This is a genomic window from Scytonema hankhaensis NUACC26, from assembly GCF_045865695.1.
Taxonomy (GTDB): Bacteria; Cyanobacteriota; Cyanobacteriia; order Cyanobacteriales; family Nostocaceae; genus Scytonema.
The window spans coordinates 57,672-106,916 of sequence record NZ_BAACAP010000230.1; the positions used below are offsets into that span (position 1 = coordinate 57,672).

42 protein-coding genes, 1 tRNA gene and 1 pseudogene (1 of these 44 cut by a window edge) are annotated in these 49,245 nt (G+C 40.6%); 17 read left to right on the top strand and 27 right to left on the bottom strand.

Going from position 1 to position 49,245, the window contains the following annotated elements; genetic code table 11:
• Positions 1–800 carry the 3' portion of a pyruvate:ferredoxin (flavodoxin) oxidoreductase gene (gene nifJ, locus ACKTT2_RS34915; RefSeq protein WP_407895454.1) on the top strand. Its footprint begins 2,863 nt before the window's first position, so 800 of the gene's 3,663 nt are visible here — the last part of the coding sequence; the start codon falls outside the window, past its left edge; it ends in the stop codon at positions 798–800.
• A 14-nt stretch (positions 801–814) separates the two neighbouring features.
• Here the strand turns inward: nifJ and ACKTT2_RS34920 are convergent, their stop codons facing one another.
• The 4 genes from ACKTT2_RS34920 to ACKTT2_RS34935 all read right to left on the bottom strand — a co-directional run bounded on the left by ACKTT2_RS34920 (position 815) and on the right by ACKTT2_RS34935 (position 3,603).
• Complete coding sequence (locus ACKTT2_RS34920; protein ID WP_407895456.1) at positions 815–1,036, bottom strand: helix-turn-helix domain-containing protein; 222 nt, start codon at positions 1,034–1,036, stop codon at positions 815–817.
• Between the two features lie 675 nt (positions 1,037–1,711).
• Positions 1,712–1,861: a hypothetical protein gene (locus ACKTT2_RS34925; protein ID WP_407895458.1), complete on the bottom strand. Its 150-nt coding sequence runs from the start codon at positions 1,859–1,861 to the stop codon at positions 1,712–1,714.
• 1,105 nt (positions 1,862–2,966) lie between these two features.
• Positions 2,967–3,131 carry a YqaE/Pmp3 family membrane protein gene (locus ACKTT2_RS34930; RefSeq protein WP_407895460.1) on the bottom strand — a complete coding sequence of 55 codons (165 nt, stop codon included), beginning with the start codon at positions 3,129–3,131 and terminating at the stop codon, positions 2,967–2,969.
• A gap of 124 nt (positions 3,132–3,255) precedes the next feature.
• Complete coding sequence (locus ACKTT2_RS34935; RefSeq protein WP_407895462.1) at positions 3,256–3,603, bottom strand: translation initiation factor; 348 nt, start codon at positions 3,601–3,603, stop codon at positions 3,256–3,258.
• A gap of 103 nt (positions 3,604–3,706) precedes the next feature.
• Here ACKTT2_RS34935 and trpB point away from each other — a divergent pair, with 103 nt between their 5' ends.
• The 3 genes from trpB (at position 3,707) to ACKTT2_RS34950 (ending at position 6,644) form a co-directional block, all read left to right on the top strand.
• Positions 3,707–4,948, top strand: a complete 1,242-nt coding sequence (gene trpB / locus ACKTT2_RS34940) for a tryptophan synthase subunit beta (RefSeq protein ID WP_407895464.1) — start codon at positions 3,707–3,709, stop codon at positions 4,946–4,948.
• A 331-nt stretch (positions 4,949–5,279) separates the two neighbouring features.
• The gene (locus ACKTT2_RS34945) at positions 5,280–5,825 is read left to right on the top strand and encodes a CAP domain-containing protein (RefSeq protein WP_407895467.1); all 546 of its coding nucleotides are present in this window, start codon (positions 5,280–5,282) and stop codon (positions 5,823–5,825) included.
• Positions 5,826–6,020: 195 nt separating this feature from the next.
• Positions 6,021–6,644, top strand: coding sequence for a ribonuclease H-like domain-containing protein (locus tag ACKTT2_RS34950; protein WP_407895469.1), 624 nt, complete (start codon positions 6,021–6,023; stop codon positions 6,642–6,644).
• On the opposite strand, the gene ACKTT2_RS34955 is transcribed toward ACKTT2_RS34950, so the two are convergent.
• The 6 genes from ACKTT2_RS34955 to ACKTT2_RS34980 all read right to left on the bottom strand — a co-directional run bounded on the left by ACKTT2_RS34955 (position 6,641) and on the right by ACKTT2_RS34980 (position 11,449).
• Positions 6,641–6,787, bottom strand: a complete 147-nt coding sequence (locus ACKTT2_RS34955) for a hypothetical protein (protein WP_407895471.1) — start codon at positions 6,785–6,787, stop codon at positions 6,641–6,643. The genes ACKTT2_RS34950 and ACKTT2_RS34955 overlap by 4 nt on opposite strands.
• Positions 6,788–6,818: 31 nt before the next feature.
• Positions 6,819–7,268: a rhodanese-like domain-containing protein gene (locus ACKTT2_RS34960; protein ID WP_407895473.1), complete on the bottom strand. Its 450-nt coding sequence runs from the start codon at positions 7,266–7,268 to the stop codon at positions 6,819–6,821.
• A 392-nt stretch (positions 7,269–7,660) separates the two neighbouring features.
• The gene (locus tag ACKTT2_RS34965; protein ID WP_407895475.1) at positions 7,661–8,662 is read right to left on the bottom strand and encodes a 30S ribosomal protein S1; all 1,002 of its coding nucleotides are present in this window, start codon (positions 8,660–8,662) and stop codon (positions 7,661–7,663) included.
• Between the two features lie 418 nt (positions 8,663–9,080).
• Positions 9,081–9,188 (bottom strand): photosystem II reaction center protein T, encoded by a 108-nt coding sequence (locus ACKTT2_RS34970; protein ID WP_407895477.1) that lies wholly within the window; start codon positions 9,186–9,188, stop codon positions 9,081–9,083.
• 131 nt (positions 9,189–9,319) lie between these two features.
• Positions 9,320–10,849, bottom strand: a complete 1,530-nt coding sequence (gene psbB, locus ACKTT2_RS34975) for a photosystem II chlorophyll-binding protein CP47 (protein ID WP_407895479.1) — start codon at positions 10,847–10,849, stop codon at positions 9,320–9,322.
• Between the two features lie 267 nt (positions 10,850–11,116).
• Positions 11,117–11,449: a hypothetical protein gene (locus ACKTT2_RS34980; RefSeq protein ID WP_407895481.1), complete on the bottom strand. Its 333-nt coding sequence runs from the start codon at positions 11,447–11,449 to the stop codon at positions 11,117–11,119.
• Positions 11,450–12,041: 592 nt separating this feature from the next.
• Between ACKTT2_RS34980 and ACKTT2_RS34985 the strand changes: the two genes are divergently transcribed.
• From ACKTT2_RS34985 to ACKTT2_RS34995, 3 genes are all read left to right on the top strand, one after another.
• The gene (locus tag ACKTT2_RS34985; protein ID WP_407895484.1) at positions 12,042–13,688 is read left to right on the top strand and encodes an ABC transporter substrate-binding protein; all 1,647 of its coding nucleotides are present in this window, start codon (positions 12,042–12,044) and stop codon (positions 13,686–13,688) included.
• Between the two features lie 151 nt (positions 13,689–13,839).
• A complete protein-coding gene (locus tag ACKTT2_RS34990) occupies positions 13,840–14,865 on the top strand; it encodes an ABC transporter permease (protein WP_407895486.1) in 1,026 nt (341 codons plus the stop codon).
• A gap of 817 nt (positions 14,866–15,682) precedes the next feature.
• Positions 15,683–15,847 (top strand): hypothetical protein, encoded by a 165-nt coding sequence (locus ACKTT2_RS34995; RefSeq protein ID WP_407895488.1) that lies wholly within the window; start codon positions 15,683–15,685, stop codon positions 15,845–15,847.
• A gap of 121 nt (positions 15,848–15,968) precedes the next feature.
• Here ACKTT2_RS34995 and ACKTT2_RS35000 read toward each other — a convergent pair whose 3' ends face one another.
• Positions 15,969–16,340: a TSUP family transporter gene (locus ACKTT2_RS35000; RefSeq protein ID WP_407895490.1), complete on the bottom strand. Its 372-nt coding sequence runs from the start codon at positions 16,338–16,340 to the stop codon at positions 15,969–15,971.
• A 271-nt stretch (positions 16,341–16,611) separates the two neighbouring features.
• Positions 16,612–17,592 (bottom strand): acetamidase/formamidase family protein, encoded by a 981-nt coding sequence (locus ACKTT2_RS35005; RefSeq protein ID WP_407895492.1) that lies wholly within the window; start codon positions 17,590–17,592, stop codon positions 16,612–16,614.
• Between the two features lie 229 nt (positions 17,593–17,821).
• On the opposite strand from ACKTT2_RS35005, the gene ACKTT2_RS35010 reads away from it, so the two are divergent.
• From ACKTT2_RS35010 to ACKTT2_RS35025, 4 genes are all read left to right on the top strand, one after another.
• Positions 17,822–18,256: an immunoglobulin domain-containing protein gene (locus ACKTT2_RS35010; RefSeq protein WP_407895493.1), complete on the top strand. Its 435-nt coding sequence runs from the start codon at positions 17,822–17,824 to the stop codon at positions 18,254–18,256.
• Positions 18,257–18,389: 133 nt separating this feature from the next.
• A complete protein-coding gene (locus tag ACKTT2_RS35015) occupies positions 18,390–19,829 on the top strand; it encodes a site-specific integrase (protein ID WP_407895495.1) in 1,440 nt (479 codons plus the stop codon).
• 630 nt (positions 19,830–20,459) lie between these two features.
• Positions 20,460–22,013, top strand: a complete 1,554-nt coding sequence (locus tag ACKTT2_RS35020) for a DNA primase family protein (protein ID WP_407895496.1) — start codon at positions 20,460–20,462, stop codon at positions 22,011–22,013.
• 347 nt (positions 22,014–22,360) lie between these two features.
• Entirely contained in the window at positions 22,361–24,490 is a 2,130-nt protein-coding gene (locus ACKTT2_RS35025) for a competence protein CoiA family protein (protein ID WP_407895497.1), read from the top strand.
• A 256-nt stretch (positions 24,491–24,746) separates the two neighbouring features.
• Here ACKTT2_RS35025 and ACKTT2_RS35030 read toward each other — a convergent pair whose 3' ends face one another.
• Positions 24,747–24,932 carry a hypothetical protein gene (locus ACKTT2_RS35030; protein ID WP_407895498.1) on the bottom strand — a complete coding sequence of 62 codons (186 nt, stop codon included), beginning with the start codon at positions 24,930–24,932 and terminating at the stop codon, positions 24,747–24,749.
• Positions 24,933–25,149: 217 nt separating this feature from the next.
• On the opposite strand from ACKTT2_RS35030, the gene ACKTT2_RS35035 reads away from it, so the two are divergent.
• Together ACKTT2_RS35035 and ACKTT2_RS35040 are read left to right on the top strand one after the other, a co-directional pair.
• Positions 25,150–25,500, top strand: a complete 351-nt coding sequence (locus ACKTT2_RS35035; protein WP_407895499.1) for a hypothetical protein — start codon at positions 25,150–25,152, stop codon at positions 25,498–25,500.
• A gap of 340 nt (positions 25,501–25,840) precedes the next feature.
• Positions 25,841–25,996 carry a hypothetical protein gene (locus ACKTT2_RS35040; RefSeq protein ID WP_407895500.1) on the top strand — a complete coding sequence of 52 codons (156 nt, stop codon included), beginning with the start codon at positions 25,841–25,843 and terminating at the stop codon, positions 25,994–25,996.
• 421 nt (positions 25,997–26,417) lie between these two features.
• Here ACKTT2_RS35040 and ACKTT2_RS35045 read toward each other — a convergent pair.
• Positions 26,418–26,491: transfer RNA gene (locus ACKTT2_RS35045), tRNA-Val, on the bottom strand.
• 89 nt (positions 26,492–26,580) lie between these two features.
• On the bottom strand, positions 26,581–27,915 hold the full coding sequence (locus ACKTT2_RS35050) for a hypothetical protein (RefSeq protein ID WP_407895501.1): 1,335 nt from the start codon (positions 27,913–27,915) through the stop codon (positions 26,581–26,583).
• A gap of 223 nt (positions 27,916–28,138) precedes the next feature.
• Here ACKTT2_RS35050 and ACKTT2_RS35055 point away from each other — a divergent pair, with 223 nt between their 5' ends.
• Positions 28,139–28,927, top strand: a complete 789-nt coding sequence (locus ACKTT2_RS35055) for an SDR family NAD(P)-dependent oxidoreductase (RefSeq protein WP_407895502.1) — start codon at positions 28,139–28,141, stop codon at positions 28,925–28,927.
• A gap of 40 nt (positions 28,928–28,967) precedes the next feature.
• Here ACKTT2_RS35055 and ACKTT2_RS35060 read toward each other — a convergent pair whose 3' ends face one another.
• From ACKTT2_RS35060 to ACKTT2_RS35090, 7 genes and pseudogenes are all read right to left on the bottom strand, one after another.
• Positions 28,968–29,747: a photosystem II electron transport protein, Sll1252 family gene (locus tag ACKTT2_RS35060; protein ID WP_407895504.1), complete on the bottom strand. Its 780-nt coding sequence runs from the start codon at positions 29,745–29,747 to the stop codon at positions 28,968–28,970.
• A 120-nt stretch (positions 29,748–29,867) separates the two neighbouring features.
• Positions 29,868–30,374 (bottom strand): hypothetical protein, encoded by a 507-nt coding sequence (locus ACKTT2_RS35065; RefSeq protein ID WP_407895506.1) that lies wholly within the window; start codon positions 30,372–30,374, stop codon positions 29,868–29,870.
• Between the two features lie 60 nt (positions 30,375–30,434).
• Positions 30,435–30,830 (bottom strand): hypothetical protein, encoded by a 396-nt coding sequence (locus ACKTT2_RS35070; protein WP_407895508.1) that lies wholly within the window; start codon positions 30,828–30,830, stop codon positions 30,435–30,437.
• A 298-nt stretch (positions 30,831–31,128) separates the two neighbouring features.
• Positions 31,129–33,402: a TolC family protein gene (locus ACKTT2_RS35075; protein WP_407895510.1), complete on the bottom strand. Its 2,274-nt coding sequence runs from the start codon at positions 33,400–33,402 to the stop codon at positions 31,129–31,131.
• 106 nt (positions 33,403–33,508) lie between these two features.
• Positions 33,509–35,071 carry a circadian clock protein KaiC gene (gene kaiC / locus ACKTT2_RS35080; protein WP_407895512.1) on the bottom strand — a complete coding sequence of 521 codons (1,563 nt, stop codon included), beginning with the start codon at positions 35,069–35,071 and terminating at the stop codon, positions 33,509–33,511.
• 288 nt (positions 35,072–35,359) lie between these two features.
• Positions 35,360–35,677, bottom strand: a complete 318-nt coding sequence (kaiB, locus tag ACKTT2_RS35085; protein WP_407895513.1) for a circadian clock protein KaiB — start codon at positions 35,675–35,677, stop codon at positions 35,360–35,362.
• A 110-nt stretch (positions 35,678–35,787) separates the two neighbouring features.
• A pseudogene (locus ACKTT2_RS35090) lies at positions 35,788–36,117 on the bottom strand (phosphatase RsbU N-terminal domain-containing protein); the annotation flags it as partial.
• 591 nt (positions 36,118–36,708) lie between these two features.
• Here ACKTT2_RS35090 and ACKTT2_RS35095 point away from each other — a divergent pair.
• A complete protein-coding gene (locus ACKTT2_RS35095; protein ID WP_407895515.1) occupies positions 36,709–40,116 on the top strand; it encodes an ATP-binding response regulator in 3,408 nt (1,135 codons plus the stop codon).
• A 76-nt stretch (positions 40,117–40,192) separates the two neighbouring features.
• Here ACKTT2_RS35095 and ACKTT2_RS35100 read toward each other — a convergent pair whose 3' ends face one another.
• Positions 40,193–40,759: a Uma2 family endonuclease gene (locus ACKTT2_RS35100; RefSeq protein WP_407895517.1), complete on the bottom strand. Its 567-nt coding sequence runs from the start codon at positions 40,757–40,759 to the stop codon at positions 40,193–40,195.
• A gap of 52 nt (positions 40,760–40,811) precedes the next feature.
• On the opposite strand from ACKTT2_RS35100, the gene ACKTT2_RS35105 reads away from it, so the two are divergent.
• Together ACKTT2_RS35105 and cobO are read left to right on the top strand one after the other, a co-directional pair.
• Positions 40,812–41,999, top strand: a complete 1,188-nt coding sequence (locus tag ACKTT2_RS35105) for a DUF4336 domain-containing protein (protein WP_407895519.1) — start codon at positions 40,812–40,814, stop codon at positions 41,997–41,999.
• Positions 42,000–42,059: 60 nt separating this feature from the next.
• The gene (gene cobO / locus ACKTT2_RS35110; protein ID WP_407895520.1) at positions 42,060–42,722 is read left to right on the top strand and encodes a cob(I)yrinic acid a,c-diamide adenosyltransferase; all 663 of its coding nucleotides are present in this window, start codon (positions 42,060–42,062) and stop codon (positions 42,720–42,722) included.
• 51 nt (positions 42,723–42,773) lie between these two features.
• On the opposite strand, the gene ACKTT2_RS35115 is transcribed toward cobO, so the two are convergent.
• The 4 genes from ACKTT2_RS35115 to ACKTT2_RS35130 form a co-directional block, all read right to left on the bottom strand.
• Positions 42,774–43,352 (bottom strand): hypothetical protein, encoded by a 579-nt coding sequence (locus ACKTT2_RS35115; RefSeq protein ID WP_407895522.1) that lies wholly within the window; start codon positions 43,350–43,352, stop codon positions 42,774–42,776.
• 834 nt (positions 43,353–44,186) lie between these two features.
• A complete protein-coding gene (locus tag ACKTT2_RS35120; RefSeq protein WP_407895523.1) occupies positions 44,187–45,170 on the bottom strand; it encodes an RNA polymerase sigma factor, RpoD/SigA family in 984 nt (327 codons plus the stop codon).
• Between the two features lie 1,266 nt (positions 45,171–46,436).
• The gene (locus ACKTT2_RS35125; protein WP_407895524.1) at positions 46,437–48,167 is read right to left on the bottom strand and encodes a helicase HerA domain-containing protein; all 1,731 of its coding nucleotides are present in this window, start codon (positions 48,165–48,167) and stop codon (positions 46,437–46,439) included.
• 140 nt (positions 48,168–48,307) lie between these two features.
• The gene (locus tag ACKTT2_RS35130) at positions 48,308–49,105 is read right to left on the bottom strand and encodes a glutathione S-transferase family protein (RefSeq protein ID WP_407895526.1); all 798 of its coding nucleotides are present in this window, start codon (positions 49,103–49,105) and stop codon (positions 48,308–48,310) included.
• Between the last annotated feature and the right edge of the window lie 140 nt (positions 49,106–49,245).

The following is a 49,245-nucleotide window of genomic DNA, read 5'->3' on the forward strand; positions in this document are numbered from 1 at the left end:
CAGAAGCAGATATTCATCAACAACGGCAGCGAGTCGAACGTCTCAAATCTTTGCTAGATCTGTTAATTAAGACACACTCTTCCAAATCAGATTTTCCTATTGCCGAAGTCAAACAGTTACTAATACTAGTTGATTACTTAGTCAAGAAAAGCGTTTGGATTGTTGGTGGCGACGGATGGGCATATGACATTGACTTTGGCGGACTCGATCACGTACTTGCTAGCGGTCGCAATGTCAATATCTTGGTTATGGATACAGAGGTTTATTCAAATACGGGCGGACAATCTTCTAAAGCGACTCCAAAGGGTGCAGTTGCTAAGTTTGCTTCTAGTGGTAAGCCTGTTGCTAAAAAAGATTTGGGACTGATTGCCATGACTTATGGAAATGTTTATGTAGCAAGTGTGGCAATGGGCGCGAAAGCGGAACACACTCTCAAAGCATTTTTAGAAGCAGAAGCTTATGATGGACCCTCATTGATTATTGCGTACAGCCACTGTATAGCTCATGGAATCGATATGGCAACAGCCATGAACCACCAAAAAGAATTGGTGGAATCAGGTCGTTGGCTGCTTTATCGATACAATCCAGATTTGCAAAAACAGGGTCAAAATCCCTTGCAATTGGATATGAGATCGCCCAAACAGTCAGTAGAAGAATCTATGTATCAAGAAAATCGTTTCAAGATGCTTACTAAGAACAAACCAGCCCTTGCCAAACGCTTGCTAGAAGAGGCACAAGCTGAGGTAAATGCACGTTGGCAAATGTACGAGTATTTAGCTGCACGCAAAAATCAGGACTGAAGATTTGTCATTTGTCACTGATTTCTATGAAAGGTAGAAAGATATTCTTTTAAATCGCTACTTCTAATTTTCCAATCTTCACCAATCATCCTAGCCCTGAGCCTTCCCTCGAAAATAGCATCGCGTAGGGTTTGTAGAGAAAGCCCGCAAAGCGCTTGAGCCTGTGAGAGTGTAAGCAGAGGTGACTTAGACTCTGTAGGGACAATAGGCTGTTTTTTGTTTGTTTGTAAAAGCATGTTCATCACCAGCAACAAAAAATACTACAGTCCTTCAAGGTTTAGCACTAAGCCATTTCATTAGTATAAAAAGTACTGGTATTTGGAAGACTACTGCCTTTTTTGCGTCTATAAATATACATCAAGCTTTATCTCATGATGAGTCTTTAACAGCGAATTTTTGCTGTCAGAATAGACTCTAAAATGAATGTGAAAGTCTTCATGCAAAAGCAAAAGCAGTACAGAGGTTTTTTCCAAGAAAATAGTACTAGATTATACATAATATGGATGAAATTTGTTATCCTCAATCCTTATGACTTAGTAACAGTTCTATCTGGATGTGTGTAGAGCAACCGAAGTTTGAAGTTTTCGGATGAGAACTTCAAACGAGATAGTCTCTGACTTGATGTTTCACTTGGATTTTGAGCCATACGGACTCTTCACGATCGCCATTGAATAAAGCGATGCGCTCGAGGCAAAAGAATTCTCACTATCTAGGAATAGTGTTGCTTTTGCCGTGAAACGGAGATTATCAAAATCAACTTCTGTGACCCAAAAGGTACAAAATGTTAATTCGTAGGATTTTAGTGAATCTTTAAATTTTGATTGCGATAATAGCTTGAGCCGCAATTAGACGCTAATATTAAAGTCTCAACTGTTGAGTTGACAGGCACAAGACTATTGAATTTATATAGTTCAACCCGTAAGCGGCTGACAACTTACGCTATTACTAGGAATGACTGGTTCTTCAAAACCTACGGTTTTAAAAGGAGTTATGGAACTATTCACCATTGACATAATCGCATTTCCTCTTGCTACAGGTGGTGACTCTATGGAAAGTGCCACTTTGTGGGTAGAGCGATTCCTCAAGGCTGGTAACTTCAGGTCTTGAAGGAGTGCATATTTAATTGTCAGTCATCGTTTATTCAGTTGTATTCAGTTGAGCGAGAAAAAGTGATGGTAGCCACCTTGATATTCTGAAGTTTCATCAACTGGGAATAAACAGAGACTAACTACGAGCACTGCTTAACTTACCTAAAGTAAGACCCTTTGACGCGCCAGAATTATGTGGTCTTTGACTTTACAAGCCTATACCAGCATATGACTATTTGCATTGATATTACAAGGTTCTTTCGTAGTTTATCTCTTGGGGAAATTGGCTACAATTAAACCCCTGTAACTAGAAAATTGGCTACACGAGTTAAACTATTTTTGTGGTATAATACAAAACTTTTGCAAATGGAGAGCAGGCGATCGATATTACTGATGAGTCCGTAAAGGGGGAGAACAAAGAGGGCAGAAGGTATAGAAGTTCGACAGTTCGGCTCTTGAAAAATTTTTTACAAGCACATTACCCGAGCCATGCCATACTAGGTGTTAGGACTACATAATGCAGGCTGTATTTAGGTTACTATTCGCTCAAAGCTTGAAGATAAAAGTATTTTGTAGTTAAAGACTTAGAAAAAAAGTGATTGCAGTAACAATTTACAAAATAAAATAACTGAACTAATAACCAGTGACCAGTTTTAGACCATACAGTTCGATAAAAAAGCACATTATTTTTACCCCTCACAACCTCCCCTTACCAAGGATACGGTGTACGCATAAGTTGGATTTACCCCTTTTATTCCCCCCTTGGAAAGCTAGTATGTACACATAAGTCGAACTTACCCCCCTTATAAAGGGGGGAAACAGAAAATTTAGTTCCCTCCCCTTTACAAGGGGAGGGCTAGGGTGGGGTATAATATAAGCAAAGTATTTCAGACTTGTGTGTACACCGCAGCCTTACCAATGAGAAGTGTCGTAGGCGGTGGGGTTCTTTGTCTACATCTTCGTGTCATATGAAAATGGTATAAATCTTACAATCTAATGAAATGACACCCAATAATTCGATGAAATGTTGGGTTTCGTTCCTCAACCCAACCTACTTATCAACAATGTGGAATCTAGATTAATCTTTTCTAGCGATTACCCAGATTGCATGAATAAGCCCAAGAATGTAGAATCCAAAAATAGTAAGCAGTAAGTTTATCCAGAAATCTCTACCAATACCTACTTGCAAGAAGACACCAAGAGGTGGTAATAAAACAGCGCAAATTATTCTAACTAAATCCATCGCTCCCTCCCATAAGTATTAAAACGAGCAGGATTTGTATACTCATCAAACATAGCATTTATTTTTAAATTCATCAGATTGGACGAGTGCGGTAAACCGTCTAAACCGATCGCCAGACATGACTCTAGCCACCACTTATCTTAGCTTTGTAACCAAGCTTAATTAATATCTCAAGAATTTTCTGTTTGTGGTCGCCCTGAATTTCAATTTCATTTTCTTTTATAGTCCCACCCGTACCGCACTGAGTTTTTAACTGCTTGAGTAAAGTTTGTAAAGTTTCTTGATTTGTCTGAAAGCCAGTAATCACAGTTACGGTTTTACCTTTACGTCCAGCACGAGTTGCTTGTACGCGCACATTTTGCTTCTCTGGTGGAAGGTCGGGAGTTGCTCTTTCAAAGGCAGCAGAGTTACCATTGCCAAACTCTTGATAGACGATGCGCTTTTCAGGGTTGTTCCGATTTGATGAAGACATAAGGTTGACTTTGTAAAGAACCACTAACAGGAAATAAGTATTAAGAGAAACAAGACAGGCAGTCTTAGTATAATTGTGGTCGTTCCGTAATTCTAGCTTGTCCGTGACTACTACTCCCCTATCTTCGGATTCTCAATCGTCTACTCAACTTCCTGATGCATTAGGACGCTTTGGTCGCTTTGGTGGTAAGTATGTTCCTGAGACGTTGATGCCTGCTCTTTCTGAGTTAGAAGCAGCGTATCAGCAGTACCGCAATGACCCAGCTTTTCAGACAGAACTACAACAGTTGCTGAAAGATTATGTAGGGCGTGCAACTCCATTATATTTTGCCGAACGCCTTAGCGCACATTACGCAAAACCAGATGGCACTGGACCTCAAATTTATTTGAAGCGTGAGGATTTAAATCATACAGGTGCTCACAAAATTAATAACGCTTTAGGTCAAGTCTTGTTGGCAAAGCGTATGGGCAAACAGAGAATTATTGCTGAAACGGGTGCCGGACAACACGGAGTCGCAACGGCTACTGTTTGCGCTCGGTTTGGTTTGCAATGCGTTATTTATATGGGCGTTCACGATATGGAACGTCAAGCTTTGAATGTTTTTAGAATGCGATTAATGGGCGCGGAGGTTTGCCCCGTGTCGGCGGGAACTGGGACTTTAAAAGATGCCACTTCCGAAGCAATCCGCGATTGGGTTACGAATGTGGAAACAACCCACTACATTTTAGGTTCTGTTGCAGGTCCCCATCCATATCCTATGATTGTACGCGATTTTCATAAGGTGATTGGACAGGAAACTCGCGCTCAAGCACTAGAAAAGTGGGGTGGTTTGCCCGATATTGTTATTGCTTGTGTGGGTGGTGGTTCTAATGCTATGGGAATCTTCCATGAGTTTGTAGATGAACCTTCTGTACGATTAATTGGTGTAGAAGCTGCAGGAGAAGGAGTTAATACTGACAAACACGCAGCAACCTTGACAAAAGGGCGAATTGGTGTTTTGCACGGAGCCATGAGCTACCTATTGCAAAGTGAAGATGGGCAAGTGGTGGAAGCTCATTCAATCAGTGCTGGATTAGATTATCCGGGTGTAGGACCGGAACACAGCTACTTAAAGGATTTGGGCCGTGCCGAATATTACAGCGTGACTGATGAAGAAGCTTTGGCTGCTTTTCAAAGACTTTCACGCTTGGAAGGAATTATTCCCGCTTTGGAAACAGCTCACGCTTTTGCTTATCTAGAAACCTTGTGTCCTCAACTGAGTGGTAGCCCCAAGATAGTAATTAACTCTTCGGGACGAGGTGACAAGGATGTACAAGCTGTAGCTAAGTACATTAATCCCGCTTGAAGAAGGCAGGAGGCTAGTAAAGGATAGTAATTCTTGTGGTGCGGGCAATCCTTGCCCGCATTTACAAAGGATGGCTGGAGGAACGCTTTCCGGTATGAGACCGAGCCCAGTTTAAATGCATTAATTTTGTTTTTAGTCAATATATTCAAAATAAATTTTTAGATATATTTGTCTTGGGAATTAGCTTGAATTATATTAAGCGACTCTTGACGAAGTTTTTGGAATATGTAAAGATTTCCTAACTTGCTGGTTACCATTAATCGTACTGGTATCTCAAGAAACAAAAAATCGGGGATTGCATCTCTTAAACTTATACGTTATTTAACACTCCATGTTCCGACAAACTGCTTTTGGCATTGCTTTAAGTATGCTTGTCCTTGCAAGTGGATTACCAACGAGTTTACTAGCGGGTTATTCTTCTAAACAAACAGCAACCCAAAGTAAATCGGTATCAACTCCATCACGCCAGGTTAAATCATTCTCTACCTTTAAAACAACCGATTTAGAAAAATCGGTGTTTAACCAAGTGAATCGATATCGAGTTTCTAAGGGTTTACGAAAGTTGACTTTAAATCCGAGAATTACTCGACAAGCAAGGATTCACAGTCAAAATATGGCTAGACATAAAACCCCATTTAGTCACCAAGGGTTTAAAAGGAGAGTTGATGCTATTCCCCTTCGTTACAGAAGCGCATCGGAAAATCTTGCTTTTAACGAAGGGTATAGCGATCCAGTCAAAGAAGCTGTGACAAGTTGGCTCAAAAGTCCCGCACATCTTAAAAATATTAAGGGGAATTACAATCTGACTGGTATTGGTGTCGCTACTAATAGTGATGGAGAAGTGTACCTAACCCAGATTTTTATTCGTATTAGATAAATAGTTAGTAATTAGTAGTTAATTAAGAAAATAACAACTATCAACTAACCATTAACATATACAGCAGATTTCAACTTAGTGAGGTACGAAAATTACCCCCCTCTGTCCCCCCGATGCCTTGGGGGGATGAAAGGGGGGTGTACCTCATTCAGATGCAAAGCGCTGTATAATTATTCTAAATAACCGTTTTGATTCATGGAAGATTTTCAAGTTTGCGATCGCGATCTGACTGACGCGACTTTATCCCATTATCTACAAAACGATGAAATTGCCGTAGATACCGAAACAATGGGGCTTCTTCCACAACGCGATCGCCTGTGTCTCGTTCAATTGTGTAACAAAGACGGCGAAGTGACTGCGATCCGTATTGCGAAGGGACAAACAGAAGCTCCAAACTTAAAAAAACTGTTAGAAGCAACAAATGTCACTAAAATATTTCACTTCGCACGTTTCGATTTAGCAGCGATCCGTTACAATCTAGGAATTTACATCCAACCCATTTTTTGTACCAAAATAGCCAGTAAATTAGCACGCACTTATACTCAACGCCACGGGCTAAAGGACTTGGTACAAGAGTTGGAAAAAGTGGAACTAGATAAAAGCGCTCAAAGTTCTGATTGGGGAAATGCTACCAACTTATCAGAGGCACAATTAAGTTATGCTGCCAACGATGTTCGTTACTTAATTAGTGCGCGACAGAAGCTTATCGATATGCTCAAACGTGAAGAACGGTATGAAATCGCTCTGGAGTGTTTTGAGTGTTTGCCAACTATAGTTTCCCTAGATTTACTACAATTTAAGGATGTGTTTGAACACTAAATAGAGTGACCAGTGAGCAGTAACCAGTGACCAGTGAATAACCAATGACCAAATGTAAAGATAGTACAAACGCTCAAGGTTTGACTGGAACAAAAACTAATGTCTCTCAAGTATGTACGTTCTAGCAAACCTATAAGTGTCACTGGTCACTGGTCACTGGTCACTGGTCACTGATTAACCTTTTTGCTGAGTTTCAGAGTGATTCTTCAAACGATCTACAACGTTGTAGTCATCTGCACCAGCAGGAGTTCTTGATTCGATGATTCCTTCAGTGGGACCTCCAACTGCTTTCCATGCAGCCAAACCACCTTTGAGTTCGGAAACGTGTACAAAGCCAGCACTTCTTAATTGTTGTGCGGCTTGAGAAGTCTGTTCGTCGCTGTCCCCGTAAACATAGATATCACGTGTTTTCGCGATAGATTCTGCACGCTCTACCAATTCATTTTGTGGAAAGGGCATTGCACCCATAATGTGACCTTGATTGTAGGCACTGCGATCGCGTACATCTAAAATTGTAAAAGCGGGTTCGCCCCATTCCAAACGAGACTTGAGAACATGAACATCGGACTGAGCGTCGATTGGTGGCTGTTGTGGAACGATGTTATCTACTAATTTGTTAGTCATGAGTATCCTCTGTAACCTATTAAATTACCTTGCAAAAGACTTTAGGCATGGAGTGACGAAAGAAATTGCAAGAATTTCATCATTGTCAGAAATGTATCGAATAAATTAGATAGAATTGCTCTTTCTGAAGAATGAAAATATTAAATTTATGCCTAATGGTAGACTACTCCCTTCCCGCCGGAAGATTACCTAAACATAGTAGACACTGCCCACCGAAGCGCGAATGTGTGGCATAGCCCTACCTATAAAAATTGGTAATTTTAGAGGGAAAGGGAGTAGGCAGTTACAGCACAGCTTTTTTAAAGTAAAAGCAAAAAAAGAGGGAAAACCCCTCTTTACCACAAAGCTTTATTTTCTTAAATGCTGCGAATATTATCGCAACGACAAATGGATTACTCTTCAATTGCTGCTGGTATTTCCTCTTCAATTGCTGATGGTATTTCCTCAGCAACAACAGCAATTTCCTCAACAGCGGGTGCTGCAGACTGACCTTGTTGTTTCGCCAACAATTGTTCCCTATACTTGGCAGCCATTTCTTCTGCTTTATCATATACCAACTGACGATTTTTGATCATGTCACCTGGTTCTGGTTCTAACTGTTTGGTAGACAGTGAGATACGACCGCGTTCTGCATCCAAGTCAATGATCATGACTTTCACTTCATCATTAACATTGAACACGCTGTGTGGTGTATCTATATGTTCGTGGGATATTTCAGAGATGTGTAGTAGACCGCTAACACCGCCAATATCAATAAATGCACCGTAAGGTTTAATACCGCGCACAGTACCAATAACCACTTCACCGACTTCTAGACGGTTCATCTTACGCTCAACTAGCGCTCGACGGTGAGAGAGAACAAGGCGATTGCGCTCTTCATCTACCTCTAAAAACTTTAACGGCAATTCTTCGCCTACCAACTCTTCTTTCGGTTTACGAGTGCTGATGTGAGAGCCGGGAATAAAACCACGCAATCCCTCAATCCGAACCAGCGCACCTCCGCGATTGGTGGCAAATACACCAGAACGGACAGTCGCATCTTCTGCTTGCAACTGCCGCACTCGTTCCCATGCTCGCATATACTCTATGCGACGAATGGAAAGTGTTAATTGACCATCTTCGTTTTCATCAGTAAGGATGAAAAATTCCCGCGTTTCATTAGACTGTAATACTTCTTCCGGGCTATCTACCCGGTTGATAGACATTTCTTGTATAGGTATGTATGCTGCCGTTTTTGCACCGATGTCAATCAGAGCGCCGCGCGGCTCTATGCTGAATACTGTACCAGGTACTATATCACCTGGACTAAAGTGATAATCATACTTGTCTAGTAGAGCAGCGAAATCATCATGAGTAAACCCAATTTCAGGAGCGGTTAATTTCTGATTGACCATGCTAATTGTTTCCCAGTTGTTTTTCTCCGTAAATGCTTTGCCTCCTAGCGATGTATATGCAAGCGCCCACTTTCAGGCATTCCACACCTACATCCCTGTTCATATTAGCGCAAAAGAGCCGATCTGAACACATTCACTTCCAGATCAAACATTATACCAGATATTTTGTTTATATCTGTCAATCTTCCGGAGAAAATAAGGAAACTAATTTTTACTAGCTTTACAATTACCCATTTTACCAACAAATGCCTTCAAGTGTTTTGGAAATTAGGGATTAAAAATTGGGGATTGGCGATTAGGGATTGGGGATTGGGGAAAAAAATAATCAACTGGTCAGGTGGTCACTGTCAAAAGTGAAAAGGATGAAGAATCTGACTTTAAGTCTTCATCCTTCATCCTTCACACTTTATACTTCAATTTACTTCTTCTCTTTGGTTTCAACGCGAGGAGGTTCGCGAAAAGCGATCGCAAAAAAGAGAGTTCCTATAGCCAATGCCAAAATTAGAATGTAAGCAACGCTTTCCATAAATCAAATTCCTGCCTACTTACCCACCGATTACTACCTAATATCATACCAAGCTGTGGGAAGGAATGGTTAAAGAAACTGGGCTGAGGGCATTGGTCTTTTTCCTATACCCATGCCCTTTGCCCTGTTCCCTATGCTGCTTCCTTCTTACGGGTTGACAAGTCACCCACTTTGGCGAATACACCAAATTCGACTTGTTCTTCGATGTCTGAGTCTATACCAGCAAATACATCTCGGTAAATTGTCCGAGAACCGTGCCAAATATGACCGAAGAAGAACAACAGAGCAAAGACAGCGTGTCCAAATGTAAACCAACCTCTGGGGCTGGTACGGAATACACCGTCAGAGTTTAAGGTTTCTCTGTCGAATTCAAAAATTTCTCCACCTTGAGCCTTACGCGCCCATTTCTTCACTTCAGCTGGGTCATCAAATGTTTCACCATTTAAATCTCCACCGTAGAAGCTGACGGTAATGCCAGATTGCTCAAAGCTATTTTGTGATTCAGCCCGACGGAATGGAATGTCAGCACGAACAATCCCATCTGCGTCAGTCAATATGACAGGGAAGGTTTCAAAGAAGTTGGGGAGGCGACGTACTGTCAACTCTCTACCTTCTGCGTCTTTGAACACAGCATGACCTTGCCAAGACTGGGCAATACCATCACCCTTGTCCATTGGACCTGTACGGAATAGACCGCCTTTGGCTGGGCTATTACCGACATAATCGTAAAACGCGAGTTTTTCAGGAATTTGCGACCAAGCTTGAGAAAGGCTTGCACCTTGAGCTAGGTCTGCTTGTACCCGGCGATCGATCTCTTGTCTAAAGTAGCTCTGATCCCACTGATAGCGGGTAGGACCGAATAATTCGATTGGGGTTGTAGCGTTACCGTACCACATGGTACCGGCGACAACGAATGCGGCAAAGAATACAGCAGCGATACTGCTAGAAAGTACAGTCTCAATGTTACCCATCCGTAGGGCTTTATAGAGCCTTTCAGGAGGTCTAACTGTCAAGTGGAACAAACCAGCAATAACACCAACAATACCAGCAGCAATGTGGTGAGCGACTACACCACCAGGGTTAAATGGGTTAAACCCGTCGGGTCCCCACTCCGGCGCGACTTGCTGGACATGCCCCGTTAAACCGTAGGCATCAGAAACCCACATTCCAGGGCCAAATAACCCAGTTAGGTGGAAAGCACCAAAACCAAAGCAAAGTAAACCGGATAAGAACAAGTGAATGCCAAACATTTTTGGCAAGTCAAGAGCGGGTTCACCAGTGCGGGGATCTTGGAATAATTCCAAATCCCAGTAAACCCAGTGCCAAACGGCAGCTAAGAATAGCAAACCAGAAAGAACGATGTGAGCAGCAGCGACGCCTTCAAATGACCAGAAACCAGGGTCGTAGCTAGGAGCGCCAATAACGTTCCAACCGCCCCAAGAGCCAACTACACCCAAGCGTGCCATGAAGGGCAACACGAACATGCCTTGACGCCACATAGGGTTAAGAACTGGATCGCTGGGATCGTAAATGGCTAATTCGTACAATGCCATTGAACCTGCCCAGCCTGCCACCAAAGCTGTATGCATCAGGTGTACAGAAATCAGTCGCCCTGGATCGTTCAGAACGACTGTGTGTACTCGGTACCAGGGTAGTCCCATCGACTACGCTCCTCCTCGATGATTTTTGTTTACAAAGTCAAGTTTTCAGTTTTTGTTATCGCTAAGCGGATACTGATCTACCACTTTGTCTTATAAGTTAGACATTGCGGTTCTTGACAATTGGTGTAACCACTACTTTGGAGTATGACTCCGTATGGCTACAGTTGCCAAGAGAAAAATGAGAATGTTTAAAAAAGTGTAACTTTTGATGGAGCTCTTTGCAAGCGTATTGGTTGGGGATTGATCCGAGTCCCCAATCCCCAATCCCTAAACCACAGCCTCAAGACTCTGAAGCTGACACCGAGCTGATGCTGTTCCCAAACGTTCTATAACTTGTTCGGCACTAATTAATCGCTTGAGCACAACTTGACCTATAGATTGTCCGGCTCGTCCCACTTGCACTTGTGCTGTTGGCATCACCTCTACCATGAGAACCGTGTCCTCTACTTGATAAAGCCACATCATCTCGTTTTGTTCTACTAAACAGATATTCAATTGGTGAATATCCGGTTGACGACGCCATGCGGACACCTGCCATTGTCCATCAGATGCCCATACTCTGCCAACTGTCCAACCTTCAGATAAAAAGAAGTACTTCACAATATTTTACTCTCTCACTATTGGACTCTAAATTGCTTGTTGCTGAATATTCCTGTAGCACCAGTTAGTACTATACAAATCTTAAGATTTGTGATAAAACCATACCAACCTAATCTTTAAAGTATATGTAGAGATTAAGTGTAGCCGAGATTGTACTTAGACTAGGTATTTGTCCCCGTGTTCGGTATGCACCAGATTAATATATTTTCAGACGATCGCTGTTTTGGCTACGGGACAAGATTAACAAACTACTGTAATAAGATTTGTTAATTTCATACAAATTTAAACATTTTTTCTATGAGAAGTTCATGTTTTTTTATTACACCATTTTCAGGAATGGACAATACTTGGCAAGCGATCGCATAGATAGTTCGGGAATTCGGTCAACTAACTGTAATTTGTCACAAAAGTATTGGGAACCTCAAACCTTACCCTTTGGTCTAACAATTTTTATTTCTGCTACATTCGCCCAGGCGAACCAGATCTCCGACTTCTCAAAGAAGTCAGGGACTTAATAAGCTTCGTTTTCTTTATGGCAATTAGCTAAATATGTAGTAAAATATCTGACCACTTAGTTTACAAGACCAATGCTATGACCTGGTTTTCTTTCTCTGCAAGACAGTGGAATCGAATAGCTAAATTTGTTTCTCTGTTTTGTGTATGTTTGCTTTTAGTTGTGAGTTGCGCTAGGGGGCAGCAAACAACTTCATCTGGTTCTGGAAATACCCCTAGTGGAGATGGTCGAATTACTGTTGGTACTAGTCTAAAACCACGTACCCTCGATCCGGCTGATGCCTACGAAATAGCATCAATTGGGTTATTTTATAACATGAGCGATCGCCTCTACTACTACGAACCAGGAACTACCAAAATTACACCGCAGCTAGCGACTGCATTACCTAAAGTTAGCCAAGATGGATTGACGTACACGATTCCACTGCGCCAGGGTGTAGTGTTTCACGATGATACGCCTTTTAACGCACAAGCAATGGCGTTTAGTATAGAACGCTTTATGAAGAATGGAGGTAAACCTTCTTTCTTACTAGCTGATGTGGTAGATACGGTAAAAGCTACAGGCGAGTATGAATTAACGATAAAACTGAAAAAACCATTTGCGGCTTTTCCATCACTCCTCGCATTTCCTGGGGTATGTCCTCTTTCACCAAAAGCTTATGAACTGGGTGCAGGAAAATTTAAGCCCAATATATTTGTTAGTACTGGTCCTTATAAATTAGCGCAATATGGTACAGATTCCTTAAGATTTGACGTGTTCGATAAATATTGGGGAAACAAACCAGCTAATAAAGGAATTAATTTACAAATTCTTACGAGTCCCGCTAACTTATTTAACTCTTTCCGGACTGGTGCAGTGGATGTTGCGTATTTATCATTAGAACCCGATCAAATTCGGAGTTTAGATGAGAGTGCTAAAAAAGGAGATTGGCAATCAATTGAAAATCAAAGTAGTGTTGTTACTTATTTAGTGTTAAATCGCAATCAAAAACCTTTAGATAGACCGGAAGTTAGACAAGCGATCGCATCAGTTATCGACCGTCCTGTTATTAACGAGCGAGTTTTGTTTAATCAAGCCAAACCGCTTTATAGTATGATACCTACAACATTTGATGTTTCCCAACCATTATTTAAAGATAAATACGGTGATGGTAATGTAGAGAAAGCAAAACAATTGATAACAGCAGCTGGTTTTTCCCAACAAAATCCCTTACGAGTTTCTCTTTGGTATCCTTCTAGTTCCCCCACTCGGAGTTTAGCCGCAGAAATTTTGAAAGGTTATGCTGAAGAAAAAATGGATGGCTTGCTGCAATTTGAAATCAATACAGTAGAAGGAGCAACCTTCTTTAAATCCATATCAAAAGGACTGTATCCAGCAGTTTTACTTGACTGGTATCCCGATTTCATAGATGCTGATAATTACATTCAACCTTTCCTAGAATGTCCCAAAGGTTCGGATACTGAGGGATGCAAACAAGGAGGAAGCCAGACTTTGGGATCTTTCTACTATAGTGAAAAGATCAACAAACTTATCGAACAACAACGTAAAGAGCAAAATCCTGAAGCTCGTAAGAAAATTTTTGCAGATATACAAGCACAGGTAGCCGCCGATGTTCCATATGTTCCATTATGGCAAAACAAAGATTACGCATTTGCCAGAAAAGGAGTCAGTGGCATAGAACTCAACCCCAACCAAGTTCTCGTTTACGAAACAATTAAGAAATAGGGAATGGGGACTGGGGATTGGCAATTGGCGACTGGGAACTAGGACGAATGATTAATGCTCAATGCCCATTGCCCCTTATCCCCAAAGGGGATCCCGAGTTCCCCAAGCCCTAATCCCCAAGCCCTAATCCCTAATCCCTAATCCCTAACCTATGTCTAGATCGAAAGCTTTACAATACTATATTATTGCCCGTCTGCTCCTAGCACCACTTATGCTATGGACAGTAACAACAGTTGTATTTCTTTTACTGAGATCCACTCCTGGAGACGTAGCAGACGCTATTCTTGGTGGACGTGCGCCAGAAAGTGCGAAAGAGGAATTACGCAAACAACTAGGTTTAGACCTTCCTATATGGCTACAGTACTTTAACTATATGGGACAATTGCTCCGTTTCGATTTAGGATCTTCCTTGACAAGTCGCGGACAATCTGTGTGGGAAGTCATTTGGCAACATTTCCCAGCAACAGTAGAATTGGCGGTTTGTAGCATGACAGTTGCCTTAGTCGTTGGAATTGGAGTTGGTACTCTTTCGGCTTCTCGTCCCGGAACAGTTTTAGATGCTGGGGGAAGATTGTTTGGCATTATCACTTACTCGCTACCCATGTTTTGGGCTGGGATGGTTCTGCAACTGATTTTTGCAGTGCAGTTGGGATGGTTTCCTTTTGGAACTCGTTTTCCTTCGACTCTACCAACTCCAACACCGATCGTTGGTTTATATACTATCGATAGTTTATTAACTGGAAATCTCAGCCAATTTTTTGCAGCTTTACATTATCTTGCTCTTCCGAGTCTTACTTTAGGAATTCTGTTAAGCGGTATTTTTGAGCGAATTGTGCGTGTGAACTTAAAGCAAACCTTACAAGCAGATTACGTGGAAGCCGCTAGGGCAAGAGGTATTCCTGAGAAGAAAATTTTAGTTTCCCATGCTTTGAAAAATGCACTCATTCCCGTTATTACAGTTTTAGGATTGACCTTTGCTTCTCTGTTAGGTGGAGCTATTTTAACTGAAGTCACATTTTCTTGGCCTGGATTGGCAGGAAAGCTCTATGAAGCAATCTCTTTGCGAGATTACCCCACAGTACAAGGAATTCTTGTATTTTTTGCAGGAATTGTCGTCATTGCTAGCATAGTCATTGATATATTAAATGCCTATGTAGATCCACGAATTAGGTATTAAGTCCAAATACACAGCCTTTTCCTATTTGAACATAAAAGAAACATTTGTGTGTGAATAACGTCTATGTATGGTACGATGCTCTACTTGTAGCGAGCGCGGTTCTATGTGGATAGAGAAAACCCTCCTCGGACGGAGTGAGGTGTGAGAAGTGCAGGCACGACGTTCGTTGTCGTGCCTATCTTAAATTTACTAAGAGTTAATTCCTATTATCTCTTAAAATAAAGTATAAAGAATTACTTTATATTTAGCAGTCCACTTAAGGAGAATTATTGATTGAAAAAGCTCTTGTATTATTTAATGAAATTTCAACTAAAATTAATCTTATCTTGATGTCAGAATCTTCCCAAGCTTTGGTGCGTTTACTAATATTTTAGAATACATTTCAATAAATTCGTCTGATAACTTAACTAGGTAGTCACTACTTACCACATATAGCAATCCTATCTGATTTCTGAAAAAATCCCAGTACCGTAGGGTGGGCAATGCCCACCAATAGAGTTTCGGTGGGCATTGCCCACCCTACTACTACTACGTATATTTCAAAAATCAAATAGGAGTCATATAGCAATCCTAAATCATTTATAAACAATTTTAGGTACTGTAGGGGAGCCACCCTCGTGCGCGAGTTCCCCCGCGACCAGAGGAGTAGTGGTGGGCTTTAGCCCTACCTACATATGTTTTATAAATCAAACAGGATTGATATATAAATAAAAACAGATAACTGTTAAATAAGGTTTTGTAGAGGCCACATTAGTATTTGTAATTATTTGAACGAGTTTTTGATAACAACTGATTGTTCACTTTTACACTCTATCTTATGATACTGGCAATTCCTTTTAGTATATTATTTGTTTTGCTTTTGATAGGATTAGTCATCCCAAAAGGCTACACAACTTTAACCATAAAAAAAGCAAAAGATAAAAACCATCCTACTTGGTTAGAATCAGCTTCTTACATAATTGGAAAATATGAAGAAGATTAGGAATTTTGCATTTTTAATTGAAAGAGCATGAACTATGTAATTGCGATTTTAAATCCAAAATTGTTGTAACAAGAGGGTGAGTTTTCTCACCCTAGAAACTCAACATAATTGTTAGCTATTGTTAACGCACAAATAAATAGCGCAAGCCAATGAGCAATAAAAAAATTCCATACATTTTTTTCATAGTTTCACTACTTATATAGGGTTGATTGGCAAATAAAGCTCCAAAAAAATTCCCCACTATTAGACCCAACGCAATAAGTAGTGAATACTTTATATTTAAATTGCCATTTCGATAATAGACTAATGCGGCTAAAATCCCAATTGGCAATACTTGAGCAGCGATAGAAGTCCCAGTAGCAAATTTTTGCTCCAAACCTAACAACAGCACCATTGCAGGTACCATAATTGCACCGCCTCCAATGCCAAACATACCGCCAGCAACGCCAGCAGCAAAACCAATAACCAATAATTGGATGAGAATATTAGACATAAAATCTGGTTGGTAGATGACTCATATTACTCTAATCATAAACCGCAATTATTCCTACTCCCTTAGAGGATGTTTGAAAAGTCATGATTGATGTATCAAATATTTTTTACCCCTCCCTAACCGTAACCGATGTATTGGGGAGGGAACCGAATTTGTATTGTTTCCCCCCTTTACAAGGGGGGATTAAGGGGGGTAATAATGTGATAAAAATCACAACTAACCACTTTTCAAACAACTTCTTAGGATTGCTATAGTTGTTCGCGAACTGGTATTACCTATGTGACCAAGGAAAGAAAAAATCTTTAGGTAGAATTGACTTAGGTAGCATTCCATGAACGCCTTTTTGTGGATTATTAACTACTTGAGTAATCCGAAAATTCACAGCCAAACTACATAAGATGTAAGCATCTTCAGGCGTCAAATGAACGAAACATTCTAAGAAATGAATCATATTTTTTAAAGCCAGTTCTAATGATTCATCTAATGTTTCACCAAATCCCATTGTAATAATATCTGTGTGGGTTTCAGCAATTGGTATTGTCAGTTGCCAATTCTTGTAAAGTTTTAATTGAATAGTGCCATTCATTGAAGTTTCAATTGCCGTAACATTAACTTCACCATCACCTTGTGCAGAATGACCATCCCCAATAGAAAACAATGCACCTGGAACAAAAACAGGTAGAAATATTCTAGAACCAGTTTGGAGTTCTCGATTATCAATGTTACCACCATAGCAACCAGGAGGAACTGAACTTCGAGATGAATCTGATGTGGCGACACCGAGGATTCCAAAAAAGGGTTTGAGGGGAATTTTGATACCGCTACTGGGAGGATATTCTGCAATCTTGTTCTCCAAATCGAGAGGTATAAATCTTAAAGCAGATTGATGGAAGAGGTGCGGTAAAGCCCCCCAACCTGCACGAATAGCATTAAAACCTACAGGTAAGCTTGGTGTAATTGTTTCTAACTTCACTTCCAACACATCCCCAGGTTCTGCATCCCGCACATATATTGGTCCTGTTAGTAAATGCGGTCCTGCTGCAATTTTGCGTTCTGGTGGAAGATTGTGACAAATGTCGAGGAATCCTGGTGTCAAAAATTCTGGTGGTGCTTTGTCATAAATGTAATAACCAGAATAAGTTTCTACGTCAATCGTATCACCAGAATCAATTGTTAGGGCTGGTTGCAAAAAGTGAGAGAATCCACCTAAATGTACGGTTTCCTTTGTGGCTTTGAGAATGTGGTGAGCCATGGTTGTAACCAGCCGATCGCACTAAGATTTTCTAGATCGCATTATAAATAAAATGCTTGCACTTCTATTAAGAAAATTTATCAATATAGCAATCCTATTTGATTTGCGAAATACAGCTTGGGTGGGCTTGCATTCACTGTTTTATCCAAGGATTTACTGAAGGGCAATATAGCGACCGCTTACAATTTAATCGTAAGCACATTATCCTGAATGTTTCAGCACGTTTAATATGACTGATGTGAATCCCGATCGCATAACTGGAAGCATTATGCTCGCAGTACAGCCTCAAGACAACGGACAGTACATTTGCCAGATCTCATCGTCTCTGGTTAATTTTCCCAGAGAAAACTTGCAATGCTATGGTCAAACAAAGGAACACGCGATTGCCATCGCCTTAGAACAACTAGCTGATGAGTATCGCCGGATGGCGGAAGAACGACAAAATATAGATTGGGACTTAGTGGAGCGATCGGAGTCTGGAGAACCAATTCCGAAGCGTTACCACGTAATTCTACACTACGAAAGCATTGCAGAGGAAGAATCGAAGTTTGAGGCAATGCACAATACAATTATGGGAAATACGGTAGTGGAGAATGCTAAAATCACCGTTATTGAGATCGATCCAGATATCCCAATCGACCCGTTACATCGAGATTGGGATTGATTAGACTAGTACGACTTAAAATGGACGTAACTGGACTCGAACCAGTGACCAGACGGAACTAACATCTTAAAGACTTGCTATCTCCTGGTTTTCTCTCAAAAACGGTTATTCGACCAACAGGATTGAGAGAAAAGTGAGAGAAACTTTTACAGCAGCAAATATCCAGTCACATTTAATCGGGTATGAACGCTTACTAGCACTCTTCAAAGAGATTCAGAAGCAAACACCCAAAGGTGTAGGACTGAAACGGGAAGTCAAAACATCTGGTACATATGTACTACTACAGTTTAAGATTGGTGATAAACGAACTGCCAAGGCTTGCAATTGTGACTTCACTGAGATAGGGATAGTCAAGGCACTAGAGAAAGCACACAAGGTCAGTGAAGCATTGACTAAATTTAGCAGTGAAGTAGAGTTTTGGGCTTGGTATGACGAAACTATTCTAGAGAAGAACGTTGTCAAGAATGACCTGATTACATTTGGTGAAGCTATCAAGTTAGTAGAAGATAATTACTGGAATAGCTACACCAAGAAGCGTCAACAGCGAGATAGAAACAACCCTAGCCATCAATCATGTTGGTATGAAGTTTACTATTGTTTCTACAAGCTGCTACCATCAGAAAACTCAGTAAATTTAACTGATATTATGACAGTCATTAGCACTAAGAAACGAGGTGCTAAGAGTTACAAACTTTGCATTTGTGCTATGAAAAAACTATGTGAAGTTATAGGGAATGACAAGCTACGCGATGAGTTGAGCAAGATCAATGTAACTCAAACGAAGTTTAGAGAAGATTTACAAAGTATTTCGCTTGATGACTACCTGAGATTCAGAGATTCGGTCTTGGATATTCCAGTCAAGGACAAACGATACAATCTTGAATCTAGAAATGGATGGTTATTTGTATTCTCAATGCAAGTGATATATGGATTGAGAGTTAACGAAGTGTTTGCAGTTCAGAATATTGACAAGCTATTCAAAACCAAGGATGGAGTAACAATACCAGCATTAAATGCCCCAAATAACCGAGATATGGTAGCAGTTGTGGGGAATGAGACAAATTTAGGTACTACTACTAAAACTGGTTATCGACTAGCTGTTCCGTTAATTCCACCGACTCATCCTGATTTGATTGAGAAGTTAGAGATTAAGTCTGGAAAACTACCAAACATTAACCCTGAAAGTAATAATCCTGAAACCATAGCTAAAAAGCACGCTAAAGAAGCTCATACAAGATTGGTTAAATGGGCAAAGCAAATAGGATTCACTCAAACTCATGCCTTACGTCACCTAGCTAACCTCAATGGGATGATGGCGGGAATACCGTTAGAAAAAAGAGCTATGTCATTAGGTCACAGTCCTACAATGAATGACACAGTGTACAAGAAACGCCAAACCACTAAGACTAGACTCGATTTACTAACACAGTCCACTAACCAAGCGATTCCGTTACAATCAGCAGTTGCTATAGCTCAAAAGCTAGGATGTACTGATGAGAAGTCAATCAAATTACTAGCTGCAATATACAACGTGTATGAAGATGAGATAACTAGGATAGTGCTAGTACGCTAACACAGGTAAAAGTAACAGAGTTATAACAGCATTCATCATACTGGCACGAACAACGCTTATCTAACATACCGTAGCAAGGGGTAGAAACATACAATACTATCCCTTGTTCTTATGCTATGTAACAGCACACAACCATACTGCATATAACTAACATAACTCTCACTGCGATCGCAACTGGTAATTGATAACGCTATTAACGAACACATTGTTTATCGACAACAACGAACTACGTTTTCATTAATCACAATCAACATAGGGTTTTATAACGCTGCAAATCACCTATTTATATAACAACGAACTATATCTATTGATTCATAGCAGTCAACACACGTTTTGATAGCACGAACATCGTACAGGATATAACAACAGTATGATTTGTGGCAATGAACTAGCTGTTCATTGACATATAAGTCAATATCCAATTTTAGTGACACTTTTTTCAGAAAAGACTTATTTAACAAATCTAGCCATTTCATTTTTACCGTGTTACGTTTGATTGGTTTGGTTACAAAGTATATCGAAATATATAGAGAAGAAATACTAAATCTGTATGAAGTATTGGTACTTTGCATTCTTTATTGTTTTGATTATTTGAGCCTATCAAATTCGCAACTTCAGGACAAAATAGAGATGATTAACAAAAGTGTAGACAGCTTTGATGATAAACAAAACTCAGAAATTATGGATTGTTTACAGGATAATTACGCTTCAACGCCGCTATTATTGCCAGAGAGTGAGCCAGTTCACTATCCACAAAAATATAATGCTGGAATTGCCAATACCTCTCAGGAGAAATCAGGCGGTTGTCCAGAAGCCGATATTCTTGGTAAAGAGATAGCTGAACAATACAGAGGTAAATTGATATTTAATATTGAGACTAACTGTTGGATGTATTATGAATTGGAAAAATCCTCCGGTATTTGGAGTAAAGTCCATGACTATTATCTTGAGGGAATAGTCAATCAAGAGCTAGAACAAAGAAATATTACAGGTTATGGTTCTTCTAGCTATATAAGTAACATCATCCATAAAATGAGAGTTAAATTGATGGAGAGAAATTGGGTAGAAAAACCACCTACAGAGTTACTTCCATTTCAGAATTGTGTTCTGGAAATAGCTACAGGAAAAACTCTTAAGCATTCACCAGCTCATCGATTTACTTGGTGTTTGCCACGTGAATTCGATAACTCTAGTAATGAGTTTCCACAGATTGATAAGTGGTTGAATGAGGTAACCAACAACGAACCATCAATCAAAGAAATATTACTATGTTATTTGGCTGCAATTCTAAAAGGTCGTGCCGATCTCCAACAGTTCTTGCATCTACTTGGTTCTGGTGGCACGGGTAAAAGTACATTTGTTCAACTTGCACAATCTTTGATAGGCGATCGCAACGTATGTACAATGACTTTAGCAGAGTTATGTGGACAGCGATTTTCAGCAGCAAATGCTTTCAAAAAAAGGTTAGTAGTATTTCCAGACCAAGATAGGTACAAGGGAGACTTGCAAAAATTCAAATCGCTCACAGGACAAGACATGATTTCGGCAGAAGAGAAAGGTAAACCAGGATTTGAATTCAAATTTGATGGTATGGTCATCATGGCATCAAATGACCTGGTGTTTGATACTCGTAACTCATCTTGGTTGACAAGGAGACACATTTTAGTTTCCTTCAAACACACTGTAGACAAAACAAAGCGTAGAGATTTAGAAAAAGAGTTTCAACCTGAGTTAAACGCATTAACTCAATATTTACTGGCTATCCCTGATGAAACAGTTACTCAAGTATTGAGGAATGCAGCCGATAACCCAGAACTTGCTCAACATAGTTTGGAGCAACAATTGACTAGTAATCCTATGGCTGTTTGGATTGATGAGTGCGTTATCCGAGAGGAAAAAAGTAAAAGTCCAGTAGGGAATAATAAAGAAGACACCAAAACTCTATTTGGTAGCTATACACAATGGTGTCGTAAGTCTGGTAGTTATGCTCAAAGTTCGCCTAATTTTAGCCCCAATCTACTGAATTTTTGCAACTCTATTATGGGATGGAAGGATGTAGAAAAAGTTCGTAGTAACAAAGGTTATTGCATTCAGGGCTTGAGATTGCGGGAACCTGGTAAGGACGATGATCTGCCTTCACCACTAGCAGGCAGTGTAGAGTCAAACCTACACAGTGAAGGGTAGAGTGTAGTACCACAATTCAGTCAGGGTAAGCATTGTGTAGGTTGTGTAGGGTTAGAGTATTATTCCTTTTATATTTATTAAGGAATGATGCTCTAACCTGGAAATAAAATCAGAAAATTACGTATAGATATATCAATAATCCTACACACTTTACACAACTCAGTCAGTATAAGGGTTTAAACACTACACCAAAGTCTACACAGTGTAGTGTCAATCCTACATATCCAAAGCAAGTAACGAAGTACTGTTTATTCATTTCCTTGAACTGTCGATAGCCTGGGTTAATACTGGCATTTCAAAGAAACGTGTGTTATAAACAACATAAAATTTGACTGTATCAATTGGATATGGATTACGCAATCTCAATGAAGTTAGGTGGCGAAAGAGTTTATGCAGATAAATGCGATTTTCATTCCTATAACGATTTAAAGTTACGTTGTCCTGTATGTGGAGAACCTGTTTATCTAAAACAAGGTGAGTATAGAAAACCTCATTTCGCTCATATTCATGCCACTAATGCTAGACAAGTGGAGCAATGTGAACTGAGAGTATCATCATTTGGTAATAGTACAGCAATCAGTAACTTCATTAAAGATAGAGGACAAAGGCTAGAGATATTTCAAAAGAGCTTCTTAAGTATGATTGCTATTGGAAAAGAGAAAATTGTTGATGATGGGAAATTTAATAATTGGATTCGTGCAGTAAAATCTTACAATAATCAAACAATGGATAGCATTACAAATGCTTGTACAAGATATTTTCTAACTCATCACAAGCAACTGGAGGCAACATATAATCTTACTATTCTTCACAAAGAAGTAAAAGATGCTCGAACTTTACTGCAACAGCAAATAGCTCTAGAAGCAATAGATTACTTGTGTGTCAAGTCTAGCTTGAATTTGTTGGAGTACCTACTACATTACAGCATTTACAAACTATACGAACATGAACAAGATAAGCTGTTCAGACAAAAGATAGGAAGAAAAGATATAGATGTTATTTGTCAGTTCACAGCCAAAGTAATTGTTTCCACTTCTTGGGTAGAACAATTTAATTCTGTAATAAACATAAATAGAGATGTTGCTAACGTTCAACTTCCAATAATTAATAATCAGTTAGAAGAAATGCATCATGAAGACGAGCAACATCATCTAGGCAATGACAAGCTGAGTGCCGATCAACAGGATGAATTACACGATAAAAAGAAGAATATCAAAACTCTTCTTTCAACAGTGCGTAAGCATACTAGAAGACTCAATCCTGATATGTTGGATTCGGTATTGGTTGAAATCAGTTCAGCAATCACTGAATACCTAGTACAAAACAACGTATCCCGTAGTGATATCGTAGGTATGATGCAAAAACTTACCTATGACAACTACATCAAGTTGCGAGACAAGGCAATAATTCACCATAATGGTAAAGATAGTAGTCAACTGAGACATTTACCTCAATTAGAAAACTCATTAATTTCTGAAGAAATAGCCATTCATAGTATTGATAGCTATGTAGCCAACAACAGCGATGAATCCATCAAGATAGCCGAATATAAAGCCAAAAAAGCTTGTCAACTCGCTAGAAGTGTTATTCGTTTATATGATGAACATTTGAGTATAGCGGAAAACAGAAGACCATTGAATGAGTCAGAAGTAGGTAGGTTAGCTCTCGATATGACAAAATATTGTTTTACCACACTTGAGTTAAACAAACATGACCATCTGGCAATGTTTCAAGAATTCAAAGTCAATCTCAATAATTGGCTTAAAAATGCCGATGCAATAAAAGACAGTGATAAACGTACCAGATGGATGCAAGATAACTATCAATCCCTACCATTCATACAGTTTAGAGATACTGTGTTAGGACAGAATGATTCATGGGTAGCACTATCGCAAAAAGTTACATCGGAGGAAACAGAGCTTATTGCTATTCATTCACTAAAATATTGCGATTGTGTGTTGATGTTCAAAAGTTATCAACTAGAAATTAATCAGTATGGAATGTTGTCTCATCCTGAATGGTTAGATAGTACTCTCAGTAAATGGGGAATACAAAGGGATAATATTATTGGTTATATCGGTATCAGACACCCCAATAGTAAGATTGAGCAAATAGGTATTGTACACAAGAAACAAGTCAAAAACAAGGCTGATAAATCCACTAAAACAGTACTTTGGTACACAGAACTAGAACGCTACCAGCACAAACAAGTGAACGTGTACAAAGATACTCAACAGATGGAATACCAAGTAAAAGATAGGCTTGTGTTTGATGGTCATATACTCAAGAAAACACAAGTGTTAGTAACAGTATCCAAAACAGTACTTATTTCCGATGTACAAAGTACAAAAATAGAAGTCGATCCGGAAATTGCTTGTTTTCTATCCCTGTATGGCATAGCTCACAATACAGGAATCAAACCATCTAAACTAGTTACAATTAATGACACGAGCAAACACATTAACGTTAACTGGTAAAGTCTCACAGGTCTGAAAGTCGCACCAATGAATAAACAAGGTCAGATACTCTGGCATCCGAAGGAATCTTGTCCATTTACCATAACTGACTAACTCTTGCGATTGTAAATTTACCAGGATCGACACGCACAAAAGCTGTGATACCAGCAGCTAATTCAACTCTGTAGTAATCTTCGTTCATAACAAGAAAACCCGGCAAGTACCGGGTGTGATTTACATGATGCAATTGATGGGAGAGGTAGAAAAACAAGCGAAGCTAGTGCCGTCCACCTCCACGTTTACCTGCGACTATCTGACGCTGCAACACAGCTTTGATTAATGCTCTTTTTCTACCATCCGGTATATCCTGCATCTTGATTTGCGCGATCGCTGCTGCTACAGGACTGTAGGTTATTTCTGAAACTTCAGGGGTAGCGATCGCAGTGCCTAGACTTTCTGTCATTATAGTTATGCTCCTTTGTCTGTCTACTATACGCATGGGAGTTACCTCACAACAGGTGATGACTGATGTGAGGAAGTCTCTGAGGGGTGTTGACGCACTCCCCAGAGAATCAACAGTTTATGCTCAAAAGCAATAGTACAATAAAAGTCACAATTTTGATACCAAAAGGAAACCAAATAGAGGTAAATTGGTATCATATTGAATTTTTGATAGCACAATGGTCAAGAAACGCGATCGCAGGTTCCCGGTCAATCTACCTATAGTCAAAGAGATTCGCTTATCTCTATGGGGTCATACCAGAGGTGTATCAAAGACTCGAATGGCTGAGGCAATTTTGATTGACAGAGTGAGTAATGCTGATAATTGGAATGAGGTTTGTAAAGATTTACGTCAAGAAGCAGCAATTCGTAAAATCACAGTAGAAGAACTGATAAAAGAAATACTCAAAGCTGACGGATACGAAGACTCAGTTGATATCGATAATGTTGATTGGTCTTGTTTGCTGAATAATCAGGAACCAGAAATTGAGGAAACAGAAGAGGAAGAAAGTGATATAAGGGATTCTTAGCTCCAAACTGATATTTAGCAAACACCGCTATTTATGTTTCTACCTCTGACAAGTAATAGTTTTGTAATCCAAGTGTTATCCTACTGCAATTAACAAGTAACTATCACTATAGGTATGCAATCGCGATCGCACTGAGAGCCAACTTTACTAGAGCTAATCAATGGAGGTACTAGTATACAGGCTTCTGTAACATTTCCATAGTTGATACTTCAATTGATCTGGTCGCACCTCGTTCTATATACCGTAGTGCCAGTATAATACCTAACAATTGTTAAGCTTTTAGTTTTATCTTCGATCGGAGAATAGAATCATATTGTTCACATACTCATAACAAAAACAAATGTCATTCTTAAATGATACTGATAACAATGACGACTATGAAGATCGAGACTTCCCAAAAAACGATTACGAACAAAACAACGATGACAATGGTGACGAAGACAATGAGGACTGGAGCTACCTAGAATTTCTCATTGATGAGGTAGTGAACTCATAAACAAACACGACACTCAATACCGTTACTTAATCACACAGGTGGTAGAACACATTTTTCTACCACCTGTTTGTTGCTACAGTGACACTACTGTCAACACTTGCCTCTAGAAACCTCTGTAACTGTCCATCTGAAGCTATTGTGGTTTGATACCTGAAACTCAAAACAGAGGGGTTACAGGCTGATGTAGCACGAGTACATATCTAAATTGAGCATATCAACTTATCAAATAGGTTAGTCGGATAGCTATAGGAATAGCTTATTAATTTGCTGATGAGTGATAAATATCTCTCAAGTCGAGTTAATACCCCTATTTACTGTTTTCGGGATACATTGGATTGAGGTGAGAGAAAATTGAGAGAAAACAAGTTGGTTGGGGCGCTACGTTGACATCGTAGCAAGCGTTGGTAAGGACATTATAAAATGGACGTAACTGGACTCGAACCAGTGACCTCTACGATGTCAACGTAGCGCTCTAACCAACTGAGCTATACGTCCTTAAGGACTTGAACGAGTATAACACGCCGTTTTCTAACTTGGCAAGTCCAATCATAACAGTGACCAGTGACCATGAGAGGTAAACGGGGCTATTTTGCCTGGATTTGCTTGAGTTTATTGTTCGCTGAAGCTATTAACTGTTGGGCATCCGCGTAACCAGTAGTCCCTGGTTTAACAGTTTTCAACTGGTTGATAACTCCTTGGATCTCAGCTTTTAGCTGATTGGGTGCTGAGGGAGGGGAGGCAATCAAGCTCTGAATTTGTTCGTTTGCTTGCTTGAGAATTTCTTTTGACTCGCTTTCTGTTTCTCGTCGGAGTTGCACAATTCCTAAGTTTGTTTGATACTGTGCCAGTAGCTTTTGCGCTTCTAAATAATTAGGTTCATTGACTTTAATATCTTCAAGTCGGTTAATTGCCTCTGTCCACAAGCGTTCTACTTGCTGCCACTTTTGTGCTGGATGTGGAGGATTTTGTGATGCTTGTGCCGCTTGTAATGCAAATACTTTTGCAGCTTCTATTAATGTACCTGTTTGACCGTTATCGGTATCGATAACAGCAACGGTAAACTCTCCAAAATCGCGCTTGTAAGCAATTAATTTTGTTTGTGCTTGTTCTCCTGCTAATGTTTGTTTGGGAATCTGCTCTAAATGGTCAATTTCTTTTTGAATTGAGGAGCGCGACTTCTTCTGATCTTGTACAGTCTTCGCCTGCTCGTACTCTTGCTTGGCAACCTGAAGCGCTTGTTCCGATCGTTCCAAAGATTTAAAAGCATTTTCTTCTTGAAAAACCACGGCTTCCATACGTGCTATATGACGTCGAGCTTGCTCAAACTCATCTAGAGTGAAACGCCAAGTGCAACTGAACAAACTACAATAAGCTTCGGGATAGTATCCCAAAAACCATATTGGTAAGTTATCGAGGTGATGTTGTCCTTGTTTGACTTTGCCTGCACCTAGCTTAATATCATCTAAGCTGGTAGCTTTGTTAACCAATTGGTCTGCTTGCTCAACAGAGTTCATTGCTCCTTTATAGTGATAATCCATACCTATAAAACTAGGTAATAGAAGTATTGGCGCACTTCTAGCAACTGGCCAGCGAATCATGGGATAGGGCAAATTAACCGCCCACAGTACTCCGGCTGCACTTGTCATCAGGATGGCTACCCATTTGACTTTACTGAAAAAGCCCGATGGTTGATTTGCTCTCACAGCTTGTTTTAAAACCTTTTCGCTGAATTGCGGGTAGACATCTATCACTGCCTCTCGAAGTTCATCAAAATCTGCTGGTTCGCCTTTTTCGTGACGAAGTTTTTCCAGACGCTTCATGCAAATTTGTCGCTCTATTCTGCTCACTTCATCATTGCTACTACATCTTTTAGCTTCATCACGCAAGATTCTAAAGGCTCGATTGTTAAGACGGTACATATAAATATTTGGTATATATTAAGCTTAGTCTTCCCATTTTTCAAAGAAAAAATACAGTAGGGTGGGCATTGCCCACCAATATCAAATGGTGGGTAATGCCCACCCTACGGGGAAATTTATGAGCGATCGCAATCTTTGAGGTATATAACTCTAGATGGTTAAAACTTGTTTTTCGTATTGTTAGTATCTATAAAATGGTTAAAAAAATATTCTAAGCTCTAAAATGTCTACTGCTTTAATTACTGGTGCTTCTGGTGGGATTGGTAAAGCTTTTGCAGAGGAATTAGCAGCCCGCAATATGCATCTTGTTTTAGTTGCTCGTTCGGAAGAAAAGCTGAACCAATTAGCTAAATACTTACAAGAAAAACATAATATTCAAGTAGATATTATTACTGCGGATCTCACAGAACCTGGCTCAACTGATACTGTTTTCAATACAGTCACTCAAAAGGGATTAACAGTAGATATGTTAGTTAACAATGCGGGTTTTGGGGACTATGGTGACTTTACTAAACGAGATAGAGAACGACACCTCAAAATCCTACAGTTAAATGTTCTGGCATTAGTCGATCTAACTCATAGATTTTTACAAGGAATGCGGCTACGCGGTTCTGGAAGTATTATTAATGTCTCTTCTCTTTCCGCGTTTCAACCAATACCATATGTTTCTGTTTATTCAGCTAGCAAAGCGTTTATTCTCAATTTTAGTCAGGCACTTTGGGCAGAAAATAAACCTTATGGCGTGCGCGTACTAGTAGTTTGTCCGGGACCAGTTGAGACAAACTTTTTTGCCGAGGCTAAATTTCCCCAAGTCTTAGCAGCTAAAACTAGTGGGATGTCAACTTCTGAAGAAGTGGTGCGCGAATCTTTAAAAGCTCTAGAAAGGGGCTATTCTACTGTCGTTATTGGCGGTTTTAGCACTCACTTTATTAGCAAATTTGCCCGCTTTGTTCCTCGTCAAACTTTGCTTTTTTTCTTGGAAAAACAGTTTAAGCAGAATTATGAATTATAAATTATGAATTATGAAAATTTCAGCATTCATAATTCATAATTTACATGAACCTCGTCAATTGCACTCGATAGCGGTCTTTTTTGGTTACAGCAATTTCTCCAACTTCTAGTCTTCCCTTGCTGCGTATAGCAATTAAGTCCCCTGTCTTAACTTGAGCACTCGGTTGAGTGACTTCTCTCCAATTGACACGGACATCTCCACCATCAATTAACTCAACCATCTTGTTACGGGACATTCCAAAACCAGCAGAGGCGATCGCATCTAGTCGCATGGAAGCTTCAACTGTTGTCAGTTCCTTCTTCTTGGGTTCTCTAACTTTCAACTCACTAAGATCCACAGGCTGAACTTTTACAGGAACCGATCGCACTTGCTTGAGATTCATATCTAAAAATTCTACCAACTCCGGCACAACAATAACTTGTGCTCCGCGTTCGCCCAACACAATAATATCTCCCGTTTTTTCACGGACAATTCCAGTTCCTAGCATTGCGCCAAGAAAATCGCGATGAGTGGCTGTATCAAAGAGAAAATTTCCTGCTATGTCTAAAGCAGTAACCGCGACTTGCGATCGCTCTAGGGGTATTTCCGAACGAGAAATAGCGACTCTTTGACGTTCGGCTTGTGGATATCCACCCCAAGCCACCAACTGGACTTCTGTTAAACGGCTAAAACTCTGCTGAACTTCAGCTAACTCTGGTGGCGAGAGAAAGTCGCTACAGACGACTTCCCAAGTCTTAATCGCTTGTTCCGCTAAATCGATAACACGAGCTACGCTATCTCGATTTTCAATTCCTTTTAATATTTCTTCTCTTGGTAACATTATGAAAAGTTATTTATAAAGTAAATTTTAAATTGCCAAATGTATTGTATGGGTTGGGTGGAACGAAATAATACCCAATAATTCGATGAAATGTTGGGTTTCGTTCCTCAACCCAACCTACTAACGAATTGTTGAATCCGCATAGTCTTGAATGTTTTCTGGTTCAAACGGACGCAAGACACGATTTGCTTTACGAATTATATTTTCCGGACCTTGAACGACAATTAAGTATTTGCCAGCGTTTAAACGGTTGCGGTAAGGTAAAGCGTCACCACTCCCGAAAACTAAACCTGCTCCTCCACCCACAAATACACTACCCATACCACCAGCAACAGCACCTAATAGTCCGCCAATAATGTGATTGCCAATCGCGCCCGCCCAAGCAAAGGTGTCTAAACCAGTAAGAACACTAAAACCAGTACCAGCAAAAAAACCAAATGGTACTAGCCAATATGCCATAAATGTTGCCTGCTTTTGGGCTTGCTCGTTAGGATCGATTAAGCCAAACTCATCGGCACTTTTATAACCTTTACCTAAAATTGTAGCTTTTATGTCCTCTTTTTCTAAAGCAACAGACGCTGCTTCTGCCTGGATGCGATCTGGTAAAACAGCAACAAGGTAATTCATGTTCTAAAATTAGGTTTAATAATTCTACTCTTATAAACAGCTTACCAGTAGTGGTGTTTTCTACGATGTGATGGGGTTATCGGTTACTAAGTCAAGGGGTTCGCAAAAATTGTTTACACCTTGTTTTAATACGTACATTAAAAGTGGTGTCGCTAGCATTCCAGGAAATGTTGGCATTGTTTTTAGATGAGCTAGCATACTTGAAATAGAGTCATTGAGTAAGTCGTCTCGAAACTCTTGTTGACAAATTACAGAACGCCATCTCTTAGCTAAATCTTCCAACCACTCGGAATTAGCGATTTCAGGTTCTTGACCGGAGCGAATTGCCAAGGTCATCGCTGCATCTTCTAAATCCCCCTCACAGTCCTCAATTAAGTCCAGTGTCTCCATTGCTATGGGGTCTTCTGCTAATTGCGATCGAAATTGTGCAATTTCTTTTGCTGTAACTTTTGTCATCAGAGTTATATTTACCGGGCTAAAAATGACACTATTCTATGATGGTATTGTAGTTTAGATGAGGGAGTAGGGGGTAGGGAGTAGGAAATGTTCTTTGATACGTGAAGACGCGCCATAGCGCGTCTTTACAAAAAAATGATTTGTTAGGGATATCCAAGAAATAGATTCTTCGGAATTGTGGGGCGGGCGTCCTCGCCTGCCCTCTCGCTAACGGGCGGGACGCCCGTTCCACAAGAAATTTTTCAAATCCCCTACTTTATAAGTGGGGATCAACTGGTCACTGTTCACTGGTCACTGGTCACTGATTTCTACTTGCTCTTGCAGTGATTGCTCTCTGTAAGCGAGCTAGAGAACGATTATATTCCAAAATGGCTTGCGATCGCTGACCTTCCGATCTGGTTAAGTCGTTTTCAGCATCAATGACTTCAGTTTGAGTCCCTACACCTGCTTGAAAGCGCAAACGTGCTAGACGAAGGGCTTCTCTCGATTCATCTACAGCAGTGGTTGCTGTTTGAACGTTGTCTAGGTTAGCTTGCAAATCTGAGTATGCTTGTTCGACTTCAAAGCGGATTTGGTCGCGCCGATCGGCAAATTGATTTTCAGCAATGCGGATGTTCACTCTTTGCTGATTAGCCCTGGCTCTTGCGGCTCCTCCGTCATACAAGTTTAAGCTGGCGTTGACGGCTAAGGAGTAGTTATCCTGAATACTTTGATTATCGTCAAACTGGTCTGTGGTGTTATATCGAGCTACTAAACTCAATTGAGGACCAAGCCGTGCTAGTTCCAATCGCCGTTGTTGCTCGGCTATATTGCGTTGTGCTAGGCTCTGTTGCAGTTCGGGGCGGTTTTGAAACGCTTGCACAATAGTTTGGTCTAATGGGATATTCCACAAACCTGCCAATTTTACAGGGTCTGCTGCACTAATATCAATTCCTTGCCCTAAACTTAAGGTCTGTGCTAGCTGACGGCGGGCAATCCTCTGTTGCGATAGAGAATTTGTGAGCTGTTGTTGGGCGTTTGAGAGGTTAACCCGCGATCGCAAAACATCGAAGCGAGTACTAACACCAGCCCGTTCTAGAGCTTCAGCATCTCGCAAACTGGCTTGAGCGTTTGTCACAGCAGACTGGTTGATACGAACGTTTTCATCAGCCTGTTGCAGGTCGTAGTATTGAGTCGTGACATTGAGACGGATCGTTTCAGATTGGGCTTCCACCTGAAATTCAGCCGATCTTAATTGTTCCTCTGCTGCTCTAATACTAGCTCCTCGGCTTCCTGAAGTGTAGATATTGTATTGTATTTGTGCGCCCGCTCCAAAGCTCGTACTTGAGCTTTGGTTCTGAAGCAGAGGATTTTGCTGTCGCTCTGCAAAACCCGGACCGCTCCTGGTAATATCAGCGCTCAAACCAGCGGAGGGAAGCAAAGCAGCTTGCGCTTCTCTAACAGTAAATCTGCTTTGTTCCAACCTGAGTAAATCCTCTTGTAAATTGCGGTTATTGCGTCGCGCCAGTTCTATAGCTTGATTTAGCGTGATAGGCTGAGTTCCTCGAATCCTAACTTCTTCTGGCTTTGTTGGAAACTGCAAAGGATTTGGGTTGGGATTGAGATAATCGGGAACTTGTATGAAGCCTCGAAAAATTGAATTTGCTGGTGTACTAGGTGTAGTAGAGTTACTATTTTGCGTTACATTAACTGCTTCGCTGGGCGAGCGTGTCGTAGAAGCATCTTGCTTGACATTCACTGACTCACTAGGTGATTGAGCAGTTACCTCAGCTCGAGCTAATCGATTTACAGCCGTAGTATTTGGCGCACAGGTAGAAGATTTCAGAAGTAAAGAAGCAGAACGCCCAACCGAGGATTTTCCCGATCGCGGGCAAAATTCTACTTTCTCCAGCATTTGTGCGATTTCTAAAACTTTCCTGGTCTTAGCCGTTTCTGTAGGTTTTGATAAAACTAGTGAATCTGTATTTTTCTTCTCTGTAATGGGCTGTTTAGCAGGTAATGGTGTTTTTTCCAAGACTGAGGGAGCAGGGTTTGAGTTCTCAACAGCAGATGCGATCGCGAAGCGCAAGCCGTACTCGGCTATCGCCCTTGGCGCAAGCCGTACCTGGCTTATCTCGTTCTGTTTTGGTTCTCCCTCTGAAATAATTACTGGGTGACTTTGCTGTTGAGTATTAGAAGCAGAACGAATCTTTTTAATTAAAGCGACCTGCTTTAGGGTAGGTTTAAATTCTAAAAGTACACCTTGAACCTTCCCTGCTATTCGTCGTACTGGTACACCAGTTTTTCCGGTCAATACGACTTCACCACCATCACTTACAGACCTTACAATACCGACTGCGTTTTTTGTGGAAGGCATCCCTTGAGATGCCGCACTGTTATTAATAGCAGTCGCTAATCGAGAATTGATGTTAATTGCAACCGAAGTGTCTTCGTAGAGCGAAGAGAAGACGTTCGGCGAGGTAACATACCTCATACCAGTGGCTTGTGCAGTATTAGCTAGGATAGCTTGAGTGGATAATACTGCTACTGTCACACTGGGTAAGAAACTATAAAAAATTGTCTGTCCTTTCACCGCATCCCCTCACACAAAAATATAGCGGCAGAAACCCTTTCTCACCACAAAACAACAATATATCACGATGCTAAGTTTGAGAATCGTAATACGACGAAACCAAATTTTAGGAATCAGAACTCCGCTCGTCTTGAAAACTCTTGACAATGCGAGAAAGTTCTGCTTTCTCATCGATAGTAACGCGGGTAGGAGCACCACTGACAATCCGTTCGTAATTCCGGAAAGAATCTTTAATTTCGGGACCATCGGCTGTAATATTGTATTCGCGAATCCCTTTGTCGTGCCACGAGCCTCGCATTTTAAATACGTTAATTGCCCGCGACATTTCTCCCCGGATTTCTACATACTGCAACATTAAAATTGTGTCAGTAATTGTAGAAATATGAGAGTCTGTAATTGAGTGCGAACCCATAAACTGGTCTGTTGTATTGGTAAAGAAGCCTGTAATTTCTTCTTGCTTTGCGTAACCTGTCACACCAATGACAAATTGGCGGAATGCATTATTGCTTACCCCTCGTGCTAAAGCGGAAAGAGAGTCAATGGCAATACGCGACGGTTTAAACTCAGCAATTTCTGACTTTATAATCTGCAAGTGGTCTTCTAAACCAGTTGACTCGGGATAAGTACAAATTATTTTTAGTAAACCTTGACGTTCTAATTCTTCAAACTCAATACCCCATGAAGAGGCATTACGGGACAACTGAGCGCGGGATTCTTCATAAGCGAACAAGATGGCTCGTTCGTTATTAATACAGCCATTTTGCAAAAATTTGCTAACCAGCAGAGTCTTCCCAGTACCCGTTGCTCCTGTTGCTAAAATAATTGAGTCTTTAAAGAAACCACCTCCACACATTGCATCTAAGGTTTTAACTCCAGAAGAGACTCTCACATTAGAAGACCGTTGAGTTAAGCGCATTGCTCCTAATGGGAAGATATTTACTCCTTCATTCGTGATTGTAAAAGGATATTCGCCCTTCATATGTGTTGTACCGCGCAATTTGAGAACTTCAATTGTGCGACGACGGCGTTCTCCTTCTAAAACATTCCGTACAATCACCACATTATCAGAAACAAATTCTTCTACACCAAAACAAGCAACTGGTCCGTATTCCTCAGTTCGCTCTGTTGTGATGATTGTGGTGACACTCAGTTGCTTAAGACGTGCAACAAGACGAAATATTTCCCGCCGTATGACTCCTACAACTTCATACTGTTGAAAGACTGCTGTTATTGAATCAATAGATACTCGTTTGGCTTTGTACTTACGTATAGCATACTGTAGGCGCTCGATCAGAGCGGACAAATCGAAGTTTCCAACTACATCTTGTCCTTCTGGATCGGGAGAAGCATCAAGTATAAATAACTTCCCATTATCAATTAAGCGTTGTAAATTCCAACCAAAAATACAGGCATTCTTAATAATATCGCTTGGAGATTCTTCAAAAGTAACAAAAACTCCTGGTTCATCAAAATAACTAATACCGTTATAGAGAAATTGAAGAGAAAATAAAGTTTTACCTGTTCCAGAGGTACCGCTCACCAAAGTAGTTCTACCTACTGGCAAACCACCATGACTCACGTCATCGAAGCCCTCTATCATAGTACGAATTTTTTCTACACCTCCAAGTGTCGGTGTTTTGCTTGGTTCTGTGTACCCTTTTTCACTCATTGTTAACAATTACAAATAGGGATGTACCCTAGCTTTTATTGATAAAGTACTTTGTTGATATTTTCTGGTTATAAGCTATCATACTTTTACTTGTAGATAATCTAAAGCTACACTAGCTAGAGAATGGGGACTGGGGATTGGCGATTGGGAAATAGGAAAGAGACATAGAGACATTTTTGTGTTTGGTTGTAGGATTTTCCCGTGAATGATGGACTTATAATTAGGACATCGGGCATAGTAAGAAATAATTTATGGCAAGAGTGCCCATTGCCCATTGCCCTCGTGACTTTATTGTTCAAAGTGTTCTTCCTCTGTTAATTCTTCATACAGTAAATCCAATCCAATAAGTACTCTTTCTCTGTCTGATAAATCCCCAATAATTTTCCGAACAGGTGGAGGTAGTATTTTAGATAGTGTGGGAGTGGCTAATATTTTATCTTCTTCTGCTAATTGCGGATTTTTTAACACATCTATCACTTTTAAAGCATAAACACCTTGAAATTCCTGTTCTAGAACATTTTTAAGTACTTTCAATGCCCGTACTGAGTTAGGTGTATTCCCAGCTACATAAAGCTTGAGAACGTATGTTTTTCTAAGATTTTTCATATGCTTGGATACAGGCTCTAGGTAAACATGGAATTGGAAAATACAATGTATTGCTAAAGATTTAGAGGATTGCTTACCGCCTGCTCTTACTCTCTTATGCTTTCTTGAACCTATTTTTGAATAGAACAACGATAGAGTTCGCACAGGTGAGCCAATATATCAATTAATGTCAGGCGGTAATCTAGCAAGGCTTCATCGTTCCTTCCTTCCAATTTTAACTGCTTGGAAAATTCATCAATAAGTTCCATATGAATTTCTATAATTTGTGGCACAGGAATATTAGCATAAAACACTGCTTTGATAAATTTATCAATTTTTTCGTTTAACGTTTTATCTGAGATGGTAAAGTATTCTATAAGAATTTGACGGTAATCCGATTTGATTTGTTGCAATAATGCCTGCTGTTCGGCTCCTGTCATTTGCTGAAAAACCTGCTGGAGTTCTGACTTGGGGCATTTTGTATTTTTTTATACGTGTATTGTGCCGCCTGAAACGGCTAACACAGCAACGTAATGAAATACACCAATAACGGCAGTTTAGGTTATTGATAAGTAGCATCTATCTAAATATAGATTTTTTTGCTTCACTCCACAATAAGATACTTAAACGAAAATAAACGAATATCGCAATCTAAATCATTATAATTCCTAAAGGTTCTAAAACGAATCTTTGGAGCAATAATTGTTAAGAGCGATCGCTATCAGTTCCAAAAATCTCTGGTGGTGTTGAACCCAACTCCAAATTTGGGGGAAGTGTAAAGTCAATCAAGTTAGTCCACATTCTGACCATTGCACCGAAAAACTTTATACTTTATTCGTTTTGTTGACCATTTTTAACTCCTACAAAAAGATTTGTGAGGAAGAGCCAAGCTTTTGCCAATTAGGCGTTAACTTATGGAAAGAATCGAACTGCTCGTGTCTTTCTAGAGGATACTGCTTCAAACACAAACACGTCGGCTTAATTGGCAGCTAACTAGCGATCGATGTTAACAGGCGATTTCCCTAGAAGAATGACTATCACGCTATATGTCAATGCTAAAGTACCCTCTTTATGATTTTATCGCAACCGTACCCATCTGCTTAGAAACTGTAACTCTGGCAGATGTACTGGATGTTTTTGAGAAAGAACAGTGTCAAGCGATTGCTGTGTTAGATAAGCAGCAATACTTACTGGGATTGCTCTACTCTGCCCGCTTATTACCACAATTACTGCTAGCTGGTTACGTTGGAGAACGATCCAAGTTTTCCTACTTACAACAACCAATCTCAATACTAGCCAGGGAGTTAGTGCAACCAGTACAAACAATCCCAGTTACATTTCAAATAGAGCAATTGGGTGGGTTTTTACGTTCTCAAACAATTCCAGCGAATACTAATTTAGATTGGGCGCTTATTGACTCAAATAGCAAATTCTTAGGGCTGGTAGATAACTCACGCCTGTTAAAATGGTTGGCTTTCCATCAATTTGAAACGCCAAAGGAAAATAGCGATCGCGATACCATCGTTGAAAAAGCTCGTACTTTTTATCAAAAGCGCATACCACATCATCCACAAATCCATCAGCCTTTAGTACAATTGCTAGAGCGATTACCCTGGCCTTTGATGTTGCAAACAAATAGCGGTGAAATCATCACTCAAAATCCAGCATGGTGGCAGCAGTTAGGGGCTTTAAAAGATCCGGAAGGGGTGAGGCGACAAGTGGAGGCAATTCTAGCAGTAACTCCATCGAAATATTCACCTCAAACAGTTGTCAAGGCTCATTCCTTAAACAACAGTATCCCAAAAATGGAAGAAGAACTTTCATCTGTTGTTATCCAATCTATTCCCAAAAGCCAAAGAGCGCACTCTAAAAAACTAGCGTCTTCACCTACTACCCTTCAAGAGCAACCATTACCCGAAACGTCCGCATCGCGATGTTTCTTAAACAGACAAATGGGGACTTGTACCTGTATTGTAGAAGTGCAAAACGGTCAGGAACGAGTTTGGCAATTTGCTAAAATCCCCTTAGATAGTCCTGAATTAAAAGCTTTGGGTGTTGAATCAACATCACTCAACACTCGGGGATCGGAACTCGGAAATGATTTATGGCTCGTTCTAGCAACCGACGTGACAGAACAACAGCAACTTAGTAAAGAACTGGCTGCAAAAAATGCCGATCTCATTCAGCTCAATCGTTTAAAGGATGAATTTTTAGCTTGTATCAGTCACGAACTCAAGACCCCTCTAACGGCTGTTTTAGGGTTATCGCGGTTGTTAGTCGATCGGCAATTGGGAGAACTCAACGAACGTCAAGCCCGTTATGCAGGGCTGATTCATCAAAGCGGTCGCCATTTAATGAGTGTGGTCAATGATATTCTAGACTTGACCCGCATGGAAACAGGACAGATGGAACTCGCTCTGTCTAACGTGACGATTCGCTCGGTTTGCGATCGCGCAGTTTCCGAAGCAAAAGTTATCCATGCCCAAAGTACAAAAACTCCCATCAACACCAAATCCCAAACAACATCTGTCAGAGAACACCAATTTAGCCTTTCCATTGAACCAGGTTTAAATGAGTTAGTCGCAGATGAATTGCGCTTGCGACAGATGTTAGTGCATCTGCTTTCCAACGCCTTTAAATTTACAGAAACAGGTGGTGAAATCGGATTATGGGTTAGTCATTGGGAAGGCTGGATTGCTTTTACAGTTTGGGATACAGGCATTGGCATTCCCGAACACCAACAGCATCTCATCTTTCAAAAATTCCAACAACTAGAAAATCCCCTCACCCGTCAATACGAAGGAACGGGATTGGGGCTAGTCTTAACCAGAGCGTTAGCACGACTTCATGGCGGTGATGTCAGCTTCTTGTCCCGCGAAGGCAAAGGAAGCCAGTTTACACTCCTCCTCCCTCCTAGCCCCCCACAAAAAGGGGTAGGGACTAGAGAGTGGGAATTAGGGACTGTAAAACAGCAAGGGCTGAAAACTGAAAACTGGGAACATGACACTGTTTCCCCAAGCCCACCAGTCCGCACAACAACAGAAACCTCCCCGGTGGGTAAAACTCGCCATCACCAATCCCGAATTGGTAATTCCCACCCTCACCACAACAACAGCTTAGTGTTGGTTGTTGAGGCTGTAGCCCACTACGTAGAAGATTTAACCGAACAACTCACTGGTTTGGGTTATCGAGTCGTCATTGCTCGCTCGGGATGTGAAGCAGTAGAAAAAGCACGTCGCTTACAGCCTAAAGCTATTTTCCTCAACCCTCTAGTACCATTACTGTCGGGATGGGATGTGCTAACCTTACTGAAGTCAGATGAAGTCAGTCGTTATATCCCTGTCGTCGTCACAGCAACAGGAGCAGAAAAAGAGCAAGCATTCGCCAACCGAGCTGATGGTTTTTTAAGCTTACCAGTACAGCATCAACTTTTAGCACCACTGATCGAAAGTTTGTGCGTCGCACCAGAAGAAAAGAAGCAAAAACCAGATGAAGCCCAAATTCCTAAACATAAAACACCATTACGAATTTTAAGATTAGTCAATCCCGAATCTAAACCTCCCACCTCGCACCCATTTTTACAAGAACATCGAGTTTTAGAAGTAGACAATATAGATCAGGCAGAACTTCTTTCTCGGGTTTGGCAATTTGATGTTATTTTACTAGACGTAGATATGCCAGAAGCAGAAAATTTGCTACAACAACTCAATCTCCACCCCCAGTTAGCAGCTCTACCTCTTGTCACTTGTAATGTAGCAACAACGCAAACAGCTTCTCAAATAGCGGGGCTTTCCGTATTTCCTTGTCTAACACCTTTAGGAACAGAAAAGGAAAATGGAGGCAAAAAAACAGACACTTTATTATCTGTTCTGCAAATTGCGTCAGGAGTTTGCTGTCCGCCTAGCGTCTTAGTACTCGATTTAACAATACTCCCAGATTTACCAGAAACAAAACTTCAAAAGAAAACTTATCAGGTAGAAAAGGCAACTGCTGTAAGTAGTATGTTTGGAGAAAATCACTCTTGCCCAATACAAGGGTTACAACCTTTTACTGTTTGTCGTGGTTCAGAGTGGTTTCAAGCGCTGATTCAGTACTTACAAACTGCTGGCTTTAAAGCGTCAATGAGCCGTTCTTGGGCAGAACTGCTACAGCAAATTCGTCACCAAAGTATCGATCTGCTCCTGATTTGCTTGGGAGAGTCTACTCTTACAAAAGAAGTTCACTCAGCCCTAAAAGCCTTGGGAAAATTGCCTTTCGATTTGCCCCCCGTGTTGCTACTCGACCAACGATTAAATTCTACGAACTTGGAAAATGAGAAATCTACTGTTGTTAAACAGAAAACCAAGAACCAAGCAAATTCATCAGAGACTGTTTTAGACTCAGTGACTTGTCAAATCTTACCCCGCTCTATCTCTATGGAAGAATTATTAAATAAGATTAATCAAACTTTAAATTGTTAGTTGTTAGTTAGATTTACCCCCCTTAGTCCCCCTGATGGATTGGGGGTAAACTAATACTAAAACCTCAATCTATCAGTTAATTAAAAGATACATCTTCATAAATATCAGCTAGGGAACAAGAAAAATTGATACTAATTAACTGTAATTCTTGATTTCCTCTATAGCTATACAGAACCCATCTGCCTTCAGGATTACGACGAAAACAATCAACTCGCTGACGAGTTTGACTAATTAAGACATATTCTTGCAATGTTTCTAATTCTTGATAGTCAATAAATTTATCGCCTCGATCGAAAGCTTCAGTAGAAGGCGATAGCACTTCAATAATTAAACAGGGATAGCGTTTAAAATACTCACAATCCAAATCCCTCCGATCGCAAGTTACCATAATATCGGGATAATAAAAAATATTCAGAGCTTCAATGCGGGCTTTCATGTCTGTAGCGTATAGACGACAACCCGTACCACGAACATGATTTCTGAGAAGGGCTATAAGATTAGTTGTAATTGTTACATGAGCATCACTTGCTCCTGACATTGCGTAGATTCGCCCTTGGATATACTCATGTTTAATAAAGCTCGATTTTTCTGCTTCTAAATACTCTTCTGGAGAAAGATAGAGGTGAGATTGGCTGAGACTCATACAAATTAATTAATATATCTATTCTTCATCAATTAAATGACAGGAGCAAAAAATGGAAACCTTTCCCAATCCAAAAGATTGGTCGTGGCCGTTTTGGCCTATTGTACCGCTTTACCCCTATGGTAAGAGGCGCACGCTCTGTAGGGAAGTCGTTGAGGGAACTATCTGGACATTCGAACAAGTTCAGGGTGCTCTCTACACTGTTGTACCGATCCGCATGACTGTTATAAAGCTTTCTGCTGGTGGTCTTTTTATTTACGCCCCCGTTGCTCCAACTCCGGAGTGTATAGGTTTGGTCAAGGAACTGGTGGCAAAGCACGGCAATGTTAAGTATATTATTTTACCAACAAGTTCTGGTTTGGAACATAAAGTTTTCGTTGGTCCCTTTGCCCGTCGGTTTCCTCAAGCCCAGGTATTTGTTGCCCCCCATCAGTGGAGTTTCCCAGTCAACCTACCTTTGAGTTGGCTTGGTTTTCCTGCCAAACGAACCCACATTATTCCAGAAAATAGCAGTCAAATTCCTTTCGCTGATGACTTTGATTGTGCTGTGTTGGACATCAACTTGGGAAGGGGTTCTTTTGTAGAAGTGGCTCTGTTTCACAAGCGATCGCACACTCTACTCTTGACTGATACTATACTCTCAGTCCCAGAAGATCCGCCTGCAATCGTTCAATTAGACCCATACCCCTTGCTCTTTCATGCCAAGGACAGCGCTCTGGAAGCGGTGGATAATAACGAAGCAAATCGTCGTAAAGGATGGCAACGCATCTCACTGTTCGCTATCTACTTCCATCCTAGCGAATTGAAAATGTTGGGATGGGGAAAGATGGTAAGCAATGCTTTTAAAGCACCAGATCGCTCTGCAAAAGCATACTTTGGTTTTTTTCCCTTTGAATGGCAAGAGAACTGGAAGTACTCCTTTGATGCCCTACGATCTGGGGGGCGTCCGTTTGTCGCACCAATTTTACAAACTTTGATTCTTCCCCAAGCACCTAAACAAGTTCTCCATTGGGCTGATAAAGTTGCCACTTGGGATATTCAACGGATAATTTCTTGTCACTTTGACTCTCCCATTGAAACTAATCCGGAGCAATTTCGACAAGCGTTTGCCTTCCTAGAAACACAACCCTCCTTGGGAGGAAATCAATCTCTACCAGAAAAAGATTTTAGATTTATTAGGGAACTAGAAGCTAATCTCGTCCGTAGTGGCATTGCCAAACCAGCAAAGGAAAATCTGTAATTCAACCGCAATGTTTCCAACCTTTCGATAAAATGTAGTCACTATTTCAAGACGATCGCCATGCCAACCAATGAAATTTGGGAAACAACTAGTGATGTTTCTGTAGGAGAAAATCCTTCCCTAACCTCAGAGCAGTATCGCAAAAAGATGCAGCGACGTAAAGAAATTCAAGAACAGAGAATTGCCCGAGCGTCAACTGAAAAAGGGTTAATTATTGTTAACACGGGTAATGGCAAGGGGAAGACAACAGCCGCACTGGGAATGGTGTTGCGATCGCTAGGTCACGGTTATAAAGTGGCGATTATTCAATTTATCAAAGGAGCTTGGGAACCTGCTGAGAAAAACATCCTCAGTATTTGGCAGGGAGACTTGTTAGAATTTCATGCTTTGGGTGAAGGTTTTACCTGGGAAACTCAAGACCGCGATCGCGATATCGAAAAAGCGATTGCGGCTTGGCAAAAAGCATTAGAATATATTTGCAACCCAAATTACAAGTTGGTTTTATTGGATGAAATCAATATTGCTCTAAAACTTGGCTACTTAAAAATTGAAGAGGTTTTAGCCGGATTAGAACGAAAGCCTCATGATACGCACGTTATTTTGACAGGTAGGGGTGCGCCTCAAGCATTGATTGAACAAGCAGATCTAGTTACGGAAATGACGTTAATCAAACATCCTTTTCGAGACCTAGGCATTAAAGCACAGCCGGGAATCGAGTATTAATTATGAATTCTGAATTATGAATTATGAAAAGTACAATTCATCATTCATGATTCATATTTGGTTTTTACAAGCTTGCAAAATCCGGCGATCGTTTGCGCTTGCATTTATGGGATGATATTTTTGCAGTACAACTGAGTGGTTATAGGTAGGCGCTACATCATCATCCATAAGACGAGGCTCGCTACTTGCAGTAGCTATCTGAGTCTGAGCTTTGTCACCGGGATAACTAGTTACGGTCATTGCCAACTCACCTCTTGAGTCAAGAGTGCCGTTAAAACAACTAAATTCTGAGTGAGGCGTATATAGAGCGCCTAACACTTTACCCTGTTGCTTTTCAAACACAATGTAACCTTGTCCGAGTTGACTGGGTTTTGGTGATTCACCATATAAGTATATTCCATCCTTTTGTGGAATCTGAGATCTTAATGAAGGTGTAGAGTTTCTTACTAATCTTTGAGGAGTAGCACTTGGGGTCGTCAAAGACTTGACTTGTCTCGAACTATTTGTTACTCTTACAGGAACCGACTCATTACTAAATGCTGGTTTGATTTGGCTACTAAAAGATCCAAGCAAGAAAAGTGAGCCAATAAGGGGAAATCCCATCTGACGTAAAGAAAATTGCTGTTTCATATGATTAGGCACCCTACTTGCCTACTAAAGTTTACTTCCGCGTTCTTTGTTCTATGATTTATATCTACCGTACTCGAGCTGTAATGAATTTGTCTCCGTCAATAGTTTGATTTATATTTAGGAAAAAAATCTTCTATCAAGGAATCAAATTACTACTTATTTTGGATTGTTAATGCTAAGTTATCCATCTTTAGCAATTCCTACTACTACTGGTATATGACTCGTATTCGGTAGTGTGTTTTGGACAAGATGAAACTACAAAAGCAAATTTGTTAATTCCGGATAAGAACTAAAAACTTTTCAAATTTCCTTCTTTATTCTCCTTTAGAGCTAGAATGATTAACTTTTTTAGGCAAAAAATCTATGTAAGGTAGGTGCTCACCTTATTCAGGTCAGAAATGGATGTAGTAGGGTGGGCAATGCCAACCACATTTAGAGGATGTTTGAAAAGTTTTGGGCGAATATAATTCGCTACTATACAAACCAAGTCCGCCTGCATGGACTAACAGAAAATTATCTATTTGATATGTACTCTCAATGCTGTGAACTATTGGTAGGCATTGCTCCACCCTACAAGCGGTAATTTTTGAGCGAAAAGGGAGTCATTTTCTTAATAAAAAACACATCACGTCTTATTTGTAAAGTCTAAAATTGAGTATTTGTCAAAATAATTATCAATAAAAAATTACCTCCTAATTCAGTCTGAATCAGGAGGAATACTACTAATGTATGACTTTCAAATACTAGCTAGAGATTGATGGGCGATCGCCGACAACGAGAGAATGAAAATGCATCTTTTCTAGTCCCTAGCCCCCAATCGCCAATCGCCATTTTCTAGCTAGCCACATATTCTTTGACATTAGCGCGGCGACGACGTAGGTGAGCAAGAGCTTGATGCTCCAACTGACGAACTCGTTCGCGGCTAAGGTTAAGGCGTTCGCCAACCTTTGCCAAAGACATTTCGTTTCCATCGACTAAGCCAAAGCGCAGGGCTAAAACTTCTCTTTGCTGAGGAGTCAATTCTGCCAGCATATTGTTCAAGTCTTGGCGTAAGAACTCCTGAGTGGTGTAGTACTCTGGTGATGGACCTTCATCTTCGAGCATCTCTTGTAGCTCAGTGTCCTGATTGTCGCCCACTTTGACATCCAATGAAACAGGCTGACGTGCCATGTTTAAGTACTCTCGAATTTGGGCTGGTTCTAATTCGAGTTCTTTGGCAATTTCAGCAGGAGAGGGAGATCTTCCCAATTTCTGTGCTAGTTCCCTCTGCACTTTTTTAATTTTATTTAGTTTTTCTGTAATGTGGATAGGTAAACGAATGGTACGACCTTGTTGAGCGATCGCTCTTGTGATTGCTTGGCGAATCCACCAGTAGGCGTAAGTTGAGAACTTATAACCTCGTGTTGGGTCGAATTTCTCTACACCTCGCTCTAATCCTAGAGTTCCTTCTTGGATCAAATCCAGAAACTCCATATTCCGCTTCTGGTATTTTTTAGCAATAGCGACCACTAAGCGTAAATTCGCCTCAATCATCTTCTGCTTAGCTCGTTTGCCTTGGTGAACAATTTGCTTCACCTCAGCTTCTGTCTTGCGAACGTGAGCCGCCCACTCTTGTAATGTTGCTTCGTGACGCAATTTTTTCTCTAAAGCTTCTTTCGCTTCAATAAGCGCCATCATTTGTTGTACCTGCTTCCCGAAGACAATCTCTTGCTCACGAGTTAACAGTGGTACACGACCAATCTCGCGCAGATAGGTTCGCACCATATCAGCCGTGAATTTGGCGTTAAGGTTTTCGGTTTGGGCATCAACTGTAGGCATCGGTGCGTTTTCCTCTATTCCGTAAACAAAGTTAATAAATAATGAAGACAAAAATGGATTGCAATGCACTCCTTATTACGTATGCAGGAAACTACCAATAACAAACTGTTATATACAGATTTTGTGGTGACGGTCATCCCTTAAGGTAAGTTCCCCATCTTTTCCACATTTTGGAAGTGCTATCAAGCATTTTCGCGATCGTCAAGAATTCTTGTTTCCCTTAATCCCTGGCGGCAATGGATATAATATGAAGTCGATATGAGTTTTACTTACATTATGGTACGACAGTTTTTGTCGAACGTAAAGAGCTGGAGTTAAATCTTTCAATTATAAAGCAAAACGTTTTTGTTGCACGAAAACTCTGGCATTATTTTTTATATATTTATAATGACTCTAAAACCCCCGTTTCGGTCTTCCTCCAATAGCCGGATAACCGAACTGATTTGCTTCTTATCTTGGAGGGATGTTACGAAATCTCAGAATTAGAAATAGAAATTTAAGAATTGGTAGTTACTCTCCTTCGCCAACACCCACAATGAGAACGACAGAGTTAGGCTTTGAATTTTCTTCCATCGAGCCACATGACAGCCGCTACAAACGTTTATGTGTCAGAATAAAGGTTTCAAGCGTGAAATTTACCTTGATGTTCAGCATTATGTAAGGTTTCCTTCAATAAGTCCATACAGCGATCGCACTACATTACTGTGGTTCTTTACTTTTTTCCAAGGACACACCTTCACATAACCTTTGCCGACTTGTCTCCTGTAAAACGGTGTTACACAGACTTTTCACATTTAAGAGCCTTTAGTTTTCGATTAGAACTCTGACTTGCTTAGTGTCAGCCGCCCTCAAAATTCCCAATAAGTGTTTGTTCATCATTATAACTCATTCCTACTACAGATGAAAAGATATTAGTTCTAGCTTGGTTAGTAAGTTTGCTCAGATCCCCCACTCGTTCTCTCGTTTTCTCTCGTTCCTAGTTTTCTCTTGTTTTCTCTCGTTCCTAGCCAGAGGCTAGGAATGCATTCCCAGAGGCTCAGCCTCCCGTACTCAACCTAGCACAAGAGGCGGAGCCTCTAAAGAAGGCATTCCCTGGCTGAGCCACCAGATCGAGGTTGGGTATGTCGCAGTCCATCACAAATTCCCAAACATCTATACTACATATACTACACAAAGTATTATAAAAAATCAATCCCAAGCTCACTGGTCAGGTGGTCACTGGTCAGGTGGTTACTGGTCAGGTGGTTACTGGTCACTGTTCGCTGTTTAAAATCCAAGGTCTGCCTTAGCGAGTTCAGCAGCAGCAAACACCTCCGTATCTGGCTTTTCCTCCCAATCAGTATCGCCAATTTCCTCATAGAATTTAGCATCGTAGGGACGAGTTCGCACGACAACAGGCATAGGAACAGCATGACCGAGAACTAAAGCTTGTTGCTTTGAGTCCAACTTTGCCAAAACGGACTTCAAACTACCAGCACCAGAAACACCAGTAAAAATCGCGTCTATATCTTTTTCATCATTTAACAAAGCAGTGATACGAGTCCCAATCTGAGACATGACTTCGTTATCGATACCTGATGGGCGTTGATCGACGACTAAGAGGGTAACAAAGTACTTACGCATTTCGCGAGCGATCGTACCAAAAATAGTACTTTGTACGGTCGCGGGGTCTAGAAAGCGGTGTGCCTCCTCAATAGTAATCATCAATTGAGTTGGTTTATCGAGGGGATTTTTCGACTGTAAAAACTTTTCTGCCTTACTGACATAGTGTTGGTGAATCCGGCGGGTAATCATGTTTGTCACCAACATATAGGAAAGCATATCCGCTTGGGAACCAAACTCCACCACAATGTTTTTACCTGCTTCCAAAGAACGCAACATCTGATTGACGTAGTTCTGAGGACAAGCAGCACGCATATACTTTAGATTATCCAGTCGCAGAAGTTTCCTTTGCAAAGCAGTGATGGAACCCTGGTGTCCCCGCTTTTCCTCACAAAACATCTTGATTTCCTCATTTGTCATATTTAACAATTGAAGAATCCAAGACTTGCCAAATTCAGCGTAGAGAATGTTCGCGTTATCGATACTAGCATCCGAAAGACCTAAATCTCTAGCGCACAACTTTACATCTTCAACCTCAATTTGGTCATAACTCAAATAAAGTTCTTGTGCGTGAGGAACTCCTCGACGCTTTGTAGATTCTGGATCGAGAGTATATACCTCTACTTTTGAGGGAAATAACTGCTTTAACCCTTTGACAGTACTAAATTGTTTGCCTTCCGAGACAGCTTCCCAGCCATATTCAGAATGCATATCAAAAATCAAATTGACTGCTGCATTTTTACGGATTGTACCAGCTAAAAGTAACCTTGTTAAAAAAGATTTTCCCGTACCGGATTTCCCAAAAACACCGTTACTTCGTTCTACAAACCTGTTTAAATCGATACAAACTGGCACTTCCATATCTAGCGGTCTTCCCACTGAAAAGTTTTTCCTTTGCGGGTCATCTTCCCAACCAAACACTCGCCGAAAATCGTCAACAGAAGCCTCATACACTTGGCTAAAGTGGCTGGGAATTGTTTTTACTGGTAACAATTCCATCGTCGTACTGGTTTGAGGTTGAAATGATGCCAAACCCGTTGTTGATGGAACGAATGGATTTACAGATTTCCCGTTAGTAGGAGAAAAAGATTCTTCAGATTCTGGAGTAAACATTAGCATTGGAGCAAGGGTAATCGTGCCATATGTACCTCCTCCCGCCAAAATTTCTCGTAAAAAAGTGTCTTCCCAATTAGGGGGGTTAGCAATGATTCTCTGATTGGCAATTCCCAACGAGACATCTGTGAGCATACAGAAGAAACGCGATCGCACCCCTTGTACCACCAAAAATTTACCTACCCGCATATCTTCTACAGAAATATCGGGGTGCAATCTTACTTCTAATCCCCCTATGAGAGAGCCTTGTATAACTGAACCTAATGGCTGTCCCAAACTCATTTTTACATTGTTATTTCTTGCATATGTTGCATTGTAAATGTAATCTATATAATTTGCACTAAATTTTTGTTATTAGTTAGTGGTTAGTGGTTAGTTGTTAGTTATTTTTCCACTAACCACTAACTACTAACCACTAACCATTATTCAATTTGAATTGAAGTTGGAGCGCTCGGAGTTGTTGGTAGAGTGGAACTTATTAGAGGCTTGCGAAATTGAGCATATAATCTGTCTCGCCAACTAAAAAATGGTTCATATGCTGGATTTTCTGCGAATAGAGGGACTCCCTGTCCTCTAAGAGAGACAGGTAAATCTAAGTAGGGACCATCAGGAAACTTTAACAACATCGATAAACCAGCCACAGCAAAATCTGCTAGTGTGGGTTCATCTCCCGTTAAATATGGACTATCTGCCAATAATAGAGTGAGTGCTTCCAAGTCTTGCTTTAAGTCCGCGAGCGCACTTTTTATAACATCAGGAGTATATCCAACTCCTACACCCATAATTTGCAGCAATTCGCTAGGTACGCCTTGGACAAAACTTTTCAGAATATCTGGTGTTGTAGTTGGCAGTAGAGATTTGCGAAGAGTCTGATTTTGGCTAATTGCAGAAAATAATGCTTTGCGACTTTTTGCCCCTATTGACTCATCTGCCCATTCTTCAATTAATAGAGTGAGACCTTGTTGCTTTGAGTTTGCTGGTAGTAAGGGACGATCCGGATACTCTGAGTCTAAATACTTAGCTATTTCTGTAGAATCTGCTATATACCTAATACCATCTTTTAGTACTGGCACTTGCCGTTGACCTGTTAAACGGAACAACTCTACCTGTCCAATTCCAGGTGTTACCTCAATTTTACGGTAATCCAGACCCTTATAATCTAGAATCAGACGCACTTTCTCTGAGTACTGAGACAGTTCAAACTGGTATAATTCCAGCATTCTTCAGTTCCTGTGCTTAGTGTACTTATCGATTTTACACTTCAATCAGTGACCAGTGACCAGTGACCAGTGACCAGTGACCAGTGACCAGCGACCAGTGACCAGTGACCAGTGACCAGCGACCAGTGACCAGTGACCAG

What these genes read in the sequence shown, in the direction of transcription:
- ACKTT2_RS34920 (WP_407895456.1), bottom strand. Translation starts at nt 1,036, where the DNA reads ATGCTTTTACAAACAAACAAAAAACAGCCTATTGTCCCTACAGAGTCT.
- ACKTT2_RS34930 (WP_407895460.1), bottom strand. Translation starts at nt 3,131, where the DNA reads ATGGATTTAGTTAGAATAATTTGCGCTGTTTTATTACCACCTCTTGGT.
- ACKTT2_RS34935 (WP_407895462.1), bottom strand. Translation starts at nt 3,603, where the DNA reads ATGTCTTCATCAAATCGGAACAACCCTGAAAAGCGCATCGTCTATCAA.
- ACKTT2_RS34945 (WP_407895467.1), top strand. Translation starts at nt 5,280, where the DNA reads ATGTTCCGACAAACTGCTTTTGGCATTGCTTTAAGTATGCTTGTCCTT.
- ACKTT2_RS34950 (WP_407895469.1), top strand. Translation starts at nt 6,021, where the DNA reads ATGGAAGATTTTCAAGTTTGCGATCGCGATCTGACTGACGCGACTTTA.
- ACKTT2_RS34960 (WP_407895473.1), bottom strand. Translation starts at nt 7,268, where the DNA reads ATGACTAACAAATTAGTAGATAACATCGTTCCACAACAGCCACCAATC.
- ACKTT2_RS34965 (WP_407895475.1), bottom strand. Translation starts at nt 8,662, where the DNA reads ATGGTCAATCAGAAATTAACCGCTCCTGAAATTGGGTTTACTCATGAT.
- ACKTT2_RS34970 (WP_407895477.1), bottom strand. Translation starts at nt 9,188, where the DNA reads ATGGAAAGCGTTGCTTACATTCTAATTTTGGCATTGGCTATAGGAACT.
- psbB (WP_407895479.1), bottom strand. Translation starts at nt 10,849, where the DNA reads ATGGGACTACCCTGGTACCGAGTACACACAGTCGTTCTGAACGATCCA.
- ACKTT2_RS34985 (WP_407895484.1), top strand. Translation starts at nt 12,042, where the DNA reads ATGACCTGGTTTTCTTTCTCTGCAAGACAGTGGAATCGAATAGCTAAA.
- ACKTT2_RS34990 (WP_407895486.1), top strand. Translation starts at nt 13,840, where the DNA reads ATGTCTAGATCGAAAGCTTTACAATACTATATTATTGCCCGTCTGCTC.
- ACKTT2_RS34995 (WP_407895488.1), top strand. Translation starts at nt 15,683, where the DNA reads ATGATACTGGCAATTCCTTTTAGTATATTATTTGTTTTGCTTTTGATA.
- ACKTT2_RS35000 (WP_407895490.1), bottom strand. Translation starts at nt 16,340, where the DNA reads ATGTCTAATATTCTCATCCAATTATTGGTTATTGGTTTTGCTGCTGGC.
- ACKTT2_RS35005 (WP_407895492.1), bottom strand. Translation starts at nt 17,592, where the DNA reads ATGGCTCACCACATTCTCAAAGCCACAAAGGAAACCGTACATTTAGGT.
- ACKTT2_RS35010 (WP_407895493.1), top strand. Translation starts at nt 17,822, where the DNA reads ATGACTGATGTGAATCCCGATCGCATAACTGGAAGCATTATGCTCGCA.
- ACKTT2_RS35020 (WP_407895496.1), top strand. Translation starts at nt 20,460, where the DNA reads ATGATTAACAAAAGTGTAGACAGCTTTGATGATAAACAAAACTCAGAA.
- ACKTT2_RS35025 (WP_407895497.1), top strand. Translation starts at nt 22,361, where the DNA reads ATGGATTACGCAATCTCAATGAAGTTAGGTGGCGAAAGAGTTTATGCA.
- ACKTT2_RS35030 (WP_407895498.1), bottom strand. Translation starts at nt 24,932, where the DNA reads ATGACAGAAAGTCTAGGCACTGCGATCGCTACCCCTGAAGTTTCAGAA.
- ACKTT2_RS35035 (WP_407895499.1), top strand. Translation starts at nt 25,150, where the DNA reads ATGGTCAAGAAACGCGATCGCAGGTTCCCGGTCAATCTACCTATAGTC.
- ACKTT2_RS35040 (WP_407895500.1), top strand. Translation starts at nt 25,841, where the DNA reads ATGTCATTCTTAAATGATACTGATAACAATGACGACTATGAAGATCGA.
- ACKTT2_RS35050 (WP_407895501.1), bottom strand. Translation starts at nt 27,915, where the DNA reads ATGTACCGTCTTAACAATCGAGCCTTTAGAATCTTGCGTGATGAAGCT.
- ACKTT2_RS35055 (WP_407895502.1), top strand. Translation starts at nt 28,139, where the DNA reads ATGTCTACTGCTTTAATTACTGGTGCTTCTGGTGGGATTGGTAAAGCT.
- ACKTT2_RS35060 (WP_407895504.1), bottom strand. Translation starts at nt 29,747, where the DNA reads ATGTTACCAAGAGAAGAAATATTAAAAGGAATTGAAAATCGAGATAGC.
- ACKTT2_RS35065 (WP_407895506.1), bottom strand. Translation starts at nt 30,374, where the DNA reads ATGAATTACCTTGTTGCTGTTTTACCAGATCGCATCCAGGCAGAAGCA.
- ACKTT2_RS35070 (WP_407895508.1), bottom strand. Translation starts at nt 30,830, where the DNA reads ATGACAAAAGTTACAGCAAAAGAAATTGCACAATTTCGATCGCAATTA.
- kaiC (WP_407895512.1), bottom strand. Translation starts at nt 35,071, where the DNA reads ATGAGTGAAAAAGGGTACACAGAACCAAGCAAAACACCGACACTTGGA.
- kaiB (WP_407895513.1), bottom strand. Translation starts at nt 35,677, where the DNA reads ATGAAAAATCTTAGAAAAACATACGTTCTCAAGCTTTATGTAGCTGGG.
- ACKTT2_RS35095 (WP_407895515.1), top strand. Translation starts at nt 36,709, where the DNA reads ATGCTAAAGTACCCTCTTTATGATTTTATCGCAACCGTACCCATCTGC.
- ACKTT2_RS35100 (WP_407895517.1), bottom strand. Translation starts at nt 40,759, where the DNA reads ATGAGTCTCAGCCAATCTCACCTCTATCTTTCTCCAGAAGAGTATTTA.
- ACKTT2_RS35105 (WP_407895519.1), top strand. Translation starts at nt 40,812, where the DNA reads ATGGAAACCTTTCCCAATCCAAAAGATTGGTCGTGGCCGTTTTGGCCT.
- cobO (WP_407895520.1), top strand. Translation starts at nt 42,060, where the DNA reads ATGCCAACCAATGAAATTTGGGAAACAACTAGTGATGTTTCTGTAGGA.
- ACKTT2_RS35115 (WP_407895522.1), bottom strand. Translation starts at nt 43,352, where the DNA reads ATGAAACAGCAATTTTCTTTACGTCAGATGGGATTTCCCCTTATTGGC.
- ACKTT2_RS35120 (WP_407895523.1), bottom strand. Translation starts at nt 45,170, where the DNA reads ATGCCTACAGTTGATGCCCAAACCGAAAACCTTAACGCCAAATTCACG.
- ACKTT2_RS35125 (WP_407895524.1), bottom strand. Translation starts at nt 48,167, where the DNA reads ATGAGTTTGGGACAGCCATTAGGTTCAGTTATACAAGGCTCTCTCATA.
- ACKTT2_RS35130 (WP_407895526.1), bottom strand. Translation starts at nt 49,105, where the DNA reads ATGCTGGAATTATACCAGTTTGAACTGTCTCAGTACTCAGAGAAAGTG.